General features: G+C 52.0%; 66 protein-coding genes (1 of these 66 only partly in view). 59 read left to right on the top strand and 7 right to left on the bottom strand.

What is annotated here, in order from left to right; genetic code table 11:
* The first annotated feature begins 259 nt into the window (after window positions 1–259).
* The 40 genes from IXC47_RS11220 to IXC47_RS11415 all read left to right on the top strand — a co-directional run bounded on the left by IXC47_RS11220 (window position 260) and on the right by IXC47_RS11415 (window position 28,089).
* Window positions 260–2,524 (top strand): TonB-dependent hemoglobin/transferrin/lactoferrin family receptor, encoded by a 2,265-nt coding sequence (locus IXC47_RS11220; protein WP_175624641.1) that lies wholly within the window; start codon window positions 260–262, stop codon window positions 2,522–2,524.
* A gap of 64 nt (window positions 2,525–2,588) precedes the next feature.
* Window positions 2,589–3,713: a hemin-degrading factor gene (locus IXC47_RS11225; protein ID WP_195875699.1), complete on the top strand. Its 1,125-nt coding sequence runs from the start codon at window positions 2,589–2,591 to the stop codon at window positions 3,711–3,713.
* A gap of 308 nt (window positions 3,714–4,021) precedes the next feature.
* Window positions 4,022–4,405, top strand: a complete 384-nt coding sequence (gene rpsL / locus IXC47_RS11230; protein WP_175624643.1) for a 30S ribosomal protein S12 — start codon at window positions 4,022–4,024, stop codon at window positions 4,403–4,405.
* Window positions 4,406–4,541: 136 nt separating this feature from the next.
* Window positions 4,542–5,012, top strand: a complete 471-nt coding sequence (gene rpsG, locus IXC47_RS11235) for a 30S ribosomal protein S7 (RefSeq protein WP_175624644.1) — start codon at window positions 4,542–4,544, stop codon at window positions 5,010–5,012.
* Window positions 5,013–5,134: 122 nt separating this feature from the next.
* A complete protein-coding gene (fusA, locus tag IXC47_RS11240; RefSeq protein WP_175624645.1) occupies window positions 5,135–7,243 on the top strand; it encodes an elongation factor G in 2,109 nt (702 codons plus the stop codon).
* A gap of 130 nt (window positions 7,244–7,373) precedes the next feature.
* Entirely contained in the window at window positions 7,374–8,564 is a 1,191-nt protein-coding gene (tuf, locus tag IXC47_RS11245) for an elongation factor Tu (protein ID WP_175624646.1), read from the top strand.
* 89 nt (window positions 8,565–8,653) lie between these two features.
* Window positions 8,654–8,986, top strand: coding sequence for a 30S ribosomal protein S10 (gene rpsJ, locus IXC47_RS11250; protein WP_012081250.1), 333 nt, complete (start codon window positions 8,654–8,656; stop codon window positions 8,984–8,986).
* 221 nt (window positions 8,987–9,207) lie between these two features.
* Complete coding sequence (rplC, locus tag IXC47_RS11255) at window positions 9,208–9,882, top strand: 50S ribosomal protein L3 (RefSeq protein WP_175624647.1); 675 nt, start codon at window positions 9,208–9,210, stop codon at window positions 9,880–9,882.
* A 3-nt stretch (window positions 9,883–9,885) separates the two neighbouring features.
* Entirely contained in the window at window positions 9,886–10,506 is a 621-nt protein-coding gene (gene rplD / locus IXC47_RS11260; protein WP_175624648.1) for a 50S ribosomal protein L4, read from the top strand.
* Window positions 10,503–10,820, top strand: a complete 318-nt coding sequence (rplW, locus tag IXC47_RS11265; protein ID WP_124574223.1) for a 50S ribosomal protein L23 — start codon at window positions 10,503–10,505, stop codon at window positions 10,818–10,820. Before rplD ends, rplW begins: the two co-directional genes overlap by 4 nt.
* Window positions 10,820–11,647 (top strand): 50S ribosomal protein L2, encoded by an 828-nt coding sequence (gene rplB / locus IXC47_RS11270; protein WP_175624649.1) that lies wholly within the window; start codon window positions 10,820–10,822, stop codon window positions 11,645–11,647. The genes rplW and rplB overlap by 1 nt, the downstream gene beginning before the upstream one ends.
* A 9-nt stretch (window positions 11,648–11,656) precedes the next feature.
* Window positions 11,657–11,932 (top strand): 30S ribosomal protein S19, encoded by a 276-nt coding sequence (gene rpsS, locus IXC47_RS11275; RefSeq protein WP_124574225.1) that lies wholly within the window; start codon window positions 11,657–11,659, stop codon window positions 11,930–11,932.
* Between the two features lie 6 nt (window positions 11,933–11,938).
* Window positions 11,939–12,271 (top strand): 50S ribosomal protein L22, encoded by a 333-nt coding sequence (gene rplV, locus IXC47_RS11280; protein ID WP_012081245.1) that lies wholly within the window; start codon window positions 11,939–11,941, stop codon window positions 12,269–12,271.
* A gap of 9 nt (window positions 12,272–12,280) precedes the next feature.
* Window positions 12,281–13,126 carry a 30S ribosomal protein S3 gene (gene rpsC / locus IXC47_RS11285; RefSeq protein WP_124574226.1) on the top strand — a complete coding sequence of 282 codons (846 nt, stop codon included), beginning with the start codon at window positions 12,281–12,283 and terminating at the stop codon, window positions 13,124–13,126.
* Between the two features lie 2 nt (window positions 13,127–13,128).
* The gene (gene rplP / locus IXC47_RS11290) at window positions 13,129–13,548 is read left to right on the top strand and encodes a 50S ribosomal protein L16 (RefSeq protein ID WP_175624651.1); all 420 of its coding nucleotides are present in this window, start codon (window positions 13,129–13,131) and stop codon (window positions 13,546–13,548) included.
* An 11-nt stretch (window positions 13,549–13,559) separates the two neighbouring features.
* Window positions 13,560–13,751 (top strand): 50S ribosomal protein L29, encoded by a 192-nt coding sequence (gene rpmC, locus IXC47_RS11295; RefSeq protein WP_112990603.1) that lies wholly within the window; start codon window positions 13,560–13,562, stop codon window positions 13,749–13,751.
* On the top strand, window positions 13,751–14,023 hold the full coding sequence (rpsQ, locus tag IXC47_RS11300) for a 30S ribosomal protein S17 (RefSeq protein WP_012081242.1): 273 nt from the start codon (window positions 13,751–13,753) through the stop codon (window positions 14,021–14,023). The genes rpmC and rpsQ overlap by 1 nt, the downstream gene beginning before the upstream one ends.
* A gap of 226 nt (window positions 14,024–14,249) precedes the next feature.
* Entirely contained in the window at window positions 14,250–14,618 is a 369-nt protein-coding gene (gene rplN, locus IXC47_RS11305) for a 50S ribosomal protein L14 (RefSeq protein WP_014004403.1), read from the top strand.
* A 9-nt stretch (window positions 14,619–14,627) separates the two neighbouring features.
* The gene (rplX, locus tag IXC47_RS11310; RefSeq protein WP_012081240.1) at window positions 14,628–14,942 is read left to right on the top strand and encodes a 50S ribosomal protein L24; all 315 of its coding nucleotides are present in this window, start codon (window positions 14,628–14,630) and stop codon (window positions 14,940–14,942) included.
* Between the two features lie 6 nt (window positions 14,943–14,948).
* Entirely contained in the window at window positions 14,949–15,488 is a 540-nt protein-coding gene (gene rplE, locus IXC47_RS11315) for a 50S ribosomal protein L5 (protein WP_175624652.1), read from the top strand.
* Window positions 15,489–15,495: 7 nt separating this feature from the next.
* Window positions 15,496–15,801 (top strand): 30S ribosomal protein S14, encoded by a 306-nt coding sequence (gene rpsN / locus IXC47_RS11320; RefSeq protein WP_041296706.1) that lies wholly within the window; start codon window positions 15,496–15,498, stop codon window positions 15,799–15,801.
* A gap of 14 nt (window positions 15,802–15,815) precedes the next feature.
* Window positions 15,816–16,211 carry a 30S ribosomal protein S8 gene (gene rpsH / locus IXC47_RS11325; protein WP_012081237.1) on the top strand — a complete coding sequence of 132 codons (396 nt, stop codon included), beginning with the start codon at window positions 15,816–15,818 and terminating at the stop codon, window positions 16,209–16,211.
* Between the two features lie 10 nt (window positions 16,212–16,221).
* Entirely contained in the window at window positions 16,222–16,755 is a 534-nt protein-coding gene (gene rplF / locus IXC47_RS11330) for a 50S ribosomal protein L6 (RefSeq protein ID WP_175624653.1), read from the top strand.
* A 9-nt stretch (window positions 16,756–16,764) separates the two neighbouring features.
* Window positions 16,765–17,127, top strand: coding sequence for a 50S ribosomal protein L18 (gene rplR / locus IXC47_RS11335; protein ID WP_012081235.1), 363 nt, complete (start codon window positions 16,765–16,767; stop codon window positions 17,125–17,127).
* 12 nt (window positions 17,128–17,139) lie between these two features.
* Window positions 17,140–17,658 carry a 30S ribosomal protein S5 gene (gene rpsE / locus IXC47_RS11340; protein ID WP_012081234.1) on the top strand — a complete coding sequence of 173 codons (519 nt, stop codon included), beginning with the start codon at window positions 17,140–17,142 and terminating at the stop codon, window positions 17,656–17,658.
* A 10-nt stretch (window positions 17,659–17,668) separates the two neighbouring features.
* Window positions 17,669–17,848 (top strand): 50S ribosomal protein L30, encoded by a 180-nt coding sequence (gene rpmD / locus IXC47_RS11345; protein ID WP_011872511.1) that lies wholly within the window; start codon window positions 17,669–17,671, stop codon window positions 17,846–17,848.
* A gap of 26 nt (window positions 17,849–17,874) precedes the next feature.
* Window positions 17,875–18,306 carry a 50S ribosomal protein L15 gene (rplO, locus tag IXC47_RS11350; protein ID WP_012081233.1) on the top strand — a complete coding sequence of 144 codons (432 nt, stop codon included), beginning with the start codon at window positions 17,875–17,877 and terminating at the stop codon, window positions 18,304–18,306.
* Between the two features lie 27 nt (window positions 18,307–18,333).
* Entirely contained in the window at window positions 18,334–19,665 is a 1,332-nt protein-coding gene (gene secY / locus IXC47_RS11355) for a preprotein translocase subunit SecY (protein ID WP_012081232.1), read from the top strand.
* 24 nt (window positions 19,666–19,689) lie between these two features.
* Entirely contained in the window at window positions 19,690–19,908 is a 219-nt protein-coding gene (infA, locus tag IXC47_RS11360; RefSeq protein WP_005663428.1) for a translation initiation factor IF-1, read from the top strand.
* Between the two features lie 40 nt (window positions 19,909–19,948).
* A complete protein-coding gene (rpmJ, locus tag IXC47_RS11365; RefSeq protein ID WP_012081231.1) occupies window positions 19,949–20,062 on the top strand; it encodes a 50S ribosomal protein L36 in 114 nt (37 codons plus the stop codon).
* 28 nt (window positions 20,063–20,090) lie between these two features.
* On the top strand, window positions 20,091–20,456 hold the full coding sequence (rpsM, locus tag IXC47_RS11370; protein ID WP_124574231.1) for a 30S ribosomal protein S13: 366 nt from the start codon (window positions 20,091–20,093) through the stop codon (window positions 20,454–20,456).
* A gap of 45 nt (window positions 20,457–20,501) precedes the next feature.
* Window positions 20,502–20,906 carry a 30S ribosomal protein S11 gene (rpsK, locus tag IXC47_RS11375; RefSeq protein WP_007875349.1) on the top strand — a complete coding sequence of 135 codons (405 nt, stop codon included), beginning with the start codon at window positions 20,502–20,504 and terminating at the stop codon, window positions 20,904–20,906.
* Window positions 20,907–21,087: 181 nt separating this feature from the next.
* On the top strand, window positions 21,088–21,711 hold the full coding sequence (gene rpsD, locus IXC47_RS11380) for a 30S ribosomal protein S4 (protein WP_175624655.1): 624 nt from the start codon (window positions 21,088–21,090) through the stop codon (window positions 21,709–21,711).
* A gap of 93 nt (window positions 21,712–21,804) precedes the next feature.
* Window positions 21,805–22,782, top strand: coding sequence for a DNA-directed RNA polymerase subunit alpha (locus tag IXC47_RS11385; RefSeq protein ID WP_012081228.1), 978 nt, complete (start codon window positions 21,805–21,807; stop codon window positions 22,780–22,782).
* Between the two features lie 140 nt (window positions 22,783–22,922).
* On the top strand, window positions 22,923–23,318 hold the full coding sequence (rplQ, locus tag IXC47_RS11390) for a 50S ribosomal protein L17 (protein WP_012081227.1): 396 nt from the start codon (window positions 22,923–22,925) through the stop codon (window positions 23,316–23,318).
* Between the two features lie 129 nt (window positions 23,319–23,447).
* The gene (locus tag IXC47_RS11395; protein ID WP_175624657.1) at window positions 23,448–24,380 is read left to right on the top strand and encodes an ATP-binding cassette domain-containing protein; all 933 of its coding nucleotides are present in this window, start codon (window positions 23,448–23,450) and stop codon (window positions 24,378–24,380) included.
* Window positions 24,377–25,162, top strand: coding sequence for an ABC transporter permease (locus tag IXC47_RS11400; RefSeq protein WP_195875700.1), 786 nt, complete (start codon window positions 24,377–24,379; stop codon window positions 25,160–25,162). Before IXC47_RS11395 ends, IXC47_RS11400 begins: the two co-directional genes overlap by 4 nt.
* A 17-nt stretch (window positions 25,163–25,179) precedes the next feature.
* A complete protein-coding gene (gene cutA, locus IXC47_RS11405) occupies window positions 25,180–25,521 on the top strand; it encodes a divalent-cation tolerance protein CutA (protein ID WP_175624659.1) in 342 nt (113 codons plus the stop codon).
* On the top strand, window positions 25,514–27,325 hold the full coding sequence (gene dsbD, locus IXC47_RS11410) for a protein-disulfide reductase DsbD (protein WP_195875701.1): 1,812 nt from the start codon (window positions 25,514–25,516) through the stop codon (window positions 27,323–27,325). Before cutA ends, dsbD begins: the two co-directional genes overlap by 8 nt.
* Before the next feature lie 125 nt (window positions 27,326–27,450).
* Window positions 27,451–28,089 (top strand): peroxiredoxin, encoded by a 639-nt coding sequence (locus IXC47_RS11415; protein WP_175624660.1) that lies wholly within the window; start codon window positions 27,451–27,453, stop codon window positions 28,087–28,089.
* A gap of 44 nt (window positions 28,090–28,133) precedes the next feature.
* On the opposite strand, the gene IXC47_RS11420 is transcribed toward IXC47_RS11415, so the two are convergent.
* The 3 genes from IXC47_RS11420 to yihA all read right to left on the bottom strand — a co-directional run bounded on the left by IXC47_RS11420 (window position 28,134) and on the right by yihA (window position 30,395).
* Window positions 28,134–28,433: a hypothetical protein gene (locus IXC47_RS11420; protein WP_175624661.1), complete on the bottom strand. Its 300-nt coding sequence runs from the start codon at window positions 28,431–28,433 to the stop codon at window positions 28,134–28,136.
* Window positions 28,434–28,453: 20 nt separating this feature from the next.
* Window positions 28,454–29,467, bottom strand: a complete 1,014-nt coding sequence (gene hemB, locus IXC47_RS11425) for a porphobilinogen synthase (RefSeq protein ID WP_175624662.1) — start codon at window positions 29,465–29,467, stop codon at window positions 28,454–28,456.
* A gap of 220 nt (window positions 29,468–29,687) precedes the next feature.
* Window positions 29,688–30,395, bottom strand: a complete 708-nt coding sequence (yihA, locus tag IXC47_RS11430) for a ribosome biogenesis GTP-binding protein YihA/YsxC (protein WP_175624663.1) — start codon at window positions 30,393–30,395, stop codon at window positions 29,688–29,690.
* Between the two features lie 161 nt (window positions 30,396–30,556).
* On the opposite strand from yihA, the gene IXC47_RS11435 reads away from it, so the two are divergent.
* The 5 genes from IXC47_RS11435 to IXC47_RS11455 all read left to right on the top strand — a co-directional run bounded on the left by IXC47_RS11435 (window position 30,557) and on the right by IXC47_RS11455 (window position 36,583).
* A complete protein-coding gene (locus IXC47_RS11435; protein WP_175624664.1) occupies window positions 30,557–31,216 on the top strand; it encodes a c-type cytochrome in 660 nt (219 codons plus the stop codon).
* A gap of 145 nt (window positions 31,217–31,361) precedes the next feature.
* Complete coding sequence (locus IXC47_RS11440; protein ID WP_195875702.1) at window positions 31,362–33,485, top strand: cytochrome c biogenesis protein ResB; 2,124 nt, start codon at window positions 31,362–31,364, stop codon at window positions 33,483–33,485.
* Between the two features lie 135 nt (window positions 33,486–33,620).
* Entirely contained in the window at window positions 33,621–34,772 is a 1,152-nt protein-coding gene (gene ccsB, locus IXC47_RS11445) for a c-type cytochrome biogenesis protein CcsB (protein ID WP_175624666.1), read from the top strand.
* A gap of 145 nt (window positions 34,773–34,917) precedes the next feature.
* Window positions 34,918–35,898, top strand: a complete 981-nt coding sequence (gene msrP, locus IXC47_RS11450; RefSeq protein ID WP_195875703.1) for a protein-methionine-sulfoxide reductase catalytic subunit MsrP — start codon at window positions 34,918–34,920, stop codon at window positions 35,896–35,898.
* A 43-nt stretch (window positions 35,899–35,941) separates the two neighbouring features.
* Window positions 35,942–36,583, top strand: coding sequence for a protein-methionine-sulfoxide reductase heme-binding subunit MsrQ (locus IXC47_RS11455; protein ID WP_175624668.1), 642 nt, complete (start codon window positions 35,942–35,944; stop codon window positions 36,581–36,583).
* Between the two features lie 39 nt (window positions 36,584–36,622).
* Here the strand turns inward: IXC47_RS11455 and lysA are convergent, their stop codons facing one another.
* Both lysA and lptM read right to left on the bottom strand, forming a co-directional pair.
* Entirely contained in the window at window positions 36,623–37,906 is a 1,284-nt protein-coding gene (gene lysA / locus IXC47_RS11460; protein ID WP_175624669.1) for a diaminopimelate decarboxylase, read from the bottom strand.
* 8 nt (window positions 37,907–37,914) lie between these two features.
* Window positions 37,915–38,124 (bottom strand): LPS translocon maturation chaperone LptM, encoded by a 210-nt coding sequence (gene lptM / locus IXC47_RS19580; protein ID WP_175624670.1) that lies wholly within the window; start codon window positions 38,122–38,124, stop codon window positions 37,915–37,917.
* A gap of 40 nt (window positions 38,125–38,164) precedes the next feature.
* Here lptM and cyaY point away from each other — a divergent pair, with 40 nt between their 5' ends.
* The gene (cyaY, locus tag IXC47_RS11470) at window positions 38,165–38,503 is read left to right on the top strand and encodes an iron donor protein CyaY (RefSeq protein ID WP_175624671.1); all 339 of its coding nucleotides are present in this window, start codon (window positions 38,165–38,167) and stop codon (window positions 38,501–38,503) included.
* A gap of 59 nt (window positions 38,504–38,562) precedes the next feature.
* Here cyaY and IXC47_RS11475 read toward each other — a convergent pair whose 3' ends face one another.
* Window positions 38,563–40,917, bottom strand: a complete 2,355-nt coding sequence (locus IXC47_RS11475; protein WP_175624672.1) for a penicillin-binding protein 1A — start codon at window positions 40,915–40,917, stop codon at window positions 38,563–38,565.
* Window positions 40,918–41,251: 334 nt separating this feature from the next.
* On the opposite strand from IXC47_RS11475, the gene IXC47_RS11480 reads away from it, so the two are divergent.
* The 7 genes from IXC47_RS11480 (at window position 41,252) to IXC47_RS11510 (ending at window position 49,184) form a co-directional block, all read left to right on the top strand.
* Window positions 41,252–42,334 carry a pilus assembly protein PilM gene (locus tag IXC47_RS11480; RefSeq protein WP_175624673.1) on the top strand — a complete coding sequence of 361 codons (1,083 nt, stop codon included), beginning with the start codon at window positions 41,252–41,254 and terminating at the stop codon, window positions 42,332–42,334.
* Window positions 42,331–42,942 (top strand): PilN domain-containing protein, encoded by a 612-nt coding sequence (locus IXC47_RS11485; protein ID WP_175624674.1) that lies wholly within the window; start codon window positions 42,331–42,333, stop codon window positions 42,940–42,942. Before IXC47_RS11480 ends, IXC47_RS11485 begins: the two co-directional genes overlap by 4 nt.
* A 15-nt stretch (window positions 42,943–42,957) precedes the next feature.
* Complete coding sequence (locus IXC47_RS11490; protein ID WP_175624675.1) at window positions 42,958–43,617, top strand: type IV pilus inner membrane component PilO; 660 nt, start codon at window positions 42,958–42,960, stop codon at window positions 43,615–43,617.
* Window positions 43,614–44,168, top strand: coding sequence for a pilus assembly protein PilP (locus tag IXC47_RS11495; protein ID WP_195875704.1), 555 nt, complete (start codon window positions 43,614–43,616; stop codon window positions 44,166–44,168). Before IXC47_RS11490 ends, IXC47_RS11495 begins: the two co-directional genes overlap by 4 nt.
* A 35-nt stretch (window positions 44,169–44,203) precedes the next feature.
* Window positions 44,204–46,264 (top strand): type IV pilus secretin PilQ, encoded by a 2,061-nt coding sequence (gene pilQ / locus IXC47_RS11500; RefSeq protein ID WP_195875740.1) that lies wholly within the window; start codon window positions 44,204–44,206, stop codon window positions 46,262–46,264.
* A gap of 61 nt (window positions 46,265–46,325) precedes the next feature.
* Window positions 46,326–47,996 carry a bifunctional shikimate kinase/3-dehydroquinate synthase AroKB gene (gene aroKB / locus IXC47_RS11505; protein WP_195875741.1) on the top strand — a complete coding sequence of 557 codons (1,671 nt, stop codon included), beginning with the start codon at window positions 46,326–46,328 and terminating at the stop codon, window positions 47,994–47,996.
* A 39-nt stretch (window positions 47,997–48,035) separates the two neighbouring features.
* Window positions 48,036–49,184 carry a deoxyguanosinetriphosphate triphosphohydrolase gene (locus tag IXC47_RS11510; protein ID WP_175624677.1) on the top strand — a complete coding sequence of 383 codons (1,149 nt, stop codon included), beginning with the start codon at window positions 48,036–48,038 and terminating at the stop codon, window positions 49,182–49,184.
* Window positions 49,185–49,196: 12 nt separating this feature from the next.
* Here the strand turns inward: IXC47_RS11510 and IXC47_RS11515 are convergent, their stop codons facing one another.
* Entirely contained in the window at window positions 49,197–50,291 is a 1,095-nt protein-coding gene (locus tag IXC47_RS11515) for an enoyl-CoA hydratase/isomerase family protein (RefSeq protein ID WP_195875705.1), read from the bottom strand.
* Window positions 50,292–50,455: 164 nt separating this feature from the next.
* On the opposite strand from IXC47_RS11515, the gene IXC47_RS11520 reads away from it, so the two are divergent.
* From IXC47_RS11520 to IXC47_RS11545, 6 genes are all read left to right on the top strand, one after another.
* Complete coding sequence (locus IXC47_RS11520) at window positions 50,456–50,920, top strand: type IV pilin protein (RefSeq protein ID WP_175624679.1); 465 nt, start codon at window positions 50,456–50,458, stop codon at window positions 50,918–50,920.
* Entirely contained in the window at window positions 50,917–51,504 is a 588-nt protein-coding gene (locus tag IXC47_RS11525; RefSeq protein ID WP_217703429.1) for a GspH/FimT family pseudopilin, read from the top strand. Before IXC47_RS11520 ends, IXC47_RS11525 begins: the two co-directional genes overlap by 4 nt.
* Window positions 51,498–51,965: a type IV pilus modification protein PilV gene (gene pilV, locus IXC47_RS11530; RefSeq protein ID WP_175624680.1), complete on the top strand. Its 468-nt coding sequence runs from the start codon at window positions 51,498–51,500 to the stop codon at window positions 51,963–51,965. Before IXC47_RS11525 ends, pilV begins: the two co-directional genes overlap by 7 nt.
* 10 nt (window positions 51,966–51,975) lie before the next feature.
* Complete coding sequence (locus IXC47_RS11535) at window positions 51,976–53,088, top strand: PilW family protein (RefSeq protein ID WP_195875706.1); 1,113 nt, start codon at window positions 51,976–51,978, stop codon at window positions 53,086–53,088.
* Complete coding sequence (locus IXC47_RS11540; protein ID WP_195875707.1) at window positions 53,082–53,693, top strand: pilus assembly PilX family protein; 612 nt, start codon at window positions 53,082–53,084, stop codon at window positions 53,691–53,693. The genes IXC47_RS11535 and IXC47_RS11540 overlap by 7 nt, the downstream gene beginning before the upstream one ends.
* Window positions 53,694–53,769: 76 nt before the next feature.
* Window positions 53,770–55,102 carry the 5' portion of a pilus assembly protein gene (locus IXC47_RS11545; RefSeq protein ID WP_195875708.1) on the top strand. 3,353 nt of this gene lie beyond the right edge of the window, so 1,333 of the gene's 4,686 nt are visible here — the first part of the coding sequence; its start codon is at window positions 53,770–53,772; its stop codon lies off the right edge, out of view.

Here is a 55,102-nt window from a genome sequence, read left to right on the forward strand (position 1 = left end):
AGTGCGCAAAATGGCAAGGGATGCGAGGCTGTTGCAAGAAAGCGTCAGATTCCTCCTTATCAACAAAAATACATCAAATAATAATCATTATCATTTGCATGCTGCGCTATGATCTGGATCCTGATGAGCGTCGATAGACGTAATCACCAACCATATAGCGTGTTTCTCCCTCTGGAAACGCCACGCGCACAATCTAAAAACTAAGGCAGCCAGCATTTGTTTAGCGAGCAACCTATCCATTATTCAAGGAACGGTTGCTATGAAGCTATCAAAGAACAAACTCGCCCTGGCCACCATGCTCGTACTGCAGCAGTGGCCAGCACATCATGCTGGCGCGCAACAAATCGCTAAACTCGACGAAATTACCGTTACATCCACACGTGGGCTGGGTGGTGACATCAACCGCGCCGCGGCGACTGTCTCTGTGGTCACGGCAGAAGAAATCGAACAGCAGAATGCCAAAGATATCAAGGATGCATTGCGCTATGAGCCGGGTGTCGAGGTCAGGCGCTCAGTCTCCCGTACCAGTGGTATCAGTGGTGCTAGTGCGACTGCGGGGCGCGGTGGAAATGAAGGGATCACCATACGCGGACTGGACGGCAATCGTGTGCTGTTGCTGGAAGATGGCGTTCCGGTTCCGCGCGCTTTCAGTGTCGGTACCCTGAGTGCCGGGCGTGGCAGCTATCTGAATACGGATCTGTATCAGCGCATTGAAGTTTTGCGGGGGCCGGCCTCATCGATGTATGGCAGTGATGGTTTGACTGGCGCAGTTAACTTTGTCGTCAAAGATCCGCAGGATTACCTGAATATTTTCAACAAGAGCACTTACTTCTCGCTTCGCCCTTCTTACGATTCGGTTGATAACAGCTTCGGGACGAGCGGTACGTTCGCCGTGGGCGGTGAGCGTTGGCAAGGTATGTTGTTGCTAAATGCGCGTCATGGTAAAGAAACAGATAACAAGGGTGATCGCGATATCACCGGCACCAACCGCACAGCGCCGGATCCATTGACCTATGACACACAATCCGTGCTGGGTCGTGTGGTATTCCGTGCAACGTCCAAGGATGTCTTCAAGTGGACACTGGCAACGACTGAAAACAAAACTTCAGGCAGCAGCCCGTCTGCAATAGGCCCTGCTGCAGGTGGTACTTTTGTTACCGGATATCAAACCAGCGGCAAAGTGCAAAGTGATCGCTTCACGTTTGCTTATGAACGCGACGATGCCGATAACCCGGTAGTACAAAAAATCCGCGCCAATGTCTTCTATCGGGATGCCAACACAAACCAATACACGTTTGAAAGTGGTACTGGTACAGCCCGTCCGCGCTTCCGTGATGTGACTTACAAAGATGAGGCCATCGGTGGTGGTGTGATGGCCGAAAGCAGCTTTAACGTCGGTGGCATTAAAAATCAATTGGTGTATGGATTTGATGTCAGCAGAAGTCAGCTAAGCCAGCAAGCAACGGGAACCAGCTGGACTACCTGTACCGGTACGCAGTACTGCGAACTTTTCCCTAAAACGAATTACTCGATTTTCGGCGCGTACATACAGGACGATATACGCATAGGGAAATTGAGTGTGATTCCTGGTTTGCGCTATGACTCGTATGAGCTCGATCCCAAGGCCAGTGTTCGCTATGACGCACAAGCGAATGCAAATGGGCAGCCGGCTGCGCGTAGCAAAGACAATGCGCTCTCGCCACGACTCGCATTCCTGTATGAGGTGACGCCGGCGTTTGTGCCCTATGCGCAATATGCACGTGGGTTCCGTGCACCGTCGCCACATGAAGTGAACTCTTACTTCAACAATGTCGGTATTCCTAATCAATCGTATATGCAGATCGCTAATCCGAACCTCAAAGCGGAAACCAGCAACTCGTATGAGATCGGTTTGCGCGGCAAGGTTGATCTGGCGGATAGCCGTGTGCGCTATAGCGCGGCGGCATTTGCCGGACGGTATAAGAACTTTATCGAACTGGTACAGATAGGCGGCAACTTCCAGGTTGCGACCCCAGCTATCAACCAATACATCAACTCTGCCCGCGCCAATATCCATGGCGTAGAAGCGCGCGTCGACTGGCGCTGGAATTCAGGCTGGACCTTGCGTGGCGGTTTTGCTTACACCCAGGGCGACAGTATTAATCGCAACGGTGTAAAAACCGGACTGGATACTGTTGCGCCGCTGTCGGTGGTGACTGGCTTGCGTTATGAGCCAAATCAGACCTGGTTCGTTCAGGGAGATTTGGTGTACGCCGCAGCTAAAAAACGTGGCGATCTTGCGAGCCCGAATGTCGGCACACAACCAGCATTTGTCCCATCGTCATTTGCCATTCTTGATGTATTCAGCGGTTACCGCGTGAACAAAAACGTCAGCTTCAATGCAGGCATACGCAACCTGTTTGATCGCAAATACTGGGTATGGAATGACATCCGTGGTTTGGGTCTGGCGAGTACGGCAACCAATCTGGATGCCTATACCTCACCAGGTCGCAGTTTCAATGTGAGCATGAAAATAGAGTACTAATCGCGTGATTGCGACGACTCGTGTAGAAACGGGGCGTCGCTTATTTTTTATAGAAAGAGAAAATATGAGATACACAAAATTGATGGCTGCGCTGCTGGCGACGCTGGCACTGTCCGGAAACGCCATGGCGGATGCCGACGCTGATGCGCTCAAGGCCAAGCAGGTGGCATTGCAGGCTGAGCAACCAGGTCTGTTTGCGCGAGATATCGCGCAAAAGCTCGGCGTCAGTGAGGCGAAGTTGCTGGCGGCTGATATTGGTCGTGGCGCGACATTGCTGCGTTCAGATGTGGCTACTTATAAAGCGCTGTTTAACCGTATGCACGAACTGGGGCGCATCAAGGCGATTACCCGTAATGAAAACGGCGTAATCGAGCGTACCGCAGTCGCGCTGCCACCCAAGCTCGATGATCAGGGGCGCGTGAAGCCGGGTAGCGGCTTCGTTGGTACTGATATCGATCTGCGTTTCAAGATGGACAGCTGGGGTTATGCATTCGCCGTGGTTGCGCCACGCGCGGGTGGCCGGACCAGCCGCAGTTTCCAATTCTTTGACAAGAATGGCGAAGCGATTCACAAGGTCTACCTGAACGATGAAAAAGGCGTGCCAGCGTTTGAGAAGCTGGTTGCCGAATACAAGGCCGCAGATCAAAAGCCGGACTGGACCGTGGTCATGCCGAAACAGGCCAAGCCGCTGACGGATATGCATATCAAGGAATTGCGCAGCGCCTGGTTTGAAATGACGGACGTGCATGAATTCCAGCGCCTGATCAATGACTTCGGTATCTCGCGTGAACGTGCGTTTGAGGTAATCGGTACGGATGCGGCCTACAAGATCACCGGCAAATCGGTGGAAACCTTGCTGGAAACTGCATCCAAACGCGAACAGCCGATTATGGTGTTCGTCAGCAACTCGGGCATGGTGCAGATCTACAGCGGCCTGATCGAGAAAACCGAAGCCAAGAATGGCTGGTTCAATGTGCTGGATCCGGACTTTGACTTGCACCTGCGTCAATCGGGCGTGGATCACGGCTGGGTAGTGCGCCGTCCGGCCAAGAGCGGGACGATTACCTCGGTAGAGTTCTACGACACCAAAGGTGAGCAAGTTGTTAACTTTTTCTCGCGCCGCGATCCGGGCAAGGAAGAAACCAAGGTTTGGCGTGACATAGTTGCCAATCTGCCACAACTGAAATAACTTCTGCAGGGATATGCCGCTGCGCGCGTAGCAATTACGCATCGATCGCAGCGGCAGATGAAAAACTGTCCTTGACCCTCCATAATTTGAGGAATATACTCGCGAGTTCTCGATTTTAAGCTCTGCTGGGCTTAAGCGTTCTTTGGTCTGCCGTGTTGTATTTCCTTCCTGGCAATTCTTGCGCGCTTTTTCCTTCAAGGTTCAATCGAGCCGCGCGTTGATTTAATTCTTCCGCAATGATTCTTTAGTCCCCGGACAACCGTTTTCGGGTTCGTATTATTAATGTTGTACTAGCTGGATAGAGAGCGATGCCAACCATCAATCAACTGATTCGCCAGCCGCGTGTTTCTGCACGCGTCAAGAGCAAATCGCCGGCGCTGGAAAACAGCCCGCAAAAACGTGGCGTATGTACCCGCGTTTACACCACAACTCCAAAAAAGCCTAACTCGGCTTTGCGTAAAGTTGCCAAAGTTCGTCTGACCAACGGTTTCGAAGTTATTTCGTATATCGGCGGTGAAGGCCATAACCTGCAAGAACATAGCGTCGTGCTGCTGCGCGGCGGTCGTGTAAAAGATTTGCCGGGTGTGCGTTATCACATGGTTCGCGGCGCATTGGATACTCAAGGTGTTAAAGACCGTAAGCAAGCACGTTCGAAGTACGGTACCAAGCGTGCTAAGGCTGCTAAGAAGTAATTAAAGTTTTTCGCAGTCTCTGCGAAATGAGTGTCGGTCCCCAATGGGCCGAGTAAGTGGGTGGTTATGATGATCATCCGCGAGTGTGCGGCGAATTTGTCACCGTGTACTCAACTGAAGATTGAAAGGAATCGAAATGCCACGTCGTCGTGAAGTTCCCAAGCGGGAAATCCTGCCAGATCCGAAGTTCGGCAATGTTGATGTTGCCAAGTTCGTTAACGTTTTGATGTTGTCCGGTAAAAAATCGGTCGCAGAAAACATCATCTACGGTGCTTTTGAGCACATCCAAAGCAAATCCGGTAAAGACCCGCTGGAAGTGTTTGCTGCTGCAATCGCAAACTGCAAACCATTGGTTGAAGTGAAATCCCGTCGCGTTGGTGGTGCAAACTACCAGGTGCCGGTTGAAGTGCGTCCAGTCCGTCGTATGGCTTTGTCCATGCGTTGGTTGCGTGAAGCTGCAAACAAGCGCAGCGAAAAATCGATGCCACAACGTCTGGCTGGCGAATTGCTCGAAGCGGCTGAAAGCCGTGGCGGTGCAATGAAAAAGCGCGACGAAGTTCACCGTATGGCAGAAGCGAACAAAGCGTTCTCGCACTTCCGCTTCTAATAAAAGTAGCGCCAATGCATTTGTATTGGCGTTTGTCTGCTTATATAAATTGTTCGAAGCCGGGCACCTCATTTAAAAAAATGATGCTCGGTTTTGTTCGTTAAAGAGATATTGGATTAATCATGGCTCGCAAGACCCCCATTGAGCGTTACCGCAATATCGGTATTTCGGCTCACATTGACGCTGGTAAAACCACCACGACCGAGCGCGTCCTGTTCTACACCGGCGTAAACCACAAGCTGGGTGAAGTGCATGATGGTGCTGCTACCACCGACTGGATGGAACAGGAACAAGAGCGCGGCATCACGATTACATCGGCTGCTGTTACTTGCTTCTGGAAGGGCATGGCGAACAATTTCCCAGCGCATCACATCAACATCATTGATACCCCGGGCCACGTTGACTTCACTATTGAAGTTGAACGCTCGATGCGCGTACTCGATGGCGCCTGCATGGTTTACTGTGCAGTGGGTGGTGTGCAGCCGCAATCTGAAACAGTTTGGCGTCAAGCTAACAAGTACAAAGTCCCACGTTTGGCATTCGTCAACAAGATGGACCGTACCGGCGCGAACTTCTTCAAAGTCTACGATCAAATGCGCGCGCGTTTGAAAGCTAACCCTGTGCCTATGCAAGTGCCTATCGGCGCGGAAGATTCGTTCGCAGGTGTGGTCGATCTGGTCAAGATGAAAGCAATCATCTGGGACGACGCTTCGCAAGGTATGAAGTTTGAATACGGCGATATCCCAGCTGCGCAATTGGCTGACGCACAAAAATGGCGTGAAAACATGGTTGAGTCCGCTGCTGAAGCATCGGAAGAACTGATGAACAAATATCTGGAAGAGGGCGATCTGTCCGAAGCCGATATCAAGGCCGCTATTCGTCAACGCACCATCGCTGGTGAAATCGTTCCTATGCTGTGCGGTACTGCGTTTAAAAACAAGGGCGTACAAGCTATGTTGGACGCTGTTATCGAATACCTGCCATCGCCAGTGGATATTCCACCAGTGCCAGGCCTGGATGAAGATGATGAGCCTACCGTACGTAAATCGGAAGACACCGAGAAGTTCTCGGCGTTGGCATTCAAAATTGCTACCGATCCGTTCGTTGGTCAACTGTGCTTTATCCGTTGCTACTCGGGTACCCTGAATTCGGGCGACACGGTTTACAACTCGGTAAAAGAGAAAAAAGAGCGTATCGGTCGTATCGTTCAGATGCAAGCGAACCAACGTGAAGAAATCAAGGAAATGATGGCTGGCGATATCGCTGCTGTTGTTGGCTTGAAAGACACCACCACAGGCGATACCTTGTGCGACGACAAAGCTATTGTTGTCCTCGAGCGCATGGTCTTCCCTGAGCCAGTTATTTCGCAAGCTGTTGAGCCAAAAACCAAAGGCGATCAAGAGAAAATGGGCCTGGCGTTGAACCGTCTGGCGGCTGAAGATCCATCGTTCCGCGTGCGTACCGATGAAGAATCAGGTCAAACCATTATCGCTGGTATGGGTGAGTTGCATCTGGACATTATCGTCGATCGTATGAAGCGTGAATTCAACGTGGAAGCGACTGTTGGTAAGCCACAAGTTGCGTACCGCGAAACAATTCGCAAAACATGCGAAGAGATCGAAGGTAAATTCGTTAAGCAATCCGGTGGTCGTGGTCAGTACGGTCACGTGGTTCTGAAAATTGAACCGCAAGAACCAGGTACTGGTTTCGAATTCGTCGATGCGATCAAGGGCGGTACCGTTCCACGCGAATACATCCCTGCAGTTGAAAAAGGTGTGCGCGAAACATTGACCTCGGGTGTCCTCGCAGGTTACCCAGTGGTTGACGTTAAAGTCACTCTGTTCTTCGGTTCGTACCATGACGTCGATTCGAACGAAAACGCGTTCCGTATGGCTGCATCGATGGCGTTCAAGGACGGCTGCCGTAAAGCAAGCCCGGTCATCCTCGAGCCTATGATGGCTGTGGAAGTTGAAACACCTGAAGACTACGCTGGTACCGTGATGGGCGATCTGTCCTCACGTCGCGGCATGGTTCAAGGTATGGATGAAATCGCGGGCGGCGGCGGCAAGATCATTAAAGCCGAAGTGCCTTTGTCCGAAATGTTTGGTTATGCGACATCGTTGCGTTCGGCAACACAAGGTCGTGCAACCTACTCGATGGAATTCAAGCACTACTCTGAAGCACCTAAGAACGTGATCGACGCAATCGTCACATCGAAGGCGCCTAAGTAATAGCAAGCGTTAAAGACCCGGGAGTCGGGCGTTGTGCACAGCTCCCGGGTCGGTAGTAAATCAATTTAAACGATGTCCGATGACGGGCATCCTAATGTAAATAAATCGTTCTTTTTGAAGGAAGAATAAAATGGCAAAAGGTAAATTCGAACGGACTAAGCCGCACGTGAATGTGGGCACAATTGGTCACGTCGATCATGGTAAAACCACGTTGACAGCTGCGATCGCGACTGTATTGTCGAAAAAATTCGGTGGCGAAGCAAAAGGCTACGATCAAATCGATAACGCGCCAGAAGAAAAAGCACGCGGTATCACGATCAACACCTCGCACGTTGAATACGAAACCGAAGCCCGCCACTACGCACACGTAGACTGCCCAGGCCACGCCGACTATGTTAAAAACATGATCACCGGCGCAGCACAAATGGACGGCGCGATCCTGGTTTGCTCCGCAGCAGACGGCCCAATGCCACAAACTCGCGAACACATCCTGTTGTCGCGTCAAGTTGGTGTTCCATACATCATCGTGTTCCTGAACAAGGCAGACATGGTTGATGATGCAGAACTGCTGGAACTGGTTGAAATGGAAGTGCGTGAGCTCCTCTCCAAATACGAATTCCCAGGCGACGACTTGCCTATCGTTAAAGGTTCGGCAAAACTGGCGCTGGAAGGCGACACCGGTCCATTGGGCGAACAAGCGATCCTGGCACTGGCCAACGCACTCGACACCTACATCCCAACACCAGAACGCGCAGTTGACGGCGCATTCCTGTTGCCAGTAGAAGACGTATTCTCGATCTCGGGTCGCGGTACAGTCGTTACCGGTCGTGTAGAACGCGGCATCATCAAAGTCGGCGAAGAGATCGAAATCGTTGGTATCCGTGATACCCAAAAAACCACCTGTACCGGTGTTGAAATGTTCCGCAAATTGCTGGATCAAGGTCAAGCTGGTGACAACGTTGGTGTATTGCTGCGCGGTACCAAGCGTGAAGACGTGGAACGTGGTCAAGTTCTGGCAAAACCAGGTTCGATCAAACCGCACAAACATTTCACAGGCGAAATCTACGTTCTGTCGAAAGATGAAGGCGGCCGTCACACCCCATTCTTCAACAACTATCGTCCACAGTTCTACTTCCGTACAACTGACGTAACTGGTTCGATCGAGTTGCCGAAAGACAAAGAAATGGTTATGCCAGGCGATAACGTGTCGATCACAGTGATGTTGATCAACCCAATCGCGATGGAAGAAGGTCTGCGTTTCGCGATCCGCGAAGGTGGTCGTACCGTTGGCGCAGGTGTTGTAGCCAAAATTATTGAGTAATAAACCCGATTAAATGACAGGTAGCCCTGTCATTTAAATATCGCCGCGAGTGCTAACCCGCTCGCGGCTCGCTCTTTTAAGGAATCAAAATGTCAACAGCACCGAAATCAGCTCCAAACCAAAAGATCCGTATTCGTCTGAAAGCATTCGACTACCGTCTGATCGATCAATCGGCACTCGAAATCGTTGATACAGCAAAACGTACCGGCGCAGTTGTTAAGGGTCCAGTACCACTGCCAACACGCATCCAGCGTTTTGACGTTCTGCGTTCGCCGCACGTCAACAAGACTTCGCGCGACCAATTCGAAATCCGTACTCACGTTCGTTTGATGGACATCGTTGATCCAACTGACAAAACAGTTGACGCATTGATGAAACTGGATTTGCCAGCTGGTGTTGATGTAGAAATCAAGTTGCAATAATTGTGCATATGACAGGGGTGGCTCGGATAATTGAGCCAAATCCCCTGTTTATGCGGGCTGGGAACAACAATCCGCACATTTATGTGTTGTGGAAGCCTTGTTTACCGGTTACAATCTCGGGCTTCGCTATGGATTCCTCTTTGGAGTCCTTGTCGTATTCGTAGTTTTTGTAGTTTTAAATACATCAGCCCCGCCCAATCGTAGGTGGGAATGGAGAAAAAATGAACCAAAACCAAGATAAAGGCCAAGGCCTGCTTGGTCGCAAGGTTGGTATGATGCGCATCTTCACAGATGACGGGGATTCGATTCCTGTCACTGTGCTGGACGTGTCGAACAATCGTGTGACACAAATCAAAACGTCTGAAGTCGATGGTTATTCGGCTGTTCAGGTCGCCTTCGGCAGCCGTCGTGCTTCCCGCGTCAACAAAGCAGCAGCAGGTCACTATGCTAAAGCTGGTGTTGAAGCAGGCACAGTGCTCAAAGAATTCCGCGTTGCCGCTACTGCTGCTTCCGAACTGAAAGTTGGCGATGTTATCGCTGCCAGCCTGTTCGAAGTTGGTCAAAAAGTAGACGTGCAAGGTGTCACTATCGGTAAGGGTTACGCTGGTACCATCAAGCGTTACAACTTCAGCTCCGGTCGTGCAACCCACGGTAACTCCCGTTCGCATAATGTTCCAGGCTCCATCGGTATGGCGCAAGATCCAGGTCGCGTTTTCCCTGGTAAGCGCATGACCGGTCACCTGGGTGACGTTACTCGCACCACACAAAACCTCGAGATCGCTCGTATCGACGCTGATCGCCAACTGTTGTTGGTTAAAGGTGCTGTTCCTGGTGCAAAAAACGGTCAGGTGATTGTATCGCCGGCTGTTAAAGTCAAAGCAAAGAAGGGGGCTTAATCCATGGAACTCAAGCTCCTGAATGACCAAGGTCAAGCTGCTTCGAACGTTGCTGCGCCAGATACTATTTTCGGCCGTGACTACAACGAAGCGCTGATTCACCAAGTCGTCGTTGCTTATCAAGCAAACGCGCGCAGCGGTAATCGCAAGCAAAAAGATCGTGAAGAAGTGCATCACACGACCAAAAAGCCATGGCGTCAAAAAGGTACGGGCCGTGCTCGTGCTGGTATGTCGTCTTCGCCTTTGTGGCGCGGCGGTGGTCGTATTTTCCCGAACTCGCCTGACGAAAACTTCTCGCACAAAGTTAACAAAAAGATGTATCGCGCAGGTGTTTGCTCGATCCTCTCCCAGTTGGCTCGCGAAGGTCGTCTCTCCGTAATCGAAAACCTGTCGGTTGATGCGCCTAAGACCAAGCTCTTGTCGCAAAAATTGAAAGGTATGGGTCTGGATTCCGTGCTCGTCATCACTGATAGCCTGGATGAAAACCTGTTGTTGGCATCGCGCAATCTGCCTAACGTGCTGATTTGCGAGCCACGTCATGCTGATCCAGTTTCGCTGGTCTTCTACAAGAAGATCCTGATCACGAAGCCGGCATTGGCCAAGATTGAGGAGATGCTGGCATGAGCGCGGTTCAGAAATATAGCGAAGAACGCCTGATGAAGGTGTTGTTGGCACCAGTCATTTCCGAGAAAGCTACTTTCGTTGCTGAAAAGAACGAACAAGTTGTTTTCCTCGTTATGCCAGATGCTACCAAGCCAGAAATCAAGGCTGCGGTTGAGCTGCTGTTCAAGGTTCAAGTTGAATCTGTTCAGGTGGCTAACCGTGAAGGTAAACAAAAACGTTCGGGCCGCTTCAATGGTCGCCGCAATCACACACGTCGTGCGTTTGTGTGCCTGAAGCCAGGTCAAGAAATCAACTTCACCGAGGAGGCTAAATAATGGCACTCGTTAAAGTCAAGCCGACCTCGCCTGGTCGCCGTGGCATGGTCAAGGTCGTTAATACCGACCTGTACAAAGGCCGTCCATTCGCAGGCCTGCTCGAAAAGAAATCAAAGACTGCTGGCCGTAACAACAACGGTCACATCACTACTCGCCACATCGGCGGTGGTCATAAGCAGCACTATCGCGTTATCGACTTCAAACGCACTAAAGATGGTATCCCTGCGAAAGTGGAACGTATCGAATACGATCCTAACCGCACGGCTCACATCGCTTTGGTGTTGTATGCAGATGGCGAACGTCAATACATCATCGCAACCAAAGGTATGGCTGTTGGCGATCAATTGATGAACGGTTCGGAAGCGCCGATCAAATCGGGTAACTGCCTCCCTATCCGCAACATCCCGGTCGGTACCGTTATGCACTGCGTAGAAATGTTGCCAGGCAAGGGCGCGCAAATGGCGCGTACAGCTGGCGCTGGCGTAGTGTTGATGGCACGTGAAGGTACATACGCTCAAGTTCGTTTGCGTTCCGGTGAAGTTCGCCGTGTGCATATCGAATGCCGTGCAACCGTTGGTGAAGTTGGCAATGCTGAGCATAGCCTGCGCAAAATCGGTAAAGCAGGTGCGATGCGCTGGCGTGGTGTTCGTCCTACCGTTCGCGGTGTGGTCATGAACCCGGTTGATCACCCACACGGTGGTGGTGAAGGTAAAACGGCTGCAGGTCGTCACCCAGTATCGCCATGGGGCCAGCAGACAAAAGGCAAGAAGACACGCAGCAACAAGCGTACTACTTCTATGATCGTCTCGCGTCGCGGCAAGAAATAAGGATAAGACATGACACGTTCATTAAAAAAAGGGCCGTTCTGTGACGCCCACTTGGTGAAAAAAGTTGAAGCCGCGCAAGCGAACAAAGACAAAAAGCCAATTAAAACCTGGTCGCGCCGTTCGACCATCATGCCTGACTTCATCGGCTTGACGATCGCGGTGCATAACGGTAAGCAACACGTACCGGTTTACGTATCCGAGAACATGGTTGGTCACAAGCTCGGCGAATTCGCGCTGACCCGCACGTTCAAAGGTCATGCTGCTGACAAGAAGGCTAAGAAATAAGGTCCGATGATGGAAACTAAAGCTACCCTCCGTGGTGTGCGCCTGTCGGCTCAAAAGGGCCGCCTTGTGGCAGACCAGATCCGCGGCAAAAAAGTGGATCAAGCGCTCAATATCTTGCAATTCAGCCCTAAAAAAGGTGCTGCGATCATCAAACGTGTACTGGAGTCCGCAATTGCGAACGCTGAGCACAACGATGGTGCTGATATCGACGAATTGAAAGTTACAACAATTTATGTTGAAAAAGGTTCGGTCTTGAAGCGCTTCACAGCGCGTGCAAAAGGCCGTGGTGATCGTATCTCTAAACAATCCTGTCACATTTACGTGACTGTCGGTAATTAAGGAGTCACGATGGGACAGAAGATACATCCAACCGGTTTCCGCCTTGCGGTTTCGCGTAACTGGGCATCGCGTTGGTATGCTGGCAATAGCAATTTCGCCACCATGCTCAACGAAGATCTCAAAGTTCGCGCATACCTGAAAACCAAACTGAAAAATGCTTCAGTTGGTCGCGTCGTTATTGAGCGCCCAGCTAAAAATGCTCGCATCACAATTTACAGCTCGCGTCCAGGTGTCGTGATCGGTAAAAAAGGTGAGGACATTGAAGTATTGAAATCCGCACTGACCAAAATGATGGGCGTGCCGGTTCATGTCAATATCGAAGAAATTCGTAAGCCAGAAACCGACGCACAACTGATCGCTGATTCGATTGCTCAGCAATTGGAAAAACGCATCATGTTCCGTCGTGCGATGAAGCGTGCAATGCAAAATGCAATGCGCCTCGGTGCACAAGGTATCAAGATCATGTCGTCCGGTCGTTTGAACGGTATCGAGATCGCACGTAAAGAATGGTATCGCGAAGGTCGCGTGCCACTCCACACACTGCGCGCAGATATCGACTACGGTTTCGGCGAAGCTGAAACAACCTACGGCATCATCGGTATCAAAGTCTGGGTCTACAAAGGTGACCGCCTTGCCAATGGCGAAGCGCCGGTAATCGATGTGGCATCCGATGATGACAAAAAACGTCGTGGCCCACGCCGTGACGATGGTAAACCAAGCGGTCGTCCACGTGCTCCGCGTCCAGAAGGTCAACCAGGTGCAGCTGCACCAGGTGGCGCACCGGCCGCTAAGCGTGTTCGCGCTAAGAAGCCGGATGGCGACGCTGCTGTGTCGGCTGAGAAAGCAGGAGAATAATCATGCTGCAACCAGCACGCAGAAAGTATCGTAAAGAGCAAAAAGGCCGTAATACCGGTATTTCGCATTCGCGCGGCACAGCCGTATCGTTTGGCGAATTCGGTCTGAAGGCAGTTGGTCGTGGTCGTATTACTGCTCGCCAAATTGAAGCGGCTCGTCGTGCAATGACGCGTCACATCAAACGTGGTGGCCGTATCTGGATTCGTATTTTCCCAGACAAGCCGATTTCGAACAAACCTGCTGAAGTCCGTATGGGTAACGGTAAAGGTAATCCGGAATACTACGTGGCTGAAATTCAGCCTGGCAAAATGTTGTACGAGATGGACGGTGTGGACGAGGCACTGGCACGCGAAGCGTTCCGGTTGGCTGCAGCTAAGCTGCCGCTGGCAACCACGTTCGTCGTTCGTCAAGTCGGACAATAATAGGGGCGATCATGAAAGCATCTGAACTCCAAGGCAAAGACCAAGCGGCTTTGACCAAAGAACTGAACGATCTGCTGAAAGCGCAGTTCGGTCTGCGTATGCAGATTGCAACACAACAGTTGAACAATACATCGCAACTGAAAAAAGTACGTCGCGATATAGCACGTGTAAAAACGGTCTTGAATCAGAAGGACGCGAAATAATGAACGATCAAGTAAAACAAGCGCTCAAGCGTACGTTGATTGGCAAAGTCGTGTCTGACAAGATGGACAAGACCGTTACCGTGCTGATCGAGCGTCACGTCAAGCACCCGCTGTACGGCAAAATCATCATGCGTTCGAGCAAGTATCATGCGCATAATGAAGGTAACCAGGCAAAAGCTGGTGATACGGTCGAAATTCAAGAAGGTCGTCCTATCTCCAAAACTAAAGCTTGGACCGTGACACGCGTTGTACAAGCAGCACAAATAGTTTAATTAGTTGTTGCGGGCCCGCCATTTAGGTGTAATAATGGCGGGCTTCGTTATTGCAATGTGATAGTTGCAAAGCAGTAAAAAGCTTTAGTACCAAGAAGTTGTTGTGCTAATCGAAGTTTTGGAAATCGTCCACCTCATCAGTCTGCTTTCGGCGGGCTGCCGGGACCAAGACTGACCGCGAATGTGCATTGTGTGCAGAGCGGGTTAAGTTGGGAAAGAAAATACTATGATTCAAACTGAAAGCCGGCTCGAAGTAGCCGACAACACTGGTGCCCGCGAAGTAATGTGCATCAAGGTGCTGGGCGGTTCAAAACGCCGTTACGCTAGCATTGGCGATGTGATTAAAGTCACCGTTAAGGTCGCAGCACCACGTGGTCGTGTGAAAAAAGGCGAAATTTATAACGCAGTTGTTGTGCGTACTGCCAAAGGCGTTCGTCGTCAAGACGGTTCCCTGGTCAAGTTCGACGGCAATGCAGCAGTTTTGCTGAACGCAAAACTGGAGCCAATTGGCACGCGTATTTTTGGACCGGTTACACGTGAATTGCGCACTGAGCGCTTCATGAAAATCGTTTCTCTTGCGCCTGAAGTTCTGTAAGGAGTCGTGATGGATAAGATTCGTAAAAGCGACGAAGTCATTGTGCTGACCGGCAAAGACAAAGGCAAACGTGGCGTTGTGCAACGCCGTGTTGATGCTAACTATGTGGTTGTCGAGGGTGTCAACGTTGCTAAAAAAGCGACCAAGCCTAACCCAATGACAGGCGCAACTGGTGGCATCGTCGATAAGTTGATGCCAATTCATGTGTCGAATGTTGCATTGTTCAATGCTGCAACCGGCAAGGCAGATCGTGCTGGCTTTAAAGATGTGGACGGTAAAAAAGTCCGCGTTTACAAGTCTAGCGGCGAAGCAGTGAAGGTTTAAGAAATCATGGCCCGTCTCCAAGAATTCTATAAAGAAAAAGTCGTTGCCGACCTGACCGCAAAATTTGCGTACAAGTCGTCGATGGAAGTTCCGCGCATCCTGAAGATCACCCTGAACATGGGTTTGTCGGAAGCGGTTGCGGACAAGAAAATCATCGAACACGCAGTTGGCGATTTGACCAAGATTGCTGGCCAAAAGCCGGTAGTTACCAAAGCGCGTAAAGCGATTGCGGGTTTCAAAATTCGCGAAGGTTATCCAATTGGTTGTATGGTGACTTTGCGTGGTGCTCAGATGTATGAGTTCCTTGATCGTTTCATCACAGTTGCGTTGCCACGTGTGCGCGATTTCCGTGGTGTGTCCGGCAAGGCGTTCGATGGGCGCGGCAACTACAATATCGGTGTGAAAGAGCAGATCATTTTCCCCGAAATTGAGTACGACAAGATTGATGCATTGCGTGGTATGAATATCAGTATCACGACAACTGCAAAGACCGACGATGAAGCAAAAGCGCTTCTCGCCGCATTTAAATTTCCGTTCAGAAACTGAGGTTGCCATGGCAAAACTGGCACTGATTAACCGTGAACAAAAGCGTGCAGACCTGGTAAAGAAATATGCCGGCAAACGCGCTGAGTTGAAGGCGATCATTGATGACCAATCGAAGTCGGAAGAAGAGCGCTACGAAGCGCGCCTGAAATTGCAGGCGTTGCCACGTAACTCGGCTCCTACTCGTCAACGTAATCGTTGCACTTTGACTGGTCGCCCCCGTGGCACTTTCCGTAAGTTCGGTTTGGGCCGTATTAAGCTCCGTGAAATCGCCATGCGTGGTGAAATTCCGGGTATGACTAAAGCCAGCTGGTAATAGGAGAATAAGCAATGAGTATGAGCGATCCTATCGCCGATATGCTGACCCGTATCCGCAATGCGCAAGTAGTGCAAAAGACTTCGGTAGCAATGCCGTCGTCCAAAGTCAAAATCGCAATTGCAAACGTCCTCAAGGACGAGGGTTACATTGAAGACTTCGCCGTAACAGAAGCTGCTGGTAAGGCAGAGCTGAAAATCGGTTTGAAATATTATGCAGGTCGTCCAGTCATCGAGCGCTTGGAGCGCGTATCCCGTCCAGGATTGCGCATTTACAAGGGCAAGGACGATATTCCAAACGTCATGAACGGTTTGGGTGTGGCAATTGTGTCGACACCAAAAGGCGTTATGACTGACCGCAAAGCGCGCGCAACCGGTGTCGGTGGCGAAGTGATTTGCTACGTCGCCTAAGGAGTGCAAGATGTCTCGTGTAGGTAAAATGCCGATTGCACTGCCTAGTGGCGCGGAAGCGACTATCACTGCAGCTGCAATCACAGTTAAAGGCCCGTTGGGTAGCCTGTCCCAGTCCTTGAATGGCCTGGTGAACATTGAAAACAACAACGGTACGCTGAATTTTAAAGCCGCTAACGACAGCCGCGAAGCAAATGCGATGTCGGGTACCTTGCGCGCATTGGTCAATAACATGGTCACTGGCGTAACTAAAGGCTTTGAAAAGAAATTGACGCTTATTGGCGTTGGTTACCGTGCGGCTGCGCAAGGTGACAAGCTGAATCTTTCGTTGGGTTTCTCGCATCCAGTCGTGCACCAGATGCCGCAAGGCGTCAAAGTCGAAACGCCGACCCAAACTGAGATCCTGATTAAAGGGATTGATCGACAAAAAGTTGGTCAGGTGGCTGCTGAAGTTCGTGCGTACCGCGAACCTGAACCTTATAAAGGTAAGGGCGTTCGTTATTCGGACGAAGTGGTTGTGATTAAAGAAACCAAGAAGAAGTAAGGGTTGACGATGGATAAGAAACAATCACGTCTGCGCCGCGGACGCCAAACTCGAGCCAAGATTGCCGAGTTAAAGGTGAATCGCCTGGCAGTGCATCGCACCAACTTGCACATCTACGCCAGCATCATCGGTCCGGACGCCACAGTATTGGCATCCGCCTCGACACTCGAAGCTGAAGTTCGCCAAGAGTTGGCTGGTCAGTCCGGCAAAGGCGGTAACGTTGCCGCTGCTGCACTGGTAGGCAAGCGCGTTGCAGAAAAAGCACTGAAAGCAGGAATCGCCGAAGTTGCGTTCGATCGCTCCGGTTTCCGTTATCACGGCCGCGTCAAAGCAGTTGCTGAAGCTGCGCGTGAAGCTGGTCTGAAGTTCTAAGGAAGAATCGTCATGGCAAAAATGCAATCCAAAATGCAAAGCGATAAGCCGGATGATGGCATGCGCGAAAAAATGATCGCGGTCAACCGTGTGACCAAAGTGGTCAAGGGTGGTCGTATCATGGGTTTCGCAGCATTGGCTGTAGTCGGTGATGGCGATGGCCGCATCGGCATGGGCAAAGGCAAATCGAAAGAAGTGCCGGTCGCAGTGCAAAAAGCAATGGAAGAAGCGCGCCGCAAAATGATCAAAGTAACGTTGAAGAACGGTACTTTGCAACACACAGTTACCGGTAAGCACGGTGCGTCGTCAGTTTTGATGCTGCCAGCTAAAGACGGTACTGGTGTGATCGCTGGTGGTCCTATGCGCGCAATTTTTGAAGTAATGGGTGTAACGAACGTTGTGGCGAAATCCACTGGTTCGACCAACCCTTACAACATGGTTCGTGCAACTCTGGACGGCCTGGCAAAGATGAACACTGCTTCGGAAATTGCTGCTAAGCGCGGTAAATCTGTTGAAGAAATCCTGGGCTAAGGTGAGCGCAATGGCAAACACAGTTAAAGTTAAATTGGTCAAAGGTTTGATCGGTACCCGCGAAACACATCGCGCTACCGTTCGCGGCCTGGGCTTGCGCGGTATCAACTCGGTATCCGAGTTGGAAGACACACCGGCAGTTCGCGGCATGATTAACAAAGTATCGTATCTCGTGAAAGTAGTGTCGTAAGCCTCGGCTTGCACACGGAGAAAATCATGGAATTGAATAGCATTCAACCAGCTGACGGCGCTAAGCACTACAAACGCCGCGTCGGCCGTGGCATCGGTTCCGGTCTGGGTAAGACATCGGGCCGTGGTCACAAAGGTCAAAAATCCCGTTCAGGCGGTTTCCATAAAGTCGGTTTCGAAGGCGGTCAAATGCCTTTGCAACGTCGTTTGCCTAAGCGTGGTTTCAAATCGCTGGCAACACCATACAAAGCAGAAGTTCGCTTGTCCGACCTGGAAGCATTGCCAGTAACGGAAATCGATATCCTGGCATTGAAACAAGCTGGTGTAATCGGTGAGCTGGCACGTGTAGTTCGCGTTATCCTGTCCGGTTCGATCACTAAAAAAGTGACCGTCAAAGGCTTGATCGCAACTAAAGGTGCAAAAGCAGCTATCGAAGCAGCTGGCGGTTCGGTTGCGTAAGTTTGTAGTCTGATAACGGAGTAAACATTGGCGACTACTCCTCAGCTTGCTAAGGGTGCGACAAGTGGATTTCCATGGGGGCGCCTCTGGTTCTTGCTCGGTGCATTGGTAGTATTTCGTATTGGTGCACACATTCCTGTACCAGGAATTGATCCGGAACAGTTAGCGCAGTTGTTTAAGCAAAATCAAGGCGGCATTCTGGGCATGTTCAACATGTTCTCCGGTGGCGCGTTGTCCCGCTTTACGATTTTCGCTCTCGGTATCATGCCGTACATCTCTGCATCGATCATCATGCAGTTAATGTCGGTAGTGTCTCCGCAGTTGGAAGCATTGAAGAAAGAAGGCGAATCAGGCCGTCGTAAGATCACTCAATACACGCGCTACGGCACGTTGTTGTTGGCGACCTTCCAGGGCTTGGGTATCGCAGTGGCGCTGGAATCGCAGATTGGCCTGGTTATTGATCCAGGTATGGCGTTCCGCCTCACAACAGTGATTACGCTGGTAACCGGCACCATGTTTTTGATGTGGTTGGGCGAACAGATTACCGAACGCGGTTTGGGTAACGGTATCTCGATCATCATCTTTGCAGGTATCGCAGCAGGTTTGCCAAGTGCAGTTGCAGGTTTGTTTGAGCTGGTTCGCACTGGTTCGATGAATGCACTGTCGGCAATTCTGATCTGTGTAGTAGTTGCTGCAGTAACGTATCTGGTTGTGTTCATTGAGCGCGGCCAACGCAAGATCTTGGTGAACTATGCCAAGCGTCAAGTGGGTAACAAGATTTACGGTGGTCAAAGCAGTCATTTGCCGCTGAAGCTGAACATGGCTGGTGTGATTCCTCCAATTTTCGCCTCGTCGATCATTTTGTTCCCGGCGACGATTACGAGCTGGTTCACATCGGGGGAAACGACAAGCAAGTTCGTCGGCTTCCTGAAAGATCTGGCCGCCTCGATGGCACCAGGCGAACCGATTCATGCTTTGCTGTATGCTGCTGCGATTGTTTTCTTCTGCTTCTTCTATACCGCTTTGGTATTTAACAGCAAAGAGACAGCCGATAATTTGAAGAAGAGTGGCGCGTTCGTTCCAGGCATACGTCCTGGTGACCAAACCGCTCGGTATATTGATAAGATTCTGACTCGGTTGACATTAGCTGGCGCGGTCTACATTACGCTGGTGTGTTTGCTGCCTGAGTTCTTGATCGCACGCTGGAAGGTGCCGTTCTATTTCGGTGGAACATCACTTCTGATTATTGTGGTGGTAACGATGGACTTCATGGCACAGGTGCAAAACTACGTGATGTCGCAGCAATATGAATCGTTGCTCCGCAAAGCGAATTTCAAGGGCGGGATTCCAACGCGCTAAGCGCGACGGAAAACGGGCGAACGAATGGCAAAAGACGACGTAATCCAAATGCAGGGGGAGATTCTAGAAAATCTCCCGAACGCAACATTTCGAGTTAAGTTGGAAAATGGGCACGTAGTGCTTGGTCATATTTCAGGAAAAATGCGTATGAACTATATACGCATTCTCCCTGGCGACAAGGTGACGGTAGAGTTGACACCTTATGATTTAAGTAGGGCACGTATTGTGTTCCGTACTAAGTAACTTTAAAAACGAATCAAGAACTGTAAGAAAGAGGGCAAAAATGAAAGTGCTCGCATCAGTTAAGCGGATCTGCCGCAACTGTAAGATCATCAAGCGCAAGGGCGTCGTTCGAGTAATTTGCATCGAACCGCGTCATAAGCAGCGCCAAGGTTAATTTAACGTTATTGATTGAGGAATAACGAATGGCACGTATCGCAGGGGTAAACGTACCCAACCACCAACATACCGTAATCGGCTTGACAGCGATTTATGGTATTGGCCGCCCACGTTCGCAAAAAATTTGCGAAACCGCTGGTGTTCCGACCACTAAAAAGGTCAAAGATCTGGACGACAACGAGCTCGAGAAGCTGCGCGATGAGATTGCAAAATTCATCGTTGAAGGCGATCTGCGCCGTGAACTCTCGATGAACATCAAGCGCCTGATGGACTTGGGTTGCTATCGTGGTATGCGTCATCGCAAAGGTCTGCCTTGCCGTGGTCAACGTACCCGTACGAATGCACGTACTCGCAAGGGTCCGCGTAAAGCAGCACAATCGCTGAAGAAATAATTCAAGTAAGCAGTTCGATTAGACGTCGGATTCAAGGAAAGAATAATGGCAAAAGCACCTAATAACGCCGCAGCAGCACGTGTGCGTAAGAAAGTTAAAAAGAACGTTGCTGAAGGCATCGCGCACGTACACGCGTCTTTCAACAACACCATCATCACGATCACCGATCGTCAAGGCAATGCGCTGTCATGGGCAACGTCTGGCGGTGCTGGCTTCAAGGGTTCGCGTAAATCGACTCCGTTTGCAGCGCAGGTTGCAGCTGAAGCAGCAGGTAAAGTCGCGATCGAATGCGGCATCAAGAATCTGGAAGTTCGCATCAAGGGCCCAGGCCCAGGCCGTGAATCGGCTGTGCGTGCGTTGAACAATCTCGGTATCAAAATTACCCAGATTCAAGACGTTACACCAGTGCCACATAACGGTTGCCGCCCACCTAAGCGTCGTCGTATCTAAGCATTTGTTGTATCAACGGTAGTTTGTAGTACCGTAATTCGCCCGCCAAAGACCTTGGCGGGTTTTGTTCTTAAGCCCACCGTCTGTTGCAAGCCGCACAGACTAGCGCTCAATGAATTTGTGATGAATTTTAATAAACAAAAAATTCATTCGGAGCGTCATATATTTAAAGGAAACTCTCGTGGCACGTTATATTGGACCTAAAGCTAAGCTCTCCCGTCGTGAAGGTACCGACCTTTTCCTGAAAAGCGCACGTCGTTCGCTGGACTCGAAATGCAAACTTGATTCGAAACCTGGTCAACATGGTCGCACTTCCGGTGCTCGTACCTCTGACTACGGCAATCAATTGCGTGAGAAGCAAAAAGTTAAACGCATGTACGGCATCCTGGAACGTCAATTCCGCCGCTACTTTGCAGAAGCAGACCGTCGTAAAGGCAACACCGGTGAAACACTGTTGAAGTTGCTGGAAGCGCGTCTGGACAACGTTACCTACCGTATGGGTTTCGGTTCGACCCGTGCTGAAGCGCGTCAACTGGTTTCGCACAAAGCGTTCACCGTCAACGGTATCGTTGTCAATATCGCTTCGTACCAAGTTAAACCAGGCGACGTAATCGCTGTTCGTGAAAAATCGAAAAAGCAAGCGCGTATCGTTGAAGCCCTGTCGCTGGCTGAGCAAACCGGTATGCCTTCGTGGGTTTCGGTTGATGCGAAGAAAATGGAAGGCACCTACAAGGCAGCTCCAGATCGCAGCGAAATCGCTAACGACGTCAACGAATCGCTGATCGTCGAATTGTATTCCCGTTAATAAAGAATCCCGGCCCACCTTCTGGTGGGCTTTTCTCGTAATGCCATCAGCCTTATCGGTGTAATGAGCCGAGGGTATTGAAAAGGACATTTCATGCAAAACAGTTTGTTGAAGCCACGTATTATTGAAGTTGAAGTGCTCGGTGCTGGTCACGCTAAAGTCGTGATGGAACCGTTTGAACGCGGCTACGGCCACACACTGGGTAACGCGCTGCGTCGCGTCCTGTTGTCCTCGATGGTTGGCTACGCGCCGACAGAAGTGACAATCGCTGGTGTTGTGCACGAATATTCTTCACTCGACGGCGTGCAGGAAGACGTTGTTGATCTGTTGTTGAACCTGAAGGGCGTTGTGTTCAAGTTGCACAACCGTGACGACGTCACCCTGACCCTGAAGAAAGACGGCGAAGGCGCAGTGTTGGCATCCGATATCGAATTGCCACACGACGTAGAACTGGTTAATCCGGATCACGTGATCGCTCACCTGACCGCTGGCGGCAAACTCGACATGCAAATCAAAGTCGAAAAAGGCCGTGGTTATGTACCAGGTAACGTACGTCGCCTGTCCGAAGATACCAACAAGACCATTGGTCGTATCATCCTGGACGCTTCGTTCTCGCCTGTACGTCGTGTTTCCTACGCTGTTGAATCGGCTCGCGTTGAACAACGTACCGATCTGGACAAACTGGTTATCAACATCGAAACCAACGGTGTGATCTCGCCAGAAGAAGCGATCCGTCAATCGGCACGCGTTCTGGTTGATCAACTGAATGTATTCGCTGCTCTGGAAGGTACAGAAGCACCGGCAGATGCTCCATCGCGCGCACCTGCAGTTGATCCTATCCTGTTGCGCCCAGTTGATGATCTGGAACTGACAGTACGTTCGGCTAACTGCCTCAAAGCAGAAAACATTTACTACATTGGTGATCTGATCCAACGTAGCGAAAATGAACTGTTGAAAACGCCTAACCTCGGCCGTAAGTCCCTGAACGAAATCAAGGAAGTACTGGCATCCCGTGGTTTGACTTTGGGCATGAAACTCGAAAACTGGCCACCAGCTGGTTTGGAGAAGTAATTAGTAACGGGGATAGGGGCAACCCTATCCCTTTTGTAGTAAAATCCACCGTCGTAAAAATATAGATACCGGTCCGCGTCCCTGCTTCAGGTAGTGGCGATAGAAGAACTGGATTTAAACTCAACTAGAAAGGTATTACCATGCGTCACCGTCACGGCCTCCGTAAATTAAATCGTACCTCTTCGCACCGTCTCGCGATGTTGCGCAACATGACTGTTTCCCTGCTGCGTCACGAAGCAATCAAAACCACGTTGCCAAAAGCAAAAGAACTGCGTCGCGTTATTGAACCGATCCTGACCTTGGGCAAAACTGACAGCCTGGCAAACAAACGCCTCGCATTCAACCGTCTGCGCGATCGTGAAATGGTTGTCAAACTGTTCGCTGAATTGGGCCCACGTTACGCTAACCGCAACGGCGGCTACCTGCGTATCCTGAAAATGGGTTTCCGCGTTGGCGACAATGCACCTATGGCTTTCGTTGAACTGGTTGATCGTCCAGACACCACCGAAGCAGTAGAAGACAACAGCGGCGAATAAGCCAGCCATCGCATAGCGATAGCAAATATAAAAATGCCAGGCCTAGCCTGGCTTTTTGCTTTTCTGCGCTGTCATCTGGCAGGCCAGCTTGTGGCAAGATGGGCATAATTAATCAAGAGCCATGTGCCTATGACTGATACCGCCATACTTGCTGTCACCGACCTGCATAAGTCCTTTGGTCGCAACGGCAGCGGTAGTAAAGTAATCGACGGCCTTTCTTTCTCCCTGCGTCGTGGCGAGTGTTACGGTTTGCTGGGACCGAATGGTGCGGGCAAGACGACCACGCTACGCTTGTGCCTGGGCCTGACTGCGCCAGATAGCGGCAGCATTACCCTGGTCGGACATGCGATTCCGGATCATGCGCGCGAGGCACGCACCCGTGTCGGCGTCGTGCCGCAGGGAGATAATCTTGATCCTGACTTTACGGTAGAAGAAAACCTGCTGGTGTTCGGCCGCTATTTTGGCTTGCCGGACAAAACCATTCTTGCGCGCATCCCATCCTTGTTGGAGTTTGCCAATCTCACCAATAAAAAGGATGCACAAATAGGCGAGTTATCCGGCGGTATGCGGCGACGCCTGACACTGGCACGTGCCTTGGTGAACGATCCCGATCTGATCTTCATGGATGAGCCAACTACCGGGCTGGATCCGCAAGCGCGCCACATGATCTGGGAACGTCTCAAAACCTTGCTGGCGCGTGGCAAAACCATATTCCTCACCACCCACTTCATGGATGAAGCAGAGCGCTTGTGCGACCGCCTGGCCGTGATGGATTACGGTCAGCTGATCGCCGAAGGCTCGCCACGCGAACTGATCGCGCAGCATATAGAAAGCCAGGTGCTGGAAGTGTATGGCGATGGCGCGGCTGCATGGGGCGCGCAGCAAGGGCGGGCGCAGGCAGCGCGCTACGAAGTCAGTGGCGAAACCATCTTCTGCTACACGGATGACGCGCAGCCTTTGCTGCATGGCCTTGCACACACTGCTAACGTTCGTTACGTACACCGGCCAGCGAATCTGGAAGATGTGTTCCTCAAGCTAACCGGTCGGGAGATGCGAGATTGAAATCGACCAACTACACATTCCCGGCATTCTCCACGCGCGCGTTCCCGATCTGGCAGCGCAACTTCCTGGTATGGAAAAAACTGGCTGGCGCCAGCGTGCTGGGTAATATTGCCGATCCCTTGATTACCTTGCTCGCTTTCGGTTATGGTTTGGGCAGTCTGCTGACCCACGTCGATGGCATTCCGTACATCCAGTACCTCGCTTCCGGCTCTATCTGCATGTCCATCATGATGGCGGTTTCGTTTGAAGCGCTGTACTCGGCATTCTCGCGCATGCATGTGCAAAAGACTTGGGAAGCGCTGCTGAATGCGCCACTGGCATTGGATGATGTGGTGCTGGCTGAGATGCTGTGGGCGGCGACCAAAGCGCTGATTTCCGGCCTGGCGATTTTGCTGGTGATCTTCGCCCTAGGTATAGGTCTGCACCCGCATACATTGCTGGTGTTGCCCTTGCTGTTCCTGATCGGGATGATGTATGCTTCACTGGGGCTGATCGTGAACGCGTTGGCTAAAGGTTACGATTTTTTCACCTACTATTTCACGCTGGTACTGACGCCTATGGTTTTCTTGTCAGGCGTGTACTATCCGGTAGCGCAGTTACCCGGATGGTTGCAAGGCATAGCCAGCGTCTTGCCGCTGGGAGCGGCGGTGAACCTGGTGCGACCGTTGCTGCTTGGTCATTGGCCATCTGCACCTTTGTTGGATATCGGTATATTGCTGGCTTACTGCATTGTTGCCTTTTATGCAGCGATCGTGTTGACGCGTAAGCGTTTGTTGAATTGAACGAAGGACGGATGGCGATGTCGATACCAGCGCAAGTATTGCTTGTGTGTAGCAATGTGCCAGATCTGGAGTGTGCGAAAAAACTGTCGCGGCATTTGCTCGAACAGCAACTGGTTGCCTGCGTCAATATTCTGCCCGCCGTACACTCGATGTATCGCTGGCAAGGTGTGCTGGAGGAGGCAAGTGAAGTGATGTTGCAGATCAAAACAACGCAAGCACGTTATGCCGAGGTAGAAGCTGCGATCAAGGCTTTGCATCCATATGAAGTGCCTGAAATTATTGCCTTTCCTGTCACTGAAGGTGCGTCAGCTTATTTGGACTGGGTACGACAGGAAACCAACAAGGATAGAAATGTTTAAGATTCAGATGCCAGTTCCGCTGGACATACAGCGTATGATGACATCATTGCTGCATAAATTCATGCTGGCCTTGAGTTGCATGCTCATGCTTGCGCTGCTGACGCCGCTGGCACATGCAGATGAAGAGTTCCTCGCGCCGGAAGTGGCGTTTAAATTCTCGGCGCGCATGGACGATGCGCAAACCATAGCCGTCACCTACGCCATCGCAGATGGCTATTACATGTACCGCGAGCGCTTTGCATTCAGGGCCAACGGTGCAACGCTAGGCGAGCCGCAGATCCCTGACGGCAAAATCAAATTCGATGAAACCTTCCAGAAAGACGTAGAGACCTTCCGCAACAGCGTAACGGTACGGATACCAGTAGAGGCTAGTGCGCCATTCACGCTGATCTCGACCAGCCAGGGTTGTTCCGATAAGGGCTTGTGCTATTCGCCTATAGATACCGAGGCGCGTTTCTCGGTGAGTGATGGCAAGGTCGCCTTGCTCACATCGTCCGCAGCTGGATCAGGCGAGCAAGCTGGCGGCGCTCTGCCTGAAACCGAAATGGGGCAGATCGAAAGCTCGCTGAAAAGCGGCAAGCTGCTGACCATATTGCCGCTGTTCTTCCTGCTCGGATTGGGTCTCGCGTTTACGCCTTGTGTGCTGCCTATGGTGCCTATTCTTTCCAGCATTATTGTCGGTGAAGGCACGCAGGTAAAACGCAGCCGCGGTTTCATACTGGCGCTGGTGTATTCGCTGGGTATGGCGATTGTTTATACGCTGCTCGGTACCGCTGCCGGTCTGGTAGGCGAAGGACTGGCCGCAGCCTTGCAGAATCCGTGGGTGCTCGGCACTTTTGCGGTGTTAATGGCGGTGCTGGCGCTGGCGATGTTCGGCGTTTATCAATTGCAGATGCCGGCCGCGATACAAACGCGCCTGACGCAAGCATCAGAGAAGCAATCTGCAGGCAAGCTGATAGGTGTATTTGTGATGGGCGCCATATCGGCGCTGATCGTTGGTCCATGTGTCGCCGCACCGCTGGCTGGTGCTTTGGTGTACATCAGCCAGACGCGTGATGTGATGATAGGTGGCAGCGCGCTGTTTGCAATGGCGATAGGCATGAGTGTGCCTTTGCTGCTGGTCGGCTTGTCGGCAGGTGCATTGTTGCCACGTGCTGGTATGTGGATGGATGCAGTCAAGCGCTTTTTTGGCGTGCTGATGCTGGCGGTGGCTTTGTGGATGGTATCGCCGGTGATTCCTGCGGTCGCACAAATGCTGGGCTGGACGGCACTGTTCGTAGGCTACGGCGCTTATTTGTTGTGGGGCGCAAAAGGCGGCTGGTTCTCCAAGGCAGTTGGCCTGGTGTGCGTGGTACTCGGTATGTTGCAACTGGTAGGTGTAGCGACTGGTGGCCGTGATGCGCTGGCGCCACTCGAACACTTGCAAGGCGAGCGGCAGGAGAAGGTCACGTTTAAACGGGTGAAAACAGTAGCAGATCTGGATGCTGCTTTGGCACAGTCCAAGGGCAAGCATGTGATGCTGGATTTCTACGCGGATTGGTGTGTCTCCTGTATCGAGATGGAGAAGCTGACTTTCACCGATAAACGTGTGCGTAATCACTTCTCTGAAATGGTCTTGCTGCAGGTGGATGTCACGGCGAATGATGCCGAGGATAAAGCCATGTTGCGACGCTTCAATTTATTCGGGCCGCCTGGCATTATTTTCTTTGATAAAGCCGGACAGGAAATCCAGGGTGGTCGTGTGATCGGATTTCAGAATGCCGATAAATTCACGCAATCACTGGAGCTGATCAAGCAATTTTAAGCGCGGCCCGGCTTGCGCTATGATCATAGCTTCCCGTTATTTGTATAGTTGTTATTTGTCGTTGGGAAAGCAGTCTGACCAGGCTATAGTCAGACATTGATGATTACGAAGCGAAGGAGAAAGCAATGACTTTACGTTTAGGCGATACTGCCCCCGATTTCGAACAAGATTCGTCGATCGGCAAAATTAAATTCCACGAATGGGCAGGCGATTCCTGGGTTGTTTTATTTTCGCATCCGGCTGACTTTACGCCGGTCTGCACCACCGAGCTGGGCCTGACTGCCAAGCTGAAACCAGAATTCGACAAGCGCAATGTGAAAGCGATTGCCCTGTCCGTTGATCCGGCTGACAAACACGTTGAGTGGATCAAGGATATCGAAGCGACACAAAAAACCGTCGTCGGTTTCCCTATCGTTGCAGATGCCGACAAATCGGTTTCTACTTTGTACGACATGATCCATCCAAATCAATCGGCGACTGCTACCGTGCGTTCGCTGTTTGTGATCGATCCGCAAAAGAAAATCCGCCTCACCATTACTTACCCTATGAGCACCGGCCGCAACTTCGATGAAGTCTTGCGCGTGATCGATGCACTGCAACTGACCGATGGTTATACCGTTGCGACACCAGGCAACTGGCGTGATGGTGACGATGTCATCATTCCGCTGACCGTGCAGGATGAAGCCGTCATCAAGCAAAAGTATCCTAAGGGCTTCAAAGCTGAGCGTCCTTATCTGCGCCTGACACCACAGCCGAATAAGTAATCTGAACGCAGTAAATAAAAAAAGCATCCATTTGGATGCTTTTTTTAATGGGGTGTATGGTTGCTCGCTAAATGTTTGGTGATGACGGCACCAACAATCCCGGTAGCAAGTGCGATGATGATCACATAAGCTGCAGGATTGCGTAGCCCAACAAAGTCAGCGATCAAAACTAATACTGCTGCAATGATAAGCTCGGAGACAAGCGTAAACAGAAGTGTTCTCTTACTCTGTGCAGGCAGCGTACCTCGTCTATGCAGAACCCACACGCTGGGCACCCACAATATTGCTAAGACGACCGTTATTCCTATTAATGGAAATAAAAATAGGAATAAGGAGTCGCTCATCTGATTTTGCCTTGCGGGTTTTAGCCTAGCTTCAAGCGGCGCGCGATATCGCGTGCAAAGTAAGTCAGCACGCCATCAGCACCTGCACGTTTGAAGGCGATCATGGATTCCATCATGGTTTTGTCATGATCCAGCCAGCCTTGTTGTGCCGCCGCTTTGATCATCGCGTATTCACCGCTGACTTGATAGGCAAAGGTCGGAACCTTGAATTCATCTTTGACCCGACGCACGATATCGAGATACGGCATGCCGGGTTTGACCATGACCATGTCGGCGCCTTCCGCCAGGTCCAGCGCCACTTCGCGCAAGGCTTCATCGCTGTTGGCAGGATCCATCTGGTAAGTCGATTTATTACTTTTTCCCAGCGTCGCCGACGAGCCAACCGCATCACGGAACGGGCCGTAGAAAGCCGACGCATATTTGGCGGAGTAAGCCATGATGCGGGTGTAGATATGGTGGTGTGATTCCAGTGCCGAGCGTATTGCAGCGATGCGACCGTCCATCATATCGGAAGGCGCGACGATGTCTACTCCCGCTTCGGCTTGTGCCAATGCCTGTTTGGTGAGGATGGCGCAGGTCTCGTCGTTGAGTACATAGCCATGCGCATCCAGCACGCCGTCCTGGCCGTGGCTGGTGTACGGGTCGAGCGCAACATCTGTCAATATTCCGAGCTCGGGGAAACGCTTCTTCAGTTCGCGCACAGCGCGTGGTACCAGGCCATTCGGATTGCAGGCTTCGATGCCGTCCGGTGTTTTCAATGATGCCTGGATGACTGGGAAGAGCGCCATGACAGGGATGTTCAGCTCCACGCATTCTTCCGCCACGCTCAGCAGCAAATCGACCGACAGGCGTTCTACGCCCGGCATCGACGCCACCTTCTCACGCTGATTTTCACCTTCGGTAATGAAGACCGGATAAATCAGATCCGCCGGAGTGACGACGTGCTCGCGCATCATGGCGCGTGAGAATGCGTCCTTGCGCATACGGCGCATGCGCAGGGCAGGGAATTGTGCGTTTTGTATAAGTTTGGACATGGCAGTTTTCAGCGAAATGAGGGTGGTCTAAATTACTTAAAAACGAAACGGAAAAAATAAATGAAACTTTTTTGCCGCATGCTCATCCTAGTAGCAGATGCTTTGCATCTCCCGCTTCTCCTCCCTGAGCGGGGCCAAGTCGCACAAGCGCGATATGGCGTTATTGCCCTGGAGATACTCCCCTTTCTCCAGGGCTTTTTTTTGTCTACAGCTGTTATCGTCAGACATCGCCTTCGGCCGAGCCGTTCGATTCTTCCTCTGCTTCCTCATTCAATCCCAGCAAGTCTATGATCTTGTCAGTGGCTTCGTCGAGGCCGCTGCGTTTGAGCGACGAGAACAATTGCGCCGTGAATGGAAACGGTTGTCCATTTTCATCGACATAGCTACTCAATATGGTACGTGCGGTGCGCAAGGCATTGGCGGAATCGTTGCGATTGAGTTTGTCTGATTTTGTTAACAGGCAGTGGATGGGCTTGCCGGTAGGAGCAAACCATTCCAGCATCTGGATATCGAGCTCAGTGAACGGGCGGCGCGAATCGACGATCAGGATCAGCGCGGCCAGCTGTTCGCGGCGCTGGACGTAGTCGCCCAGCAGTTCTTGCCAGTGCAATTTGGCCGAGCCGGATACTTCGGCGTAGCCATAGCCTGGCAAGTCGACCAGCAGGGCGCGGATCTCATCGACCCGGGTTTCATCCTTGCGGTGCTGTCCGACGTGGGCGCCGCCGATGGAAAAATAATTGATATGCTGTGTGCGGCCCGGAGTTTTGGACGCAAATGCCAGTTTTTTCTGGTTGCACAGTATATTGATCGCGGTTGATTTACCGGCGTTGGAGCGGCCGGCAAATGCAATCTCGGGAACTTGCGTTTTTGGCAAGTCACGGAGATGATTGACCGTGGTGAAGAAGCGGGCTTGCCAAAGTAGGGACATAGGATGGGAGAAAATGCTTAATGGGTGGCAAAAATGCCGGAAAGCTATTGTACAATGAGTGGTTGCGCATTGTTGCGCCGCAGAAGCGAACTAGCATCTTAAGTGGCAGTATAAAGTCGCCAATCGGGCAGAATTTATTAATAAGTCTCCAGGGTGTTTGAATGAATCGTATTTGTATACCAATCGTAAAATCCTTGTTCGTTGCGTTATTGGCAATTGCCGCTACCGCGAATGCTTCTGAAGATAAGAAAGTTGCCAAAGCCGATCCAGCTAAAGGAGAAGCCCTCTACAACACTGGCGACGCAACCCGTAATGTCACCGCTTGTATCGCCTGCCATGGCGCTGCCGGCAATTCCAGCATCGCCGAGAACCCGAAACTGACGGGGCAGCACGGTGCCTATATCCATAAACAGTTAGTCGATTTCAAAGGCACGGCGCGTAATAACGCGATCATGGCCCCTATCGCCAAAGGCATGACGGAAGAAGATATCCAGAATGTCATCGCCTACCTGGCTAAGCAAAAGCCAACTCCGGGCGCAGCAAAAAACAAAGATACGGTTGAACTGGGCAAGAAAATCTATCGCGGCGGCATCGCCGAGAAGAATGTTCCTGCCTGTGCCGCCTGCCATAGCGCTAACGGTGCCGGTTTGCCAGCACAGTATCCACGCCTGGCTGGTCAGCATCAGACTTATACCCAGGCGCAACTGGTCGCCTTCCGCCAAGGCACACGTAAAAATAGCGAGTTGATGACCACCGTTGCCAAACGGATGTCAGATGAAGAAATTCAGGCAGTATCGGATTATGTGGCTGGCCTGAAATAATAAATACCTACCAAGAAAAATAATAAAAAGGGGTGGCTCAGGCTACCCCTTTTTGTTTTATACGGAGACGTCGTGCCAAACAGCCAATACTTACGGCTGTGCATGTGGCCGACTGCAGTCCTGGTAGCAGATTGAGGAAGATGGAATGACGAGCGAAACAGAAACAAGTACGGGTGGCTGGGAGTTGCAGACCAGCCGCCGTTGGTTGGCAGATGGTGTAGAACTGTTGTCCTCGATGCGTTTTGCAATTAGTTTGCTGACCCTGATTTCGATTGCGTCGATTATCGGTACCGTCCTCAAACAAAACGAACCGATGACTAACTATGTCAATCAGTTTGGTCCTTTCTGGTTTGAAGTTTTCAGCAAGCTGAACCTGTACGCCGTGTATTCCACCTGGTGGTTCCTGGTGATCATGGGCTTCCTCGTTGTATCCACTTCTTTGTGCCTGCTGCGTAATGCGCCCAAGATGCTGAAGGATATGCGCAGCTGGCGTGAAAACGTGCGCGAACAATCGTTGCGCAATTTCCATCACAAAGCTGAATGGCGTGTCGATATTTCACGCGCGGCCCTGACCGCGCAAACGCTGGCGCGGGTCACGGCGAATGGCTATAAAACCAAAATCGTGGAAAAAGAAAATGCTACGTTGATTGCGGCCAAGCAGGGTGCAGGCAATAAATGGGGCTATATCTTTGCGCATGCGTCCATCGTGATTATTTGTCTCGGTGGCTTGCTCGATTCCGACTTGCCGATACGCATACAAAAGCTGTTGTTCGATAAAACACCATTTATCGGCAACGGTATCATTGCGCAAATTCCCGAGCAACACCGTTTGGGTTTGGGTAATCCGACTTTCCGCGGCAATACCTTGATCCCGGAAGGAAGTAGCAGCAGCACCGCGATTATTTCGCAGCAGGACGGTGTGCTGATTCAGGATCTGCCATTCACCATCCAGCTCAAGCGCTTCATCATCGATTACTACTCGACCGGCATGCCTAAATTGTTTGCCAGTGAAGTGGTGGTGACCGATCATGAAAACGGCAAAGTCTTTCCTGCCACGATCAAGGTGAATGAGCCTTTGATTTATCGCGGCGTGGCGGTGTATCAGTCTTCGTTTGAAGATGGCGGCAGTAAATTGAAAGTGGTCGGCTATCCGATGCAGGGCGTCGTGCATAATTCGTTCTCGTTGCAGGGCGAGGTAGGTGGCAGTACGCCGCTGGCGGCTTCCGGCAAGAACGCAGATTACACAGTCGAGTGGTCCGGTTTCCGCGCTTTCAACGTCGAGAATATGGCGAAGAATGGTCAGGATGTGCGCGCCGTGAATCCGAACCAGGGTTTGTCGTCCAGCTTTGACAAGCATCTCGGCTCCGCGGCCAAGACCGCCAACAATAAAGACCTGAAAAACGTCGGTCCGAGTGTGCAGTACAAATTGCGCGACCGTAATGGCCAGGCGCGTGAATATCACAACTATATGCAGCCGGTGCTGGTGGACGGTGCTTATGTCTTCCTGGCAGGCATGCGGGAATCGCCGGCCGATCAATTCCGTTTCCTGCGCATACCGGCCGACGAAAACGATACTGTAGATGAGTGGATGCGCTTGCGTGGCGCTATCCTGAATCCGCAACTGCGCGAACTGGCGGCACAGCGCTATGCGCAACGCGCATTGCCGGAAGCACGTGATGGCGTCAGCGCCTTGCGTGCGCAATTGCAGGCTTCTGCGCTGAAGGGTTTGACTATTTTTGCCGGTGACGGACAGGATGCGGGTTATATTGCCGTGTCGAAATTCCTGGAGCGTATTCCGGCGCAGGATCAGGAAAAGGCGGCCGATATTTTCATGAAAATCATGAATGGCAGCATGTGGGATTTGTGGCAGATCGCGCGCGAGAAAGAGGGCTTGAAACCGGTAGAGCTGGATGAAAAGCATGGCCGCTTCCTGCAACTGGCGACGAATGCGATTTCCGATTCTTTCTTCTACGGCGCACCGGTTTATCTGCAACTGCAAGGCTTTGACGAGGTCAAGGCATCAGTGCTGCAAGTGACGCGCTCGCCAGGCAAAAACATAGTCTACTTCGGTTGTTTGTTGCTGGTGCTGGGCGTGTTCTCGATGTTTTATATACGTGAACGCCGCGTCTGGGTCTGGATCAAATCGGAAGAGGGGGGCGGTGCACATGCCATCATGGCGATGAGTTCGCAGCGCAAGACTCTGGATTTCGAAAAAGAATTCGAAGTATTTAAACAGCAACTGTTGCAAGCTGGGCCCGCACAGAAATAAGCCGGTCAACTATACTTAGTTACATGAGGCGTTCCGCTTTTATAAAAGATGCATATAAAGAATTTACACCGCGCTGATCCGATGCACTCCTGACGGAGCATCGGATGGTTGGTAGTAATCATTACGGAGATAGCAATGGATGCAGTACAAGAACAGATTTATACGCAGCCTCCCGGTTTTTTTAAACGGCTGACAGTGCTGGACTGGGTGTACGGCGCGCTTTTGCTGGCGGGATCTTTGTTTGCGCTGAATCGTTTCGGCCATCACATGGATGTGTACGAAGAAGTCATCCTCGTATTGGCCGCGCCGACCTTTGCCTGGCTGGGTTGGTACTGGAAATCGGTGCGCTGGCTGATGGCTGTGCTGGCGGTTTTATCCCTGTCTGCAATTTCGATGTACGGCGGCACGCTGGCTGCCGCTGACCAACGATTTTTCCTCAAGTATTTATTGTCCAGCCAGTCCGCGATCCTGTGGATGAGCACGCTGTTCCTCTTGTCCACCGTGTTTTACTGGGGGGGGCTGATTACGCGCTCGGCGACCGGAGCTTCGCTCGGTAGCAAGTTGTGCTGGGCCGCAGTGGTGATGGGTTTTACCGGCATGCTGGTGCGCTGGTACGAGTCTTACCTGATAGGGGCAGATGTCGGCCATATCCCGGTCTCGAATCTGTATGAAGTATTCATCCTGTTTTGCATGATCACTGCTTTGTTTTATTTGTACTACGAGCAAGTCTATGCAACGCGCCAACTGGGTCCGTTTGTGTTGTTGGTGATTTCCGCTGCAGTCGGCTTCCTGCTTTGGTACACCGTGTCACGCGACGCGGCAGAAATCCAGCCGCTGGTGCCTGCCCTGCAAAGCTGGTGGATGAAGATACACGTGCCAGCCAATTTCATCGGTTACGGTACTTTTGCGCTGGCTGCGATGGTGGCGATTGCCTATTTGTTGAAATCGCATGGCATGCTGGTCGATCGCCTGCCTGCGCTGGAAGTGCTGGATGATGTGATGTACAAGGCGATCGCGGTCGGTTTCGCCTTCTTCACGATTGCGACCATCCTCGGCGCCTTGTGGGCAGCAGAAGCGTGGGGCGGCTACTGGTCCTGGGATCCGAAAGAGACCTGGGCGCTGATCGTCTGGCTTAACTATGCTTCGTGGTTGCACATGCGCTTGATGAAGGGTTTGCGCGGCAAGGTGGCGGCATGGTGGGCGGTTATCGGTTTGCTGGTCACGACCTTCGCATTCCTGGGGGTGAATATGTTCCTGTCCGGTTTGCATTCATACGGAGAACTGTAAGATTTTTTCATAAGCAAAATACACACTTTTGCAGTCGAATAAAAAGGGGAAGCTGAATTTGCAGTTTCCCCTTTCTGTTTTGAAACTCCTTGCAGGCTGGCGAGTCTGAATAAGTTCAGGAGTCTTATCCTTATGTGGAGTCGCCATGTTAATCAAACGCAATTCGAATGGAATCGATCTTCCATTTGCATCAGAAATTACGCCGCGCCATGTTTTTGAGTCGCGGCGTGACTTTATCCGCAAGCTGGCGGTGGGCTCCATTGCCGGTGGCGCATTGCTGGAGATGGCCTCGCGCGAAGCGTTCGCTGCGTCGTCCACTGCACAAAAACTGGTAGCACAGCCGAATCCGGCCTACGTGGTACTCGATAAGCAAACCTCTTATAAAGACGCCACGACCTACAATAATTTCTACGAATTCGGCACCGATAAAGAGAGTCCGGCGCGCTATGCGTCCGCTATGAAGGCGCGCCCCTGGACGGTTTCGATAGAGGGAGAAATCAAGAAGCCGATGACGCTGGATATCGACAGCCTGTTGAAGCTGGCACCGCTGGAAGAGCGTGTTTATCGCTTGCGCTGCGTAGAAGGCTGGTCGATGGTGATTCCGTGGATAGGCTATTCCCTGTCTGAATTGATTAAGAAGGTAGAGCCTAATTCCAATGCCAAGTACGTCGAATTCGTGACCCTCGCCGATAAGGAAGCAATGCATGGTTTGAATCGTGCGGTGCTGGACTGGCCGTATGTAGAAGGCTTGCGCATAGACGAGGCGAATCATCCGCTGGCGCTGTTGACGTTGGGTATGTATGGCGAAGTACTGCCGAATCAGAATGGTGCGCCGGTACGCATAGTGACGCCCTGGAAGTATGGCTTTAAGTCGGCCAAGTCCATCGTCAAGATCCGCTTCGTCAAAGACCAGCCACGCACTGCATGGAATCTGGCCGCACCACGGGAATACGGCTTTTATTCAAACGTAAATCCGCAGGTGGATCATCCGCGCTGGTCGCAAGCCAGTGAGCGTCGGATAGGTGAGGATGGCTTGTTCACGAAGAAACGTCCGACCCTGATGTTCAATGGTTATAGCCAGGTTGCTTCCTTGTACACCGGCATGGATTTGAAGAAATTTTTCTGAGTTACTTGTGTAACCTTTGGGCGCGGCTGACGAATTAAGCATCATGAATATAAATCCTTCTCCGCGCCAACTCACGCTAGTGAAATGCGTGCTGTTCCTGCTGGCTTTGCTGCCTTTCGCCCGGCTTGCCGTGTTCACGGTAACGGATCAGCTGGGTGCCAATCCTATTGAGTTCATCACGCGCAATACCGGTGATTGGACCTTGTACTTCCTGTGCATGACGCTGGCGATTACGCCGCTACGTCGCTTCAGCAAATGGAACTGGTTGCTCAAGCTGCGCCGCATGCTGGGTTTGTTTGCCTTCTTCTACGCCAGCCTGCATTTCATGACCTTCTTCTGGTTCGATCATTTCTTTGATGTCAGCGAGATGTGGGCAGACGTACTCAAGCGCCCGTTCATTACCGTGGGCTTCACGGCGTTTGTATTGCTGATTCCGCTTGCAGTGACGAGTACCAATGGCATGGTCAAACGACTGGGTGGCAAACGCTGGCAATGGCTGCATCGCCTGATCTACGCGATCGCATTGCTGGGGATATTGCATTACTGGTGGATGAAGGCGGGCAAACACGATTTTGAGCAACCTATTATCTTCGGTTCTATCGTGGGTGTGTTGCTGTTGCTGCGGGTCGTCTGGTGGTGGCAAAAACGTGTCCGGACACCGGTAGTGGTGGGGCGCGCAACATAAAAAAACGGGATGCTTTGCATCCCGTTTTTGTTTATACCTTTAAGGCAGAAGTGATTCCAGTGCAAACAAATCACTGGCAGCTTCGCGCTTACGTATCAGGTGTACCTTGTCACCTTCCACCATGACTTCTGCTGCCCTGCCACGTGTGTTGTAGTTGGATGACATGGTCATGCCATACGCGCCCGCCGACATGATGGCGAGCAAATCCCCTTCTTCTATCGCCAGTTCACGCGAGCGTGCCAGCCAGTCGCCGGACTCGCAGACCGGGCCAACCACATCGTAGGTCGCTGCAGCAGCAGTGCTTTGCTTTACCGGCAGGACACCGTGCCACGCTTCATACATGGCCGGACGCATCAGGTCATTCATCGCCGCATCGACGATGGCGAAGTTTTTGGTTTCGCCGTGCTTGATGTATTGGACTTCGGTCAGCAGGATGCCGGCATTACCGACGATGGAGCGACCTGGTTCAAACAAAACCTTGATCGGTGCGCCGCCGTGTTTTTGTTTGCGCCATGCGTCTATCTTGGCAAACAGACGCGCCAGGTAATCGCCCACTGCGACTGGTTGATCATTGTCGTAGTTGATGCCGATGCCGCCACCGATATCCAGGTGATGCAAATGGATGCCTTCAGCATCCAGCGTGTCTATCAGTTCGATCAGTTTGTCGACGGCTTCCAGCAGCGGAGCGTCGTCCAGCAATTGCGAACCGATATGGCAGTCGATGCCGACGACATCGATGTTAGGCAAGGCTGCAGCGACACGATAAGTCGTCAGCGTGTCTTCATAGGCGATGCCGAACTTGTTATCTTTCAGGCCGGTCGAGATGTAAGGATGGGTCTTAGCATCGACGTTCGGATTGACGCGCAGTGAGACCGCAGCTTTTTTGCCCATTTCTGCGGCAACCGCATTCAATCTGTGCAATTCAGGGATCGATTCAACGTTGAAGCACAGGATGTCGTGCGACAGCGCGAGTTGCATTTCTTCGCGCGATTTGCCGACGCCGGAAAAAATAACTTTGCGCGGTGAGCCACCGGCTGCCAATACGCGTAATAATTCGCCACCGGAAACGATATCGAAACCAGAACCCAGTTTGCCGAGCAGGTTTAGTACCGCCAGGTTGGAGTTTGATTTGACGGAATAGCAAACCAGTGAGGTTTCGTCATTGCGGCCATGCTGTTTGCAGGCGTCAGCGTACGCGGAGAAGTTTTCAACCAGCGCTGCTTTGGAGTAAACGTAAGTCGGCGAGCCGAATTGTTGGGCGATTTGCGCCAGCGGTGTATTCTCCGCGCAGAGTACACCGTCTTGGTAAGAAAAATGCGACATGATGGGTTTTACTTGGTCTCGGATGACGGAGCTACAGGAGCAGGAGTTTGTGTCGGTATGGTCGGCACGGCTTTCTTGTTCTGCCCGGATGGCGGCTTGGTGCCCGGCATGTAGAGCGGGCCTTTTTGGCCGCAACCGGCGAGCAGGCTGATGCAGGCGATGCCGGCAAGAGTAGGAAGCAACGCGACGAAGCGCGATAAACCAGATTGGGACTTCACGATTAGAATCACTGTTTAACGAAACGTGTTGGAGTGTAGCATGACCGAATCAGAATTCCTGAAGCAAGCAGAAGCAACTTTGGACCAAATTGAAGCCAGCCTGGAAGATTTGGCTGATACCAGCGAGCTGGACGTGGAATGCACGCGTAGCGGCAATGTGCTGGAGATCGAATTTATCGATAACGGCACAAAAATCATCGTTAACAGCCAGGCGCCTATGCAGGAGCTCTGGGTAGCGGCCAAATCCGGCGGCTTTCATTTCAAGGCTGCAGGCACACAATGGGTGAATACGCGTGACGGCGCCGAGTTATTTGCTGCTTTGTCGGAAATGGTCAGCCAGCAGGGTGGCGTGGACGTGGTGTTGCAAGACGCACATTGATTACAGATGTAAAAAAGCGGGATGCCTGATGAGGGCATCCCGCTTTTTTATTGTCAAAATTAGAACAGTTCGTTCTTCACTTCATCTTTGGTCGGTGCGTTGGACGGGCTGCTTGCCTCGCCCGCATCCAGGTTACGTACCCCTAATCCCGGTGGGCTTTCCGCGTAATAGTATTCGCCATTGACCGTTACTATGCCTTCCGGCACGGTGCGCTCAACCATAGGCACATCCTTGAGCGCCTTCTGCATGTAGTTGATCCAGATCGGTAACGCGAGGCCGCCACCGGTTTCGCGATTACCCAGGTTTTTCGGCTGGTCAAAACCTATCCAAGCCACGCCGACGATATTCGGCTGATAGCCCGCGAACCAGGCATCAAAGGAGTCATTGGTGGTACCGGTTTTGCCTGCCAGGTCGGTGCGCTTGAGTGCCATCGCCTTGACTGCGGTGCCGGAGGTGACGACGCCCTTGAGCATGCTGTCCATCAGGAAAGCATTGCGTGGATCGATGACGCGATTGTTTTCGTCGCCAGCGCGCTCGGGTTTGACTTCAGACAATGTCTTGCCATTGGCGTCGGAGATCTTGGAGATCATGTACGGGCTGACCTTGTAGCCACCATTGGCGAACACAGCATAGGCTGCTGCCATTTGCAGTGGCGTGACATTGCCAGCGCCCAGCGCCAGTGTCAGATACGGCGGGTTCTTGTCGGCATCAAAGCCGAAACGCGTGATGTATTCCTGGCCGTATTTCGCGCCGATTTTGTGCAGGATACGGATCGAAATCATATTTTTCGACTTGGCCAGACCTTTGCGCATGGTCATAGGGCCATCGTATTTGCCATCGTAGTTCTTCGGTTCCCATGGCTGTCCGCCAGTCTGGCCGGCATCGAAGCTGATAGGCGCATCATTGATGATGGTCGCAGGCGACAAGCCTTTTTCCAGCGAGGCGGAATAGATAAAGGGCTTGAACGAAGAGCCAGGTTGACGCCAGGCTTGCGTGACGTGGTTGAATTTGTTGCGGTTAAAGTCGAAACCGCCGACCAGTGCGCGGATCGCGCCGTCATCGGTATTGGCGGCAACGAAAGCTGACTGTACTTCTGGCATCTGGATGATGCTCCAGGTCTTGCCTTCCTGCATGACGCGGATCACTGCGCCGCGTTTGACGCGTTTGTTCGGCGCAGCTTTTTCGCTCAGCAGGTTGGCGGCAAAGGTCAGGCCTGCACCTTCAATCTGGATCTCTTCGCCGGATACCAGTACTGCACGTACCAGTTTCGGTGTGGCTTCCAGCACGACTGCAGCGACCAGATCGTCACTATCAGGATGGTTGGCCAGTTCGACTTCGATGGCGGCTTCTGCTTCTTCTTTATTGTTCGGGATTTCGATAAAGCTTTCCGGGCCGCGATAGCCATGGCGCTTTTCATAATCCATGACGCCACGACGGACCGCAAGGTAAGCAGCGTCCTGGTCAGCCTTGGTGATGGTGGTGAAGACATTCAGGCCGCGGGTATAGGTTTCTTCCTTGAATTGTTCGTACACCAGTTGGCGCGTCATCTCCGCTACGTATTCAGCATGTACGCCGAACTCGCTGCTATTTGTCTTGATCTTGAGCTCTTCATCCTTGGCCTGCATGTATTCCGGTTCGCTGATATAGCCCAGCTGGTACATGCGCTGCAAAATGTATTGCTGACGCGCCTTGGCACGTTTCGGATTGACGACCGGATTGTAGGCGGAAGGTGCTTTGGGCAGACCGGCCAGCATCGCCGCTTCAGCGATAGTGATCTGCTGCAATTTCTTGCCGTAATAAATCTGGGCGGCGGACGAGAAGCCGTAGGCGCGCTGACCCAGATAGATTTGATTCATATAGACCTCGAGGATCTGATCCTTGGTCAGGTTTTTCTCGATTTTCCATGCCAGCAATACTTCGTAAATCTTGCGTTTCAGCGTTTGTTCGCTGGACAGGAAGAAGTTGCGGGCTACCTGCTGCGTAATGGTGGACGCGCCCTGACGTGCACCGCCACTCAGGTTGTGCACGGCTGCGCGCACGATGCCGACATAGTCCACACCACCGTGTTCAAAGAAACGGTCATCTTCGATCGCCAGCACGGCTTTCTTCATGATGTCCGGAATTTCCCGGATGTGGACCAAGTTCCGTCTTTCTTCGCCAAATTCGCCAATTAAGACGTTATCTGCAGAGAAAATGCGTAGCGGTATCTTGGGGCGATAGTCGGTCAGTGAATCCAGCGCTGGCAGGTTCGGATAGGCCATGGCCAAGGCGAATACCAATATCAATGCGCCTATCACACCCAGGCCGGTAATCAGGCCGATGACTCCGAGAGTGAGTCGGAGTGCCAGATTCGGTGCGCGTTTTTTAGGTGATTTTGATTCGGAGCTATCGGACGATGATTGTTTGGAAGCCATGCAGGGAGGAAAAGTGAGGGGTCGATATTCGAGCCATTATAGCTGGCTGCCGCCTGGGGGCGTGATTGTTACTAATAAATCCAGCTAATTGCAACATCGGTTTTTCCGCGTGGATTTTTGGCAACGGATTTGCAAATTACTTTGTGGAAAGTGCTTTACACTTTTCAAGGCTTGTTGCTACGATTTAATGTAACGTTTTACCAATGTGCTCTAAATATAAGTTTTTAAACGATTTTTATCGAAAAATCATTACTTTTTCATTCCGGTCGAGTTTTTGACAAGCTAAACGGCATGGCGTTCATATACTAAACAACGTTTCTGGGGAGAACTGCCCTTGGCTTTAGATTTAGGCTCATTATTCGGCAAGAAAAATCCGCCATTGATAGGTTTGGATATTAGTAGTTCCGGGGTGAAACTCGTTGAATTGTCTGAGGTTGGGAAAAACGAGCTGCGTTTGGAGTGTTTCGCCTCAGAACCATTACCGCGAGGTGCGGTGGTGGACGGTAATATCGAAAATATCGATCAGGTATCGGATGCCGTGCTGCGCGTGTGGAAAAAGAGTGGCACCCGCGCCAAGGTAGCTGCCATGGGCATGCCGCCCGCTTCAGTTATTACCAAAAAGATCATACTTCCTAGCAATTTATCGGAAGAAGGCCTGGAATTGCAGGTTGAAACCGAAGCCAGCCAGTACATTCCGTTTGCGCTGGATGAAGTGCGTCTGGACTTTGATGTGATCGGTCTGGTTGAGAATTCGCCGGATGACGTCGAAGTCATGCTTGCTGCGACCCGCAAGGAAAAAGTCGAAGACAGGGTGGCCGTGGCCGAGGCCGCGGGTCTCAAGCCGACCATCATGGATATCGAATCTTATGCGGCGCGCGCCGCAATCTCCCGCCTGACCGAGCAGATGCCGAATCGCGCCAAGGGGCAGATCCTGGCTTTGTTCCAGATTGGTTCACAAGTCATGCATGTCTCCATGCTGCTGGATGACCAATTGATCTACGAACGTGAGCAACCGTTTGGCGGCCATCAATTGACGCAAGAGATAGTGCGTACCTACGGCTTGTCGTACGAAGAGGCCGAGGTTAAAAAGCGCAACAATGATTTGCCGGATGGATATCAGACTGAAATCCTCGAGCCTTTCCTTGAAACTGCAGCGCAGGAAGTAACGCGCGCGATTCAATTCTTCTTTACCTCCACCCCTTATACCCGTGTCGACCAGTTATTCCTGGCCGGTGGCTGCGCCATTATCCCGGGCATGGTGGAAACCGTTGCGAATCGCACCAAGTTATCGGCGTCTGTGGTCAGCCCATTCAAAGGCATGCAACTGAGTCCGAACGTGCGCGAGAAACAATTGCGTATCGAAGCGCCCGCGTATCTGGTGGCCTGTGGTCTGGCGATGCGGAGGTTTGACCGATGATCCGCATTAATTTATTGCCGCATCGTGAAGAGCGGCGCAAACAGAAGCAAAAAGATTTCGTTGCGTTGATGTTGTTGAGCGGGATTTTTGGTGCCCTGATCGTGATCGCGGTCGGCGCTTATTTTTCTTCGCAACTGTCGGAACAGCAAGCCCGCAATTCTTTCATCAAGGCAGAGAATACAAGACTAGATGGCGAGATCAAGGAAGTGGCCAATCTGAAGCAGGAAATCGAAGCACTGAAGGCGCGTCAGCAGGCGGTAGAAGATTTGCAAAGTGATCGCAACCAACCGGTTTACCTGATGGATGAGTTGGCGCAACAAGTGCCGGAAGGTGTCTACCTGAAGTCCTTTAAACAGGATGGCCAGCGTGTACTCCTGAATGGTTATGCACAATCGAACGAGCGGGTGTCGGAGTTGTTGCGCAACCTGGGTAACAACTCGCCGTGGCTGGAGCGTCCGGACTTGATAGAAATCCGCTCCACCGGCATAGGCTCGGGCAAGGATGCGAAGAAAGTATTTGAATTCACCATCAATGCCGGTATCAAGCGTCCACGTGACCAGGATCCCGCCGCTGTGGCCGCGCCAGTCGCTGCTGCACGGAAACCTTGATATGAGACAGGCACCATGGCAGATCTGAAAAATATTGGGGAATCGATCAGTGCACAGTTCCGTGACCTGAATGGCTTGCATCCTGGCCAGTGGCCGGTTGTGCCGCGCATGTTGTGCGCAGCTGGCGTGATGGTGGCGGTGCTCGGAGTGGGCTGGTATCTGTACTGGAGTGATCAGCTTGATGAGCTGGATCGCGCAGTGGCCGAAGAGGTGACGCTGAAGGATGCGTACAAGTCCAAGGTGCAGCAAGCTATCAATCTGGTCGGTTTGCGCAAGCAAAAAGAACAGGTAAACGAATACGTCTCTACGCTGGAAAAACAATTGCCGAGCAAGGCCGAGATGGATGCTTTGTTATCGGACATTAACCAGGCGGGTTTGGGACGCGGCCTCGCTTTCGAATTATTCAAGCCTGGACAAGTCGTGGTGCGTGATTACTACGCCGAGTTGCCGATTGTGATCAAGGTAACGGGCAGCTATCACGACGTCGGAGCCTTCTCCAGTGATATCGCGAATCTGCCGCGGATTGTGACGCTGAATAATATGAATCTGGTGGTAGCCAAGGGAAATACCCTGACCCTGGATGCGGTGGCCAAAACTTTCCGCTATCTGGATGATGAAGAAGTCGCGGCACAACGCAAAGCGGCGGCGGGCAATAAAAAAGGTGGCAAAAAATGATGATGCGCATCTCCGCCCGTATTCCCCGTATTAAAACTGCAGCGCTGGTTCTGCTGGCAGCAAGCTTGTCTGGCTGCGGCGATAGCGGCACCGCAGATGTCAGCCAGTGGATGAAGGAAGTGCGTCAACAGACGCGCGTATCCATCAAACCTTTATCCGAACCGAAAAAATTTACTCCGTTCAGCTACGACGCGAAGAATCGCGAAGACCCCTACAGCCCGAACAAATTAGCGATGGCCTTGGCCAAGGCACGCAAGGATGGCGGCACCATACGCCCGGATTTGGATAGGCGCCGTGAAGCACTGGAGAGTTTTCCGCTGGACACCGTAGTCATGGTCGGCACACTGACCAAGCCCGGTTTGACGTATGCCTTGCTGCAAGTCGACAAGTCGATTTACCAGGTTAAGGTGGGGAATTATGTCGGGCAAAACCTCGGCATGGTGACCAAAATTACTGAAAGCGATGTGTCGTTGAAGGAAGTAGTTCAGGATGCGGCCGGTGACTGGGTCGAGCGTGAGGCCAAGCTGGAGTTGCAGGAGTCGCAAAAATGATCACGCTACAAAAACAATTCAAAAGTTCTCAAGGGATGGTGCAAAAAATGTGGCGACTTTCTGCGTTTGTCGGTCTCTTATTCATCGGTGGTGTAGCCATCGCACAGGAAAACGCGATTCAATCCGTCACGGCGAATCAGCAGGGTTCCAATATCGTCGTGAAAGTGGCATTGACGAATCCACCGGCCAAGCCGCCGGTTGGCTTCACGATTAACAGTCCGGCACGCATTGCACTGGATTTCGCGAATACCGCGAATGCAACCGGCAAGGGTTTGCAGGACATCGGACTGGGTGATGTGCGCAACGCCAACATCGTGCAGGTCGGTGATCGCTCTCGTCTGGTTTTTAACCTGACACGCCCGCTGAACTACGCGACGACGATAGATGCGAATACCGTCATCGTGACGATAGATGGTACGGGCGCTATTCCTACGCCGCTGAATGCAGTTGGTTTGCCGGTTCCTGTACCGCAGGCAAATGCAGGGCGACAAGCTTTGCGCGATATCGATTTCCGTCGTGGTAACAATGGCGAAGGCCGTATCGTCGTCGACTTGCCTAACAACCAAGTTGCAGTAGACGTGCGTCAACAAGGTAAAAAGATCGAAGTCGATTTTATGAAAGCGACCTTGCCGGAAGTGTTGCGTCGCCGTCTGGATGTGGCTGACTTTGGCACGCCGGTGAATATCGTCACGACCACGCAGCAGGGCGATAATGTGCACATGACCATCGAGCCTAAGGGTTCATGGGAGCACAGCGCTTACCAAAGCGATACGCAGCTGGTGATCGAAGTGAAACCGCTGAAGGAAGAGCCGAACAAGCTGGGCCAGGGCGTACGTGATTATCGTGGCGATAAACTGTCGTTGAATTTCCAGAACGTCGAAGTGCGTGCGGTACTGCAAGTCATTGCTGACTTTACCGGTCTGAACATCATTACTAGTGACACAGTGAGTGGCAACTTGACCTTGCGTCTGAAGGATGTGCCATGGGATCAAGCACTCGACATCGTGATGCAGGCCAAAGGTCTGGATATGCGCAAGAACGGTTCCGTGTTGTGGATAGCGCCGCGCGATGAACTGTTGACCAAAGAAAAACTGGAGCTGGAGCAGCGTGCGCAAATAGCCGAACTGGAACCGATCAAGACAGAAACATTCCAGCTCAATTATCAAAAAGCGGAATCGTTCAAACAAATTTTCGGCATTGATGGTGGTAGCCGCAGCATTTTGACCAAACGCGGTAGTGCAGTGGTCGATCCGCGGACCAATCAATTGTTCATTACTGATATCGCATCCAAGCTCGAAGAAATTCGTGCACTGGTGTTGAAGACGGACATTGCGACGCGCCAGGTCATGATCGAAGCGCGCATCGTGGAAGCGGATGATAAGTTCAGCAGCAGCCTGGGTGCCAAGTTGTCTTTTGGTATAAGCAACCAAGGCAATTATCAACTTGGTGGTCGTCAGACCAGTACAACCGCGGCTGTGGGACCTCCGACCTTGGGTGGCAGCGCGGTTAATTTGCCTGCTGGAAATATCAACGGTAATACTCCAGGTTCAGTAGCGCTAACCCTGTTTAATGCTGCGGCGACGCGATTTATCGGGCTGGAGCTATCGGCACTTGAAGCCGATGGCAAAGGCAAAATTATTTCAAGTCCGCGTGTGATTACCGCCGATCAATTGAAAGCGCTGATCGAACAAGGTACGGAGTTGCCGTACCAGCAAGCTACCAGTAGCGGCGCGACCAGTGTGTCCTTCCGTAAAGCCAACCTGAAACTGGAAGTCACGCCACAGATCACGCCTGATGGCAATGTGATTCTGGATGTGGACGTCAACAAAGATACGGTCGGTGTCGAAACCCGTTCCGGCTTTGCGATTGATACTAAACACGTGAAAACACAGGTGCTGATCGATAACGGCGGTACCGTGGTGATCGGTGGTATTTTCCAGCAAACCGAGCGTGATTCAGTGTCAAAAGTGCCATTCTTCGGTGATATCCCGGTCTTTGGCAATTTGTTCAAAACCACGGGGCGTACCAATGACAAGACCGAATTGCTGATCTTCCTGACACCTAAAATTCTGACTGACAAGGTCTCAATCAGGTAGGATGCCGCTTATAGGCGGCGCCATGTCGGCTGCTGCACCTGGTAAAGAGAGCTTTTGTAACGTGGGTGGAAATATTTTTCTGGTCGGTCTGATGGGTGCCGGCAAAACGACAGTCGGTCGTGCGCTGGCAAAAAGGCTGAACAAACGATTCATCGATTCCGACCACGAAATCGAAGAGCGCACGGGCGCGACTATCCCGCTGATTTTTGAAATTGAAGGTGAAGCGGCCTTCCGGCAGCGTGAAGCGGAAGTCATACGCGACCTGACTGCGCAGCAAGATATTGTTTTGGCAACAGGTGGTGGCGCTGTGCTGAATGCAGAGAGCCGCGCCTATCTGAAGTCCCGCGGTACCGTGATTTACCTGCGTGCCAACGTCAACAGCATCGTCCAGCGTACCAGCCATGACAAAAATCGCCCGCTATTGCAAACCGGCGATCCGCGCAAAACCATAGAGGAATTATCGCGCATACGCGAGCCGCTCTATAATGAGGTTGCGCACATCGTCATCGACACCGGGCGTCCTAACGTACAATTCCTGATGCAGTCCATTTTGTCGCAGCTGGGCCCTGAGCATACTCAGACCCAGGCGGCGTCAGCGACAGCACAGGATCATCATTCTTTACCGAAACATTCCATGACGTCTTCTTCTACTTCCGATACCTTGCACGTTGATCTTGGCGCGCGCAGCTACCCGATTACGATAGGGCAAAGCCTGTTTGGCGATTCCGCCTTGCTGGCGGCACATGTCGCAGGATCGCGGGTGGCTATCGTGACCAACACAGTGGTGGCGCCTTTGTATCTGGAGCAGGTCAGCAAGTCCTTGCGGATTGCTGGCAAGAAGGTAACGGAGATCGTGTTGCCGGACGGCGAAGAAGAAAAGAGCTGGGAAAACCTGATGAAGATTTTCGACGTCTTGCTCGCAGAAAAATGCGATCGCAAGACGACACTGATTGCATTGGGTGGTGGCGTAATCGGCGACATGACCGGTTTCGCCGCTGCAGCTTATATGCGCGGCGTACCTTTCATCCAGGTGCCAACCACCTTGTTATCGCAAGTCGACTCTTCAGTCGGCGGCAAGACCGGTATCAATCATCCGCTCGGCAAGAACATGATAGGCGCGTTCTACCAGCCGCAAGCCGTGATCGCCGACACGACCAGCCTGAATACACTGCCTGCACGTGAGCTGTCAGCCGGTTTGTCAGAAGTCATCAAGCATGGCGCGATCATCGATGCGCCGTTCTTCGACTGGATAGAGGCGAATATCGCCAAGCTGGTAGCAAAAGATCCGGCAGCACTGGCCTATGCCATCAAGCGTTCGTGTGAAATCAAGGCTGACGTCGTGCGTCAGGATGAGCGCGAAGGCGGCTTGCGCGCCATCCTCAATTTCGGTCATACCTTCGGCCACGCAATAGAAGCGGGCATGGGATATGGCGTCTGGTTGCACGGCGAAGCGGTCGGCTGTGGCATGGTGATGGCGGCGGACTTGTCGCATCGCCTTGGCTACATTGACGCGTCATCCAAAGACAGGATAGTGGCAGTAGTCAAAGCTGCTGGCTTGCCAACGACAGCACCGGATCTGGGAACGGATCGCTGGCTGGAGTTGATGGAGGTCGATAAGAAGAATGAGGGCGGACAAATCAAATTCATCCTGCTCAAGCCTCTCGGTACTTCGGTCATCACGACGGTGCCGCAAGAAGTGCTCTTGCAAACACTCAAAGCATGCGTCGCCTGATCGCTGTTCAGATGACGATGTGTCTGGCACAGGCCTGACATGAATATCGAGGCTCATCTCGCGCCTTACGCGGCCCGTTCCGATACGTCGACGGGTCGCCGCTACTCCGAACCAGCTACTTCCTCCCGTACCGAATTCCAGCGCGACCGCGACCGCATCATACACTCGGCCGCTTTTCGCCGACTGGAATATAAAACCCAGGTATTCGTTAATCACGAAGGTGATTTATTCCGTACGCGTTTGACGCACAGCATAGAAGTGGCGCAGATCGCCCGTTCGATTGCGCGCAATTTGCAGTTGAATGAAGACCTCGTAGAAGCTATCTCGCTGGCACATGATCTGGGACATACGCCTTTCGGCCATGCCGGACAGGATGCCTTGAATGCCTGTATGAATGCATACGGTGGTTTTGAGCACAATCTGCAAAGCTTGCGTGTGGTGGATGCGCTGGAACAGCGCTACGGTGCATTCGATGGCTTGAACCTGATGTTTGAAACGCGCGAAGGCATACTGAAACATTGCTCGCTGACGAATGCAAAAAAACTGGATGAAATTGGTCGCCGCTTCATAGAAAAAAAGCAGCCTACGCTGGAAGCGCAACTGGCGAATCTCGCTGATGAAATCGCCTACAACAATCACGATATAGACGACGGCTTGCGCTCGGGTTTGCTGACGACGACGCAGCTCGATGAAATCGATTTTTATGCCCGCCATCGACAACAGGTTGAAATTGCATATCCTGGTATCACGGGGCGACGCGCAATCAATGAAACGATACGCAGGATGATCAATGCATTGATCGTGGATGTGATCGAAACATCACAGCAACGCATACAGGCGGCAGGATTAACATCTGTAGACGATGTACGGAATGCACCGGCATTGATTGCCTTCTCCGATGAGATGCGCGCCGAAGCAGCCTTGCTCAAACGCTTCTTGCGGGAAAACCTGTACCAACATTATCAGGTCAATCGCATGACCAGCAAGGCACGTCGCATCGTGGCTGAGTTGTTCGAGACCTTTATGCGTGAGCCGAATCTATTACCGCCGGATTATCAGCAGCCACGCAGTGATTCACCGCAAGCGGTGACTGCCCAGGCACGTAAAGTGTCGGATTACATCGCAGGTATGACGGATCGCTACGCGATACGCGAGCATAAACGCCTGTTCATGATCGATGAAATGTAAGTCGACGAGTGCTTAGCTGAGTTCTCGCAGCGGGTGTGCGTAGGCTGGCCAAGCCGATGTAAAAAATGGCTTAATCATTTCAGGCGTTACTTCTTCCAGCGTTGCTGGTCGCCATTGCGGCGCAAGGTCTTTATCGATGACCAACGCACGTATGCCTTCGACGGTTTCTCCGTGTTCAAAGCAACGACGCACCATGGTGCGTTCCAGGCGCAGGCAATCTGCCAATTCCAGTTTTGCCGAGCGACGTATCTGTTCGAGTGAGACATGGATCATCAGCGGTGAACGCTTGCGCATAATCTCTAGTGTCTTTTGCGCGAACGGATCGCTATCTGCTGCCAATGAGGTAATGATGGCGGCAACATCGTCGTGCGCGAAATGACGGTCTATCAATGCGCGTTGTTTGGCTAGCAGGCTATTCGCCGGATCGATCTGCGACTTGAACGGCGCAGCGAAATCTTCTATCGCCTGGCGATATTGATTTCCCTTTACCGAGTTCAGCATAGCCAACAAAGCTGGTAGTTCTGTGCGTGGCACGAACACATCTGCCAGGTCGGCGTACAGGGCGTCCGCTGCACCGACAATTTCCCCGGTCAGGCCGAGATAGGTACCCAGCTCACCAGCCAGGCGCGACAGGAAATAGCCTCCACCCACATCCGGAAACAATCCGATATTTACTTCGGGCATGGCCATCCGCGTACGTTCCGTGACGATACGTATGCTGGCCGATGCGCTGCTTTGCGCTATGCCCATGCCGCCACCCATCACTATGCCGTCCAGTACCGAGATATACGGCTTTGGGTAGTGGTGGATCAAATGATTCAGCGCGTATTCCTCCGTGAAGAAATCCTCCAGCAAGGCGCTGCCGCCGGTCAGTCCGCCCAGCGCCACTTCATGGAAGAAACGAATGTCACCACCTGCGCAAAATGCCTTCGGCAGGCTGCTGTCGATCACTACGGCCTGCACCGCGGCATCGTTTTGCCAGGCCGCCAGGTACTCTGCCAGCGTACGGACCATGGGTAAGGACAGGGAGTTCATGGCGTCTGGCCGGTCCAGGGTCAGGCGGGCAAGGCCGTTTTCTATGGTAGAGCGTATGTGTTGTTCAGACATGATGCGAGATCGAGTAAGTAAAGTTCGCTCATTTTATCGGCTTATGTTGTTGCAGGGAGCGCAATTAGTTCAACCACTAAGGCGCCGGATCACACCGTTTGTCGGATGGTTCTGGTGCTGGAAAAGAGTTGGTTTAAATTAATGTTAACTACAAGAAAGTTCCTATGAAACATATATTCCGACCTAAATTTGCTGCCAACCGAGGTTTTACCCTGATAGAACTCATGGTGACAGTGGCGATCATCGGCATCCTGGCTTCGTTCGCTATACCGGCTTATACCGATTATGTAACGCGGGGGAAAATCCCGGATGCGACTTCCGCACTGGCAGCAAAACGGGTGCAAATGGAGCAGTTCTTCCAAGATAACCATACCTATGTAAATGCTCCGGCCTGTAACTCTGATAGTGGTACCAGCAAATATTTCACCTTCGATTGCAGCGGCACCTACGGTGTAGCCGGGACTGCGACGGTCTATACGATAGAAGCGGTCGGTACTGGGTCTATGCGCGGTTTTGTCTACACAATAGACCAGAACAATACCAAGGCGACCACCATGACTTCCGGTGCGCCTTCAGGCTGGACCGGCAGCACGAGCTGCTGGGTGACGAAAAAAGGTGGAGTGTGTTGAAACAGCGTCATCAGCAGCGTGGTGTGAGCCTGATCGAGTTAATGGTCGGGCTGGCAGTCTTTGCCATTCTGTTGGGTATCGCAATACCTAATTTCAGCACCTTCATGCAGAACAGCAAAATCCGTACTTCGGCCGAGGCTATCCAGAACGGCCTCAGCCTGGCGCGGGTGGAAGCAGTGCGTCGTAATACCAATGTGCAATTTGCTCTGGGTAGCGGCACGTCCTGGGTCGTCGGTTGCCAGACTGCGACCGCTGATTGCCCGGCGAATATTCAAACCAGGGCGGGCACAAACGGGTCGTCCAATATCCGCGTCGTCACTTCTGAAGTCGTCGCCACTACCGGTTTGGCAGCGGGTACACCAGTTTTTGATACCACCCTGATTTTTAACAGCGTGGGGCGAGTTACTACTGCTACTTTGCCAGCCGGGCATAACGCGGCTTTCGATGTTACCAATCCGGATGGCGGGACTTGTGCTGCCGTCAGCGGTTCCATGCGTTGTTTACGTGTAGTGGTTACACCGGGCGGACAGGTGCGTATGTGTGACCCGGCCCTTACTCAAGCGGGGGATGCGCAAGCATGTTAAGACAACACTCCATACGACCACCTGCTTTGGATAAGCAGGCCGGCATTATGTTGCTGGAGGGCTTGATCGCCATCCTGGTTTTCTCGCTGGGCATATTGGCACTGGTAGGCATGCAAGGTGTGGCGGTCAAACAAGTGACGGATGCCAAGTATCGTTCTGATGCCAGCATGCTCGCGAGTCAGTTGATAGGAACGATGTGGGTCAGCAACCGGACTCCGGCTGCATTAAAGGCCAACTTCGATACAGCTACGGGAGCGTCGACAGAATTGACTAACTGGAAAGCAACTGTTGCAGCGACTTTGCCGGGAATTACTGATGATGTAAACCAGCCGATGGTGAATGTGAGTTCATTGGGCGATGCGAACGATGGTGTCGTTACGATGACCATATCCTGGCGCGCTCCGGGGGACGACGCATCATCCCCTGTACATAAATATGTCACCGTCGCGCAGATAAGGTGAGGAGCGTAAATTGTCTAGTAAGTTGAAATCTTCTCCGCGCGCTTCTGGTTTCAGTCTGGTCGAGATCATGGTGGGCCTTGCCATCGGTATGCTGGCTGTCATTGTTATTTTGCAGGTGTTTGCCTTATCCGAAGGACGCAAGCGTACGACCACCACAGGTGGTGATGCGCAGAGCAACGGTGCGCTCATGATGTATCAGATGCAGCATGAGATAGGTCAGGCTGGCTATGGTGTGGCAGCTGTTAACTTAATGAATTGCAGTTTGCGTTGGCCTATCGCTTCTGGTGCGAATATCGCTACTGCAGTGCCGCTTGCCCCTGTGACGATTAATCCTGCTGCGACAATTATCCCGGTCGGAGATTTGAATACTGATCGCTTGCTGGTTGTCTATGGCAATCCGAACGGGCAGCCACAGGGCAACATCATTACTGCCCAGGCTTCCCCGGTATATACAGTGCAAATGCCGAGCTCGTTCACGCCAGGTGCCAATGGCGTTGGTGACAAAGTAATTGCTTCGCCTGCCGTGTGTGGCTCGCTGATCATAGATCGTGTGACTGCTGTATCGACGACCACTGTAACCGTGGCGACCGGTTCTGCAGGTGCTGCTTTATATAACCTGGGACCGAATCCCACGATACTGGCGTACGCAATACGTGGTGGCAACCTGACGGTGTGTGACTACATGCTGAACGATTGCGGGCTGGACGCCAATAAGGGCAATGCATCGATCTGGGTGCCGATCGCAAGCAACATCGTCAGCATGAAGGCGCAGTATGCTCGTGATACGAGTGGCACCATGGACGCCATTCCTGATGTATTTGATCAGACCCAGCCCAGTACCGGATGTGGCTGGGCGCGGATTTCTGCGATCCGGCTCGCCATCGTAGCGCGCAGCAGTCAGTATGAAAAAGAGTTGGTAACTACCACCACCGTCAATACAGGTAGTCCGGTGAATGCGCCTAGCTGGGCAGGTAACGACACCGATCCTATCGTCGCTAATGCCGGCTATCTGGGTCCTGATGCGGTAGCGGATGAGCCCTGGAAGCATTACCGATACAAGGTGTTCCAGACGATAGTGCCAATACGCAATGTGGCGTGGATGGGAGTGCCGATAGGATGCTAAGTCTATCTACATTCCATCTCGTACGGCATACCAGACAACGTGGTGTGGTGTTGATCATCGCGCTGATTGTATTGGTTGCGATGACTCTCGCGGGCCTCGCGTTGATGCGCTCAGTTGATACCACCAATCTTATCGCCGGCAATCTGGCATTCCAACAGGCGGCAACCCGTTCCGCAGATGCCGGGGTCGAAGCCGGGATTAACTTCCTGCAGACTGCCTCCAGCGTGACGCTGGAAACGGATAGCGCTGGTAATGGTTATGCGGCGAACGGCAGTTCCTCTGGATTGAATCCGGCTGCGGGTCAGTCCTGGGATGCATATTGGATGGCCAATCTCGAGAACCGCAAAATGACCTTAAACGAAGGTAAGCCGGACGAGGCTGCCAACGTTGTTTCGTATGTGATTGATCGCATGTGCAATAACGCGGGTGGCAAAACCACAGGGGCATCCTGTTCTGCGTCCCCCATCGTCACTACCGCAACCGGGAATAACGAGAGTGTGGAAGTTCAGTTGAATGCGCCATCGGTAGTGTACTACCGCATCACTGTGCGTGTAACAGGGCCCAAAAATACGGTCAGTTATGTGCAGGCCATGGTTTCCATGTAAGTGCCTGGTCGCGAACAGTTAAACCAAATCATTCTTCTTGCAGACGCAAGACGTGTTGCAAATTCAGGGGACTTCCATGAAAACTCATACAGTGTCCAAAGATATCGGCGTCGCGCTGATTGCTCTGGCTCTTTTCGTTCCCGCGCATGCGGCAGTAACGGATATTTCGACGACCCCGTTGAACACATATTCGGCTCCCACATCTACAGACGTAAAGCCGAATGTCTTCTTCATCCTGGATGATTCAGGAAGTATGGATTGGGATTTCATGCCTGATTGGGCATGTTCGTCTGTCTACTCAACGACTACCAGTTCATGTAGTAGCGCAGGGCAAGATCCTTCTTCCGCACGCATGGAGTATTGGTTCAAGAATGCCGCCTATAACGGTATGTATTACAACCCGGCGGTGCGTTACGTGCCGCCGATTGCAGTCGGGACCTCTGGTGCAATTAATACTACGACCTACTTGAGTCAAACCGGTGTGTCTGCAGCCACGGGAGGGAATGGTAGTGCTTCTGCCGCATCGCCAAATTGGGCTGCTGTTAAAAACGATGCTTTTGGTGTGCAAAGTACCGGTACTACAGACCTGCAGGGTAATACCACTACACCGCCCTATTTTTATACGATGGTAGCCGCAGAATATTGCACCTCGCCGAATTTGAGAACTTGTACTACTGCCAGTGCGCCAAGCACTACTTATCCGTTTCCTGCAACGGTGCGTTGGTGTACTGATAGTGGACTCGGGACCTGCCGGGCGACATTCGGCAATAACAACGCATGGGTCAGGGCGCCATCACCACCAAGTGCCACGATTACGGTTTCCGGTTCGTCGAATACCATCGTAAGCAGCATTATGGTCGGTACCGTGGAAATACTTTCCACTCCGACTGGGAGTTCAAATAACGCGAATACTGTTGCACAAGCGATAGTTAATAACATTAATCTGTGTACGCTCACCCGACCTACAGGCAGTAACTGCTCAGGGGTTGGTTATACCGCTACGCGATCCGGCGCGGTTGTGACGATACTTGCTCCATCCGCCACTACATCTACTCCTGTGGTTGCGCGAACTGGCATGACGATCAGTACTACTGCTTTCGCGGTTCCCAACACGAATATCCTGGGCGAAAACCGCCGTATCACTTTGACGCCCGGTATAAACAGTTATCCCTATCCTGGCAGCACCAGCAAAGCGACGGCACGTATTGATTGTGCAGGTACTACCTGTACTTACAACGAAGAAATGACAAATTACGCTAACTGGTGGACTTACTACCGGACGCGGATGCAGATGATGAAGACCGCTGCAAGTAATGCATTTTCTACGATAGATGCGGCGACCGATATTGCAAATAATGTGTCCCGTTTTCGATTGGGGTACATGAGCATCAATAACAATACCAACAGCG

It is taken from the genome of Herminiimonas contaminans, from assembly GCF_015645465.1.
Lineage (GTDB): Bacteria > Pseudomonadota > Gammaproteobacteria > Burkholderiales > Burkholderiaceae_D > Oxalicibacterium > Oxalicibacterium contaminans.

What these genes read in the sequence shown, in the direction of transcription:
- IXC47_RS11220 (WP_175624641.1), top strand. Translation starts at nt 260, where the DNA reads ATGAAGCTATCAAAGAACAAACTCGCCCTGGCCACCATGCTCGTACTG.
- IXC47_RS11225 (WP_195875699.1), top strand. Translation starts at nt 2,589, where the DNA reads ATGAGATACACAAAATTGATGGCTGCGCTGCTGGCGACGCTGGCACTG.
- rpsL (WP_175624643.1), top strand. Translation starts at nt 4,022, where the DNA reads ATGCCAACCATCAATCAACTGATTCGCCAGCCGCGTGTTTCTGCACGC.
- rpsG (WP_175624644.1), top strand. Translation starts at nt 4,542, where the DNA reads ATGCCACGTCGTCGTGAAGTTCCCAAGCGGGAAATCCTGCCAGATCCG.
- fusA (WP_175624645.1), top strand. Translation starts at nt 5,135, where the DNA reads ATGGCTCGCAAGACCCCCATTGAGCGTTACCGCAATATCGGTATTTCG.
- tuf (WP_175624646.1), top strand. Translation starts at nt 7,374, where the DNA reads ATGGCAAAAGGTAAATTCGAACGGACTAAGCCGCACGTGAATGTGGGC.
- rpsJ (WP_012081250.1), top strand. Translation starts at nt 8,654, where the DNA reads ATGTCAACAGCACCGAAATCAGCTCCAAACCAAAAGATCCGTATTCGT.
- rplC (WP_175624647.1), top strand. Translation starts at nt 9,208, where the DNA reads ATGAACCAAAACCAAGATAAAGGCCAAGGCCTGCTTGGTCGCAAGGTT.
- rplD (WP_175624648.1), top strand. Translation starts at nt 9,886, where the DNA reads ATGGAACTCAAGCTCCTGAATGACCAAGGTCAAGCTGCTTCGAACGTT.
- rplW (WP_124574223.1), top strand. Translation starts at nt 10,503, where the DNA reads ATGAGCGCGGTTCAGAAATATAGCGAAGAACGCCTGATGAAGGTGTTG.
- rplB (WP_175624649.1), top strand. Translation starts at nt 10,820, where the DNA reads ATGGCACTCGTTAAAGTCAAGCCGACCTCGCCTGGTCGCCGTGGCATG.
- rpsS (WP_124574225.1), top strand. Translation starts at nt 11,657, where the DNA reads ATGACACGTTCATTAAAAAAAGGGCCGTTCTGTGACGCCCACTTGGTG.
- rplV (WP_012081245.1), top strand. Translation starts at nt 11,939, where the DNA reads ATGATGGAAACTAAAGCTACCCTCCGTGGTGTGCGCCTGTCGGCTCAA.
- rpsC (WP_124574226.1), top strand. Translation starts at nt 12,281, where the DNA reads ATGGGACAGAAGATACATCCAACCGGTTTCCGCCTTGCGGTTTCGCGT.
- rplP (WP_175624651.1), top strand. Translation starts at nt 13,129, where the DNA reads ATGCTGCAACCAGCACGCAGAAAGTATCGTAAAGAGCAAAAAGGCCGT.
- rpmC (WP_112990603.1), top strand. Translation starts at nt 13,560, where the DNA reads ATGAAAGCATCTGAACTCCAAGGCAAAGACCAAGCGGCTTTGACCAAA.
- rpsQ (WP_012081242.1), top strand. Translation starts at nt 13,751, where the DNA reads ATGAACGATCAAGTAAAACAAGCGCTCAAGCGTACGTTGATTGGCAAA.
- rplN (WP_014004403.1), top strand. Translation starts at nt 14,250, where the DNA reads ATGATTCAAACTGAAAGCCGGCTCGAAGTAGCCGACAACACTGGTGCC.
- rplX (WP_012081240.1), top strand. Translation starts at nt 14,628, where the DNA reads ATGGATAAGATTCGTAAAAGCGACGAAGTCATTGTGCTGACCGGCAAA.
- rplE (WP_175624652.1), top strand. Translation starts at nt 14,949, where the DNA reads ATGGCCCGTCTCCAAGAATTCTATAAAGAAAAAGTCGTTGCCGACCTG.
- rpsN (WP_041296706.1), top strand. Translation starts at nt 15,496, where the DNA reads ATGGCAAAACTGGCACTGATTAACCGTGAACAAAAGCGTGCAGACCTG.
- rpsH (WP_012081237.1), top strand. Translation starts at nt 15,816, where the DNA reads ATGAGTATGAGCGATCCTATCGCCGATATGCTGACCCGTATCCGCAAT.
- rplF (WP_175624653.1), top strand. Translation starts at nt 16,222, where the DNA reads ATGTCTCGTGTAGGTAAAATGCCGATTGCACTGCCTAGTGGCGCGGAA.
- rplR (WP_012081235.1), top strand. Translation starts at nt 16,765, where the DNA reads ATGGATAAGAAACAATCACGTCTGCGCCGCGGACGCCAAACTCGAGCC.
- rpsE (WP_012081234.1), top strand. Translation starts at nt 17,140, where the DNA reads ATGGCAAAAATGCAATCCAAAATGCAAAGCGATAAGCCGGATGATGGC.
- rpmD (WP_011872511.1), top strand. Translation starts at nt 17,669, where the DNA reads ATGGCAAACACAGTTAAAGTTAAATTGGTCAAAGGTTTGATCGGTACC.
- rplO (WP_012081233.1), top strand. Translation starts at nt 17,875, where the DNA reads ATGGAATTGAATAGCATTCAACCAGCTGACGGCGCTAAGCACTACAAA.
- infA (WP_005663428.1), top strand. Translation starts at nt 19,690, where the DNA reads ATGGCAAAAGACGACGTAATCCAAATGCAGGGGGAGATTCTAGAAAAT.
- rpmJ (WP_012081231.1), top strand. Translation starts at nt 19,949, where the DNA reads ATGAAAGTGCTCGCATCAGTTAAGCGGATCTGCCGCAACTGTAAGATC.
- rpsM (WP_124574231.1), top strand. Translation starts at nt 20,091, where the DNA reads ATGGCACGTATCGCAGGGGTAAACGTACCCAACCACCAACATACCGTA.
- rpsK (WP_007875349.1), top strand. Translation starts at nt 20,502, where the DNA reads ATGGCAAAAGCACCTAATAACGCCGCAGCAGCACGTGTGCGTAAGAAA.
- IXC47_RS11385 (WP_012081228.1), top strand. Translation starts at nt 21,805, where the DNA reads ATGCAAAACAGTTTGTTGAAGCCACGTATTATTGAAGTTGAAGTGCTC.
- rplQ (WP_012081227.1), top strand. Translation starts at nt 22,923, where the DNA reads ATGCGTCACCGTCACGGCCTCCGTAAATTAAATCGTACCTCTTCGCAC.
- IXC47_RS11395 (WP_175624657.1), top strand. Translation starts at nt 23,448, where the DNA reads ATGACTGATACCGCCATACTTGCTGTCACCGACCTGCATAAGTCCTTT.
- cutA (WP_175624659.1), top strand. Translation starts at nt 25,180, where the DNA reads ATGTCGATACCAGCGCAAGTATTGCTTGTGTGTAGCAATGTGCCAGAT.
- dsbD (WP_195875701.1), top strand. Translation starts at nt 25,514, where the DNA reads ATGTTTAAGATTCAGATGCCAGTTCCGCTGGACATACAGCGTATGATG.
- IXC47_RS11415 (WP_175624660.1), top strand. Translation starts at nt 27,451, where the DNA reads ATGACTTTACGTTTAGGCGATACTGCCCCCGATTTCGAACAAGATTCG.
- IXC47_RS11420 (WP_175624661.1), bottom strand. Translation starts at nt 28,433, where the DNA reads ATGAGCGACTCCTTATTCCTATTTTTATTTCCATTAATAGGAATAACG.
- hemB (WP_175624662.1), bottom strand. Translation starts at nt 29,467, where the DNA reads ATGTCCAAACTTATACAAAACGCACAATTCCCTGCCCTGCGCATGCGC.
- yihA (WP_175624663.1), bottom strand. Translation starts at nt 30,395, where the DNA reads ATGTCCCTACTTTGGCAAGCCCGCTTCTTCACCACGGTCAATCATCTC.
- IXC47_RS11435 (WP_175624664.1), top strand. Translation starts at nt 30,557, where the DNA reads ATGAATCGTATTTGTATACCAATCGTAAAATCCTTGTTCGTTGCGTTA.
- IXC47_RS11440 (WP_195875702.1), top strand. Translation starts at nt 31,362, where the DNA reads ATGACGAGCGAAACAGAAACAAGTACGGGTGGCTGGGAGTTGCAGACC.
- ccsB (WP_175624666.1), top strand. Translation starts at nt 33,621, where the DNA reads ATGGATGCAGTACAAGAACAGATTTATACGCAGCCTCCCGGTTTTTTT.
- msrP (WP_195875703.1), top strand. Translation starts at nt 34,918, where the DNA reads ATGTTAATCAAACGCAATTCGAATGGAATCGATCTTCCATTTGCATCA.
- IXC47_RS11455 (WP_175624668.1), top strand. Translation starts at nt 35,942, where the DNA reads ATGAATATAAATCCTTCTCCGCGCCAACTCACGCTAGTGAAATGCGTG.
- lysA (WP_175624669.1), bottom strand. Translation starts at nt 37,906, where the DNA reads ATGTCGCATTTTTCTTACCAAGACGGTGTACTCTGCGCGGAGAATACA.
- cyaY (WP_175624671.1), top strand. Translation starts at nt 38,165, where the DNA reads ATGACCGAATCAGAATTCCTGAAGCAAGCAGAAGCAACTTTGGACCAA.
- IXC47_RS11475 (WP_175624672.1), bottom strand. Translation starts at nt 40,917, where the DNA reads ATGGCTTCCAAACAATCATCGTCCGATAGCTCCGAATCAAAATCACCT.
- IXC47_RS11485 (WP_175624674.1), top strand. Translation starts at nt 42,331, where the DNA reads ATGATCCGCATTAATTTATTGCCGCATCGTGAAGAGCGGCGCAAACAG.
- IXC47_RS11490 (WP_175624675.1), top strand. Translation starts at nt 42,958, where the DNA reads ATGGCAGATCTGAAAAATATTGGGGAATCGATCAGTGCACAGTTCCGT.
- IXC47_RS11495 (WP_195875704.1), top strand. Translation starts at nt 43,614, where the DNA reads ATGATGATGCGCATCTCCGCCCGTATTCCCCGTATTAAAACTGCAGCG.
- pilQ (WP_195875740.1), top strand. Translation starts at nt 44,204, where the DNA reads ATGGTGCAAAAAATGTGGCGACTTTCTGCGTTTGTCGGTCTCTTATTC.
- IXC47_RS11510 (WP_175624677.1), top strand. Translation starts at nt 48,036, where the DNA reads ATGAATATCGAGGCTCATCTCGCGCCTTACGCGGCCCGTTCCGATACG.
- IXC47_RS11515 (WP_195875705.1), bottom strand. Translation starts at nt 50,291, where the DNA reads ATGTCTGAACAACACATACGCTCTACCATAGAAAACGGCCTTGCCCGC.
- IXC47_RS11520 (WP_175624679.1), top strand. Translation starts at nt 50,456, where the DNA reads ATGAAACATATATTCCGACCTAAATTTGCTGCCAACCGAGGTTTTACC.
- pilV (WP_175624680.1), top strand. Translation starts at nt 51,498, where the DNA reads ATGTTAAGACAACACTCCATACGACCACCTGCTTTGGATAAGCAGGCC.
- IXC47_RS11540 (WP_195875707.1), top strand. Translation starts at nt 53,082, where the DNA reads ATGCTAAGTCTATCTACATTCCATCTCGTACGGCATACCAGACAACGT.